This is a genomic window from Pantoea ananatis LMG 2665 (genome assembly GCF_000710035.2).
GTDB lineage: Bacteria > Pseudomonadota > Gammaproteobacteria > Enterobacterales > Enterobacteriaceae > Pantoea > Pantoea ananatis.
This window is the reverse complement of sequence record NZ_JMJJ01000007.1, coordinates 169,377-226,564: the sequence shown is the minus strand read 5'-3', so window position 1 is coordinate 226,564 and position 57,188 is coordinate 169,377. Positions and strand designations below refer to the sequence as shown.

General features: G+C 55.6%; 53 protein-coding genes and 1 riboswitch (2 of these 54 cut by a window edge). Of the genes, 29 read left to right on the top strand and 24 right to left on the bottom strand.

The features are described 5' to 3' along the window. Positions 1 to 594, top strand: partial view of an SDR family NAD(P)-dependent oxidoreductase gene (locus EL29_RS17315; protein ID WP_015699331.1) — the 3' portion only. The gene continues 165 nt to the left of window position 1, outside the view; the window shows 594 of its 759 coding nt (coding positions 166-759); its start codon lies beyond the left edge, outside the window; it ends in the stop codon at positions 592 to 594. Positions 595 to 633: 39 nt separating this feature from the next. Here the strand turns inward: EL29_RS17315 and EL29_RS17310 are convergent, their stop codons facing one another. Then, positions 634 to 1,482 (bottom strand): PhzF family protein, encoded by an 849-nt coding sequence (locus tag EL29_RS17310; protein ID WP_015699332.1) that lies wholly within the window; start codon positions 1,480 to 1,482, stop codon positions 634 to 636. Between the two features lie 105 nt (positions 1,483 to 1,587). Here EL29_RS17310 and EL29_RS17305 point away from each other — a divergent pair, with 105 nt between their 5' ends. After that, positions 1,588 to 2,211 carry a glutathione S-transferase family protein gene (locus tag EL29_RS17305; protein WP_014604785.1) on the top strand — a complete coding sequence of 208 codons (624 nt, stop codon included), beginning with the start codon at positions 1,588 to 1,590 and terminating at the stop codon, positions 2,209 to 2,211. Here the strand turns inward: EL29_RS17305 and EL29_RS17300 are convergent. Next, complete coding sequence (locus tag EL29_RS17300) at positions 2,178 to 3,668, bottom strand: aminotransferase-like domain-containing protein (RefSeq protein WP_013027646.1); 1,491 nt, start codon at positions 3,666 to 3,668, stop codon at positions 2,178 to 2,180. The genes EL29_RS17305 and EL29_RS17300 overlap by 34 nt on opposite strands. Positions 3,669 to 3,802: 134 nt before the next feature. Here EL29_RS17300 and EL29_RS17295 point away from each other — a divergent pair, with 134 nt between their 5' ends. Further along, positions 3,803 to 4,390 (top strand): LysE family translocator, encoded by a 588-nt coding sequence (locus EL29_RS17295; protein ID WP_013027645.1) that lies wholly within the window; start codon positions 3,803 to 3,805, stop codon positions 4,388 to 4,390. A 108-nt stretch (positions 4,391 to 4,498) separates the two neighbouring features. Here the strand turns inward: EL29_RS17295 and mqo are convergent, their stop codons facing one another. Together mqo and EL29_RS17285 are read right to left on the bottom strand one after the other, a co-directional pair. Next, entirely contained in the window at positions 4,499 to 6,112 is a 1,614-nt protein-coding gene (mqo, locus tag EL29_RS17290) for a malate dehydrogenase (quinone) (RefSeq protein ID WP_028715908.1), read from the bottom strand. 622 nt (positions 6,113 to 6,734) lie between these two features. Continuing rightward, entirely contained in the window at positions 6,735 to 6,977 is a 243-nt protein-coding gene (locus EL29_RS17285; RefSeq protein WP_013027643.1) for a DUF1158 family protein, read from the bottom strand. Positions 6,978 to 7,282: 305 nt separating this feature from the next. Here EL29_RS17285 and mntP point away from each other — a divergent pair, with 305 nt between their 5' ends. The 5 genes from mntP (at position 7,283) to EL29_RS17260 (ending at position 11,524) form a co-directional block, all read left to right on the top strand. After that, positions 7,283 to 7,855, top strand: a complete 573-nt coding sequence (gene mntP / locus EL29_RS17280; RefSeq protein ID WP_024472222.1) for a manganese efflux pump MntP — start codon at positions 7,283 to 7,285, stop codon at positions 7,853 to 7,855. 109 nt (positions 7,856 to 7,964) lie between these two features. Beyond that, positions 7,965 to 8,042 carry a stress response protein AzuC gene (gene azuC, locus EL29_RS23455; RefSeq protein WP_112900613.1) on the top strand — a complete coding sequence of 26 codons (78 nt, stop codon included), beginning with the start codon at positions 7,965 to 7,967 and terminating at the stop codon, positions 8,040 to 8,042. Positions 8,043 to 8,309: 267 nt separating this feature from the next. Beyond that, entirely contained in the window at positions 8,310 to 9,146 is an 837-nt protein-coding gene (locus EL29_RS17270) for a fumarylacetoacetate hydrolase family protein (RefSeq protein WP_014604789.1), read from the top strand. Between the two features lie 73 nt (positions 9,147 to 9,219). After that, on the top strand, positions 9,220 to 10,140 hold the full coding sequence (locus EL29_RS17265) for an alpha/beta fold hydrolase (RefSeq protein WP_015699334.1): 921 nt from the start codon (positions 9,220 to 9,222) through the stop codon (positions 10,138 to 10,140). After that, positions 10,133 to 11,524, top strand: a complete 1,392-nt coding sequence (locus EL29_RS17260) for a hypothetical protein (RefSeq protein ID WP_015699335.1) — start codon at positions 10,133 to 10,135, stop codon at positions 11,522 to 11,524. Before EL29_RS17265 ends, EL29_RS17260 begins: the two co-directional genes overlap by 8 nt. A 10-nt stretch (positions 11,525 to 11,534) precedes the next feature. Here EL29_RS17260 and EL29_RS17255 read toward each other — a convergent pair whose 3' ends face one another. Both EL29_RS17255 and EL29_RS17250 read right to left on the bottom strand, forming a co-directional pair. Continuing rightward, positions 11,535 to 12,884: an MFS transporter gene (locus EL29_RS17255; RefSeq protein WP_028715907.1), complete on the bottom strand. Its 1,350-nt coding sequence runs from the start codon at positions 12,882 to 12,884 to the stop codon at positions 11,535 to 11,537. Positions 12,885 to 13,052: 168 nt separating this feature from the next. After that, positions 13,053 to 13,955 (bottom strand): GntR family transcriptional regulator, encoded by a 903-nt coding sequence (locus EL29_RS17250; RefSeq protein WP_028715906.1) that lies wholly within the window; start codon positions 13,953 to 13,955, stop codon positions 13,053 to 13,055. 137 nt (positions 13,956 to 14,092) lie between these two features. Here EL29_RS17250 and EL29_RS17245 point away from each other — a divergent pair, with 137 nt between their 5' ends. Further along, on the top strand, positions 14,093 to 15,121 hold the full coding sequence (locus tag EL29_RS17245) for a zinc-binding alcohol dehydrogenase family protein (protein ID WP_028715905.1): 1,029 nt from the start codon (positions 14,093 to 14,095) through the stop codon (positions 15,119 to 15,121). 33 nt (positions 15,122 to 15,154) lie between these two features. On the opposite strand, the gene EL29_RS17240 is transcribed toward EL29_RS17245, so the two are convergent. Further along, positions 15,155 to 16,072 carry a nucleoside hydrolase gene (locus EL29_RS17240; protein WP_013027635.1) on the bottom strand — a complete coding sequence of 306 codons (918 nt, stop codon included), beginning with the start codon at positions 16,070 to 16,072 and terminating at the stop codon, positions 15,155 to 15,157. A 244-nt stretch (positions 16,073 to 16,316) separates the two neighbouring features. Then, positions 16,317 to 16,393, top strand: a riboswitch (Fluoride riboswitch). A gap of 93 nt (positions 16,394 to 16,486) precedes the next feature. Here EL29_RS17240 and crcB point away from each other — a divergent pair. Then, on the top strand, positions 16,487 to 16,864 hold the full coding sequence (gene crcB / locus EL29_RS17235; RefSeq protein WP_015699341.1) for a fluoride efflux transporter CrcB: 378 nt from the start codon (positions 16,487 to 16,489) through the stop codon (positions 16,862 to 16,864). A 29-nt stretch (positions 16,865 to 16,893) separates the two neighbouring features. Here crcB and EL29_RS17230 read toward each other — a convergent pair whose 3' ends face one another. Continuing rightward, on the bottom strand, positions 16,894 to 17,499 hold the full coding sequence (locus tag EL29_RS17230) for an alpha/beta hydrolase (RefSeq protein WP_028715904.1): 606 nt from the start codon (positions 17,497 to 17,499) through the stop codon (positions 16,894 to 16,896). Positions 17,500 to 17,680: 181 nt separating this feature from the next. Here EL29_RS17230 and EL29_RS17225 point away from each other — a divergent pair, with 181 nt between their 5' ends. After that, complete coding sequence (locus EL29_RS17225; RefSeq protein WP_028715903.1) at positions 17,681 to 18,805, top strand: GNAT family N-acetyltransferase; 1,125 nt, start codon at positions 17,681 to 17,683, stop codon at positions 18,803 to 18,805. Here EL29_RS17225 and EL29_RS17220 read toward each other — a convergent pair. Continuing rightward, positions 18,802 to 20,634, bottom strand: a complete 1,833-nt coding sequence (locus EL29_RS17220) for an ABC transporter ATP-binding protein (RefSeq protein ID WP_013027631.1) — start codon at positions 20,632 to 20,634, stop codon at positions 18,802 to 18,804. The genes EL29_RS17225 and EL29_RS17220 overlap by 4 nt on opposite strands. A 71-nt stretch (positions 20,635 to 20,705) precedes the next feature. Between EL29_RS17220 and EL29_RS17215 the strand changes: the two genes are divergently transcribed. The 8 genes from EL29_RS17215 (at position 20,706) to EL29_RS17180 (ending at position 30,280) form a co-directional block, all read left to right on the top strand. Then, positions 20,706 to 21,209 (top strand): GNAT family N-acetyltransferase, encoded by a 504-nt coding sequence (locus EL29_RS17215; RefSeq protein WP_028715902.1) that lies wholly within the window; start codon positions 20,706 to 20,708, stop codon positions 21,207 to 21,209. 147 nt (positions 21,210 to 21,356) lie between these two features. Then, entirely contained in the window at positions 21,357 to 22,523 is a 1,167-nt protein-coding gene (locus EL29_RS17210) for an HD-GYP domain-containing protein (RefSeq protein WP_024472227.1), read from the top strand. Positions 22,524 to 22,633: 110 nt separating this feature from the next. Next, the gene (kdpF, locus tag EL29_RS17205; protein WP_015699348.1) at positions 22,634 to 22,723 is read left to right on the top strand and encodes a K(+)-transporting ATPase subunit F; all 90 of its coding nucleotides are present in this window, start codon (positions 22,634 to 22,636) and stop codon (positions 22,721 to 22,723) included. Beyond that, a complete protein-coding gene (gene kdpA, locus EL29_RS17200) occupies positions 22,723 to 24,405 on the top strand; it encodes a potassium-transporting ATPase subunit KdpA (protein ID WP_013027627.1) in 1,683 nt (560 codons plus the stop codon). The genes kdpF and kdpA overlap by 1 nt, the downstream gene beginning before the upstream one ends. Before the next feature lie 2 nt (positions 24,406 to 24,407). Then, a complete protein-coding gene (kdpB, locus tag EL29_RS17195; RefSeq protein WP_013027626.1) occupies positions 24,408 to 26,453 on the top strand; it encodes a potassium-transporting ATPase subunit KdpB in 2,046 nt (681 codons plus the stop codon). A 10-nt stretch (positions 26,454 to 26,463) separates the two neighbouring features. Continuing rightward, the gene (kdpC, locus tag EL29_RS17190; RefSeq protein ID WP_014594840.1) at positions 26,464 to 27,033 is read left to right on the top strand and encodes a potassium-transporting ATPase subunit KdpC; all 570 of its coding nucleotides are present in this window, start codon (positions 26,464 to 26,466) and stop codon (positions 27,031 to 27,033) included. Positions 27,034 to 27,046: 13 nt separating this feature from the next. Beyond that, positions 27,047 to 29,722 carry a two-component system sensor histidine kinase KdpD gene (kdpD, locus tag EL29_RS17185; RefSeq protein ID WP_013027624.1) on the top strand — a complete coding sequence of 892 codons (2,676 nt, stop codon included), beginning with the start codon at positions 27,047 to 27,049 and terminating at the stop codon, positions 29,720 to 29,722. A 54-nt stretch (positions 29,723 to 29,776) separates the two neighbouring features. Next, positions 29,777 to 30,280, top strand: a complete 504-nt coding sequence (locus EL29_RS17180; protein ID WP_014604798.1) for a TIGR00645 family protein — start codon at positions 29,777 to 29,779, stop codon at positions 30,278 to 30,280. Positions 30,281 to 30,341: 61 nt separating this feature from the next. Here EL29_RS17180 and EL29_RS17175 read toward each other — a convergent pair whose 3' ends face one another. Beyond that, complete coding sequence (locus EL29_RS17175) at positions 30,342 to 31,274, bottom strand: LysR family transcriptional regulator (protein WP_019106352.1); 933 nt, start codon at positions 31,272 to 31,274, stop codon at positions 30,342 to 30,344. Between the two features lie 93 nt (positions 31,275 to 31,367). Here EL29_RS17175 and EL29_RS17170 point away from each other — a divergent pair, with 93 nt between their 5' ends. The 4 genes from EL29_RS17170 (at position 31,368) to EL29_RS17155 (ending at position 35,456) form a co-directional block, all read left to right on the top strand. Then, positions 31,368 to 32,576 (top strand): MFS transporter, encoded by a 1,209-nt coding sequence (locus EL29_RS17170; protein ID WP_014594837.1) that lies wholly within the window; start codon positions 31,368 to 31,370, stop codon positions 32,574 to 32,576. Positions 32,577 to 32,637: 61 nt separating this feature from the next. Beyond that, on the top strand, positions 32,638 to 33,981 hold the full coding sequence (locus EL29_RS17165) for a cation:proton antiporter (protein WP_028715901.1): 1,344 nt from the start codon (positions 32,638 to 32,640) through the stop codon (positions 33,979 to 33,981). A gap of 30 nt (positions 33,982 to 34,011) precedes the next feature. Continuing rightward, positions 34,012 to 34,350 carry a hypothetical protein gene (locus EL29_RS17160; protein ID WP_015699351.1) on the top strand — a complete coding sequence of 113 codons (339 nt, stop codon included), beginning with the start codon at positions 34,012 to 34,014 and terminating at the stop codon, positions 34,348 to 34,350. Between the two features lie 170 nt (positions 34,351 to 34,520). Then, the gene (locus tag EL29_RS17155; protein ID WP_013027618.1) at positions 34,521 to 35,456 is read left to right on the top strand and encodes an alpha/beta hydrolase; all 936 of its coding nucleotides are present in this window, start codon (positions 34,521 to 34,523) and stop codon (positions 35,454 to 35,456) included. Positions 35,457 to 35,562: 106 nt separating this feature from the next. Here EL29_RS17155 and EL29_RS17150 read toward each other — a convergent pair whose 3' ends face one another. The 7 genes from EL29_RS17150 to EL29_RS17120 form a co-directional block, all read right to left on the bottom strand. Beyond that, complete coding sequence (locus tag EL29_RS17150) at positions 35,563 to 36,642, bottom strand: porin (RefSeq protein ID WP_013027617.1); 1,080 nt, start codon at positions 36,640 to 36,642, stop codon at positions 35,563 to 35,565. Positions 36,643 to 36,841: 199 nt separating this feature from the next. Further along, entirely contained in the window at positions 36,842 to 37,588 is a 747-nt protein-coding gene (locus EL29_RS17145; protein ID WP_013027616.1) for a glycerophosphodiester phosphodiesterase family protein, read from the bottom strand. A 37-nt stretch (positions 37,589 to 37,625) separates the two neighbouring features. Continuing rightward, complete coding sequence (locus tag EL29_RS17140) at positions 37,626 to 38,729, bottom strand: extracellular solute-binding protein (protein ID WP_014594836.1); 1,104 nt, start codon at positions 38,727 to 38,729, stop codon at positions 37,626 to 37,628. Positions 38,730 to 38,760: 31 nt separating this feature from the next. Then, positions 38,761 to 39,597, bottom strand: coding sequence for an ABC transporter permease (locus EL29_RS17135; protein ID WP_019106355.1), 837 nt, complete (start codon positions 39,595 to 39,597; stop codon positions 38,761 to 38,763). Beyond that, complete coding sequence (locus EL29_RS17130; RefSeq protein ID WP_014594834.1) at positions 39,597 to 40,463, bottom strand: ABC transporter permease; 867 nt, start codon at positions 40,461 to 40,463, stop codon at positions 39,597 to 39,599. Before EL29_RS17130 ends, EL29_RS17135 begins: the two co-directional genes overlap by 1 nt. Further along, positions 40,460 to 41,560, bottom strand: a complete 1,101-nt coding sequence (locus EL29_RS17125) for an ABC transporter ATP-binding protein (RefSeq protein ID WP_014594833.1) — start codon at positions 41,558 to 41,560, stop codon at positions 40,460 to 40,462. The genes EL29_RS17130 and EL29_RS17125 overlap by 4 nt, the downstream gene beginning before the upstream one ends. A 292-nt stretch (positions 41,561 to 41,852) precedes the next feature. After that, complete coding sequence (locus EL29_RS17120; protein ID WP_028715900.1) at positions 41,853 to 42,626, bottom strand: inositol monophosphatase family protein; 774 nt, start codon at positions 42,624 to 42,626, stop codon at positions 41,853 to 41,855. 299 nt (positions 42,627 to 42,925) lie between these two features. Here EL29_RS17120 and EL29_RS17115 point away from each other — a divergent pair, with 299 nt between their 5' ends. Continuing rightward, positions 42,926 to 44,056: an ROK family transcriptional regulator gene (locus EL29_RS17115; RefSeq protein WP_022622541.1), complete on the top strand. Its 1,131-nt coding sequence runs from the start codon at positions 42,926 to 42,928 to the stop codon at positions 44,054 to 44,056. A 59-nt stretch (positions 44,057 to 44,115) separates the two neighbouring features. On the opposite strand, the gene gorA is transcribed toward EL29_RS17115, so the two are convergent. Next, the gene (gorA, locus tag EL29_RS17110; RefSeq protein WP_013027609.1) at positions 44,116 to 45,468 is read right to left on the bottom strand and encodes a glutathione-disulfide reductase; all 1,353 of its coding nucleotides are present in this window, start codon (positions 45,466 to 45,468) and stop codon (positions 44,116 to 44,118) included. 124 nt (positions 45,469 to 45,592) lie between these two features. Here gorA and rnz point away from each other — a divergent pair, with 124 nt between their 5' ends. Continuing rightward, positions 45,593 to 46,504, top strand: a complete 912-nt coding sequence (gene rnz / locus EL29_RS17105; RefSeq protein WP_014604804.1) for a ribonuclease Z — start codon at positions 45,593 to 45,595, stop codon at positions 46,502 to 46,504. A 3-nt stretch (positions 46,505 to 46,507) separates the two neighbouring features. On the opposite strand, the gene EL29_RS17100 is transcribed toward rnz, so the two are convergent. Both EL29_RS17100 and EL29_RS17095 read right to left on the bottom strand, forming a co-directional pair. Beyond that, positions 46,508 to 47,323, bottom strand: coding sequence for a CPBP family intramembrane glutamic endopeptidase (locus EL29_RS17100; RefSeq protein WP_028715899.1), 816 nt, complete (start codon positions 47,321 to 47,323; stop codon positions 46,508 to 46,510). A gap of 61 nt (positions 47,324 to 47,384) precedes the next feature. After that, complete coding sequence (locus EL29_RS17095) at positions 47,385 to 48,227, bottom strand: 23S rRNA (adenine(2030)-N(6))-methyltransferase RlmJ (RefSeq protein ID WP_013027606.1); 843 nt, start codon at positions 48,225 to 48,227, stop codon at positions 47,385 to 47,387. Positions 48,228 to 48,598: 371 nt separating this feature from the next. Between EL29_RS17095 and prlC the strand changes: the two genes are divergently transcribed. Together prlC and rsmJ are read left to right on the top strand one after the other, a co-directional pair. Beyond that, entirely contained in the window at positions 48,599 to 50,641 is a 2,043-nt protein-coding gene (gene prlC / locus EL29_RS17090; protein WP_028715898.1) for an oligopeptidase A, read from the top strand. Between the two features lie 7 nt (positions 50,642 to 50,648). Then, on the top strand, positions 50,649 to 51,398 hold the full coding sequence (gene rsmJ / locus EL29_RS17085; RefSeq protein ID WP_014604807.1) for a 16S rRNA (guanine(1516)-N(2))-methyltransferase RsmJ: 750 nt from the start codon (positions 50,649 to 50,651) through the stop codon (positions 51,396 to 51,398). Between the two features lie 53 nt (positions 51,399 to 51,451). On the opposite strand, the gene uspA is transcribed toward rsmJ, so the two are convergent. After that, the gene (gene uspA, locus EL29_RS17080) at positions 51,452 to 51,889 is read right to left on the bottom strand and encodes a universal stress protein UspA (RefSeq protein WP_014604808.1); all 438 of its coding nucleotides are present in this window, start codon (positions 51,887 to 51,889) and stop codon (positions 51,452 to 51,454) included. 424 nt (positions 51,890 to 52,313) lie between these two features. Between uspA and uspB the strand changes: the two genes are divergently transcribed. Beyond that, positions 52,314 to 52,649: a universal stress protein UspB gene (gene uspB / locus EL29_RS17075; RefSeq protein ID WP_014604809.1), complete on the top strand. Its 336-nt coding sequence runs from the start codon at positions 52,314 to 52,316 to the stop codon at positions 52,647 to 52,649. Positions 52,650 to 52,685: 36 nt separating this feature from the next. Here the strand turns inward: uspB and pitA are convergent, their stop codons facing one another. Further along, positions 52,686 to 54,188 carry an inorganic phosphate transporter PitA gene (gene pitA, locus EL29_RS17070; RefSeq protein ID WP_128574381.1) on the bottom strand — a complete coding sequence of 501 codons (1,503 nt, stop codon included), beginning with the start codon at positions 54,186 to 54,188 and terminating at the stop codon, positions 52,686 to 52,688. A gap of 242 nt (positions 54,189 to 54,430) precedes the next feature. On the opposite strand from pitA, the gene EL29_RS17065 reads away from it, so the two are divergent. After that, positions 54,431 to 55,615: a BaiN/RdsA family NAD(P)/FAD-dependent oxidoreductase gene (locus EL29_RS17065; protein ID WP_013027600.1), complete on the top strand. Its 1,185-nt coding sequence runs from the start codon at positions 54,431 to 54,433 to the stop codon at positions 55,613 to 55,615. Between the two features lie 21 nt (positions 55,616 to 55,636). On the opposite strand, the gene EL29_RS17060 is transcribed toward EL29_RS17065, so the two are convergent. Then, complete coding sequence (locus EL29_RS17060) at positions 55,637 to 56,887, bottom strand: D-amino acid dehydrogenase (RefSeq protein WP_028715897.1); 1,251 nt, start codon at positions 56,885 to 56,887, stop codon at positions 55,637 to 55,639. Between the two features lie 73 nt (positions 56,888 to 56,960). Beyond that, positions 56,961 to 57,188, bottom strand: partial view of an ABC transporter ATP-binding protein gene (locus EL29_RS17055; RefSeq protein ID WP_028715896.1) — the 3' portion only. 723 nt of this gene lie beyond the right edge of the window; only the last 228 of its 951 coding nucleotides appear in the window; its start codon lies beyond the right edge, outside the window; it ends in the stop codon at positions 56,961 to 56,963.

Genomic DNA, 57,188 nt, shown 5'->3' with positions numbered 1-57,188 from the left:
GTGGCGCTCCAGCTGGATGTCGGCGACCTGAGCCAGTTTGATCGTTTCATGTCTGAAGTGAAAAATGCACTGCAACAGCACTGGCAGCGTGAGACATTTGATTATTTAGTGAACAATGCCGGCCATGGGCACTATAAACCTTTTATTGAGACCACCGAGGCTGAATTTGATGCGCTGATGAATGTGCATTTTAAGGGGCCTTACTTCCTGACTCAGACGCTATTGCCTGCGATAGCAGACGGCGGGCGCATTCTGAATATCTCCAGCGGATTAACCCGCCTGACGTACCCCGGTTCCGGAACCTATGCCTCAATGAAGGGCGCGATGGAAGTGCTGACGCGCTATCAGGCTAAAGAACTGGGCGAGCGGCGCATTCGCGTTAACATCCTGGCGCCGGGTGCCATTGAGACCGACTTTGGCGGCGGGCGCGTGCGCGATGATAAAACGGTCAATGACACTATCGCCGCATTAACCGCCCTGGGCCGGGTGGGCCTGCCAGACGATATCGGCGATGCCGTTTGCGCTATCCTCAGTGAGGAAACCAGCTGGATCACTGCGCAGCGTATCGAAGCATCGGGTGGTCAGGCGCTGTAATTTTAGGGCGGCTTTGCCGCCCTTGTGCCAGCTTCCGGGTTAGCGCCTGATGGTGCCCTCTATCACCGTCACGGTTTTCCCCCCGATCCAGATCGTATCGCCCTGATATTCCACCGTCACGCGTCCCTGTCGGTTTACCTGAGTACCCTGACGGACACGATAATTTTGCGTCTTGCCCTGAGCGGCGAAGTAACGTGCCAGACAGGCATTGGCGCTGCCGGTGATCGGATCTTCGGTCAGGCTTCCATGCTCAATTATCAGGCCGCGAACCTCGTACTGTTCCGCTTCTCCTGCGGGCAGTGGACCGAATGGCATAATGCCAGTGACGTTGGCGTGATGGACAAGCCGCTGTAAATCCGCAATATCAGGCTTAATTGCCAGGACCGCATCGGCACTGATCATCGGGATCAGCAGCCAGCGGATGCCCATATCGACCACCACGGCATCCTGCGCGGTATCGAGCGCATGGCTGTTGAGCGCCGCGCTGATAAGCGCATCATGAAACGGTGTTAAGGTGGCTTTTGGCGCGGCAAAGGCCAGCGTGCTGTCGTCGGCAATTTTTATCTTCACGTTGCCTACGCCGCATTCCTGAATTATTACCCCCGGCGTTTTTGTCTGGAAGCCCGCTTCCAGTAAAGCATGAGCGGTACCGAGCGTCGGATGGCCGGCAAAGGGCAGTTCGCCCTCTACGGTGAAGATACGCACGCGGTAGTCGGCCTGATTATCCTGCGGCGGCAGGACAAAGGTCGTTTCAGATAAGTTAGTCCAGCGTGCGATGGCCGCCATCTGGCTGTCGTCCAGACCTTGTGCATCCATGATGACGGCCAGGGGATTGCCGTTAAACGCGGCCGAAGTAAATACATCTACTTGTTTAAACGCAACGTGCATTTTGACTCCTTGTGAATGAGGTAAAGATGTTTTTTCTTGCTCCGGCAATTGCTTATGTCAGTTAACAGGGCTATGAATAAGTTAAGCAACTGGATGGAGCCTGCTATGTTAAAAATTCTTGGACGCGCCTCCTCAATCAACGTGCGCAAAGTACTCTGGCTGTGTGACGAACTGGACCTGCTCTACGAACGTGAAGAGTGGGGAGAAGGGTACAAATCCACGCACTCTCCTGAATTTATCGCGCTTAATCCTAACGCCATGATCCCGGTGTTGATTGATGAAGACCTGACGATGTGGGAGTCCAACGCCATTCTACGCTATCTGGCCACCGCCTACGGTGGCGACTGGCTCTATCCCGACAATCCGCGTGCGCGTGCGCCGGTGGATCAGTGGATGGACTGGCAGTCGACGGAACTTAACACCTCATGGCGCTATGCGTTTATGTCACTGGTGCGTAATTCGCCCGCCCACCAGGACCCAAGACTGTTGGCCGCCGCCTGTAAAGGCTGGTCCCACACCATGGGCATCCTCAATCAGCAGCTGGAACATACCGGTCGCTACGTTGCCGGGCGCAACTTCAGTCTGGCGGACATCCCTATTGGGCTGGCCGTTAACCGCTGGTTTGAAACGCCGCTTGACCATCCTGATTTACCGGCCGTGCGGACCTACTACGAACGCCTCACTGAACGGCATGGCTATACCATTTGGGGACGTAATGGCACGCCCTGATCCCGGCCCGGCGGCAGGCCAGCGAGTTCGCAGGCAACCGCCCCCGCGCGGATGATGGCGCGAACATAGCGCTGATCAAATGGATAGCAGCATGAGAGGCGCAATGCATGGTTATAGCGCTCGCTCAGCGAATACAGTGCACCTGGCGTGACACAAATCTGCTCTTTCAACAGACGGGTAAACATCTCTGTGGTATTCACATTGCCGGGCAGTTCGACCCAAAAAACGAAGCCGCCGCGCGGTAACGTAGCCCGGGTACCCTGAGGAAAATGCTGCGCAATCAAACCGCGCGCTTCATCCAGATTGCTGGCATAGCTACGGCGCAGGCTGCGCAGATGGTGGTCGTAGCCTCCGTTGGCAAGAAATTCTGCCAGCGTTTCAGACAGCAGGGCCGATTCCGCCATGGATGACACGGCTTTAAGGCGTGCAATGGCATCATGAAAGCGGCCGGCTGCAATCCAGCCGATGCGAAAATCGGGCGCAACGGTTTTCGTGAAACTGGTGCAGTAGAGCACCCAGCCATGCTGATCGAATGACTTAACCGTAGGAGACAGCGGCCAGTCAAACTGCAACTCATCGTAAAGCCCGTCCTCAATCAAAGGAACGTTGTAAGTGTTCACTAACTTTGCGAGCCTTTTCTTGTCGGGCAACGACATTCCAAAGCCCAGCGGGTTCTGCGCAGAGGGCATGGCAACCAGCGCCTGAATACGCTTTTCCTGGAGCAGCATCTCAAGTGCATCCAGCGACAGGCCGCGCTGAGGATCGGTAGGAATCTCCAGTGCCTTTAGGCCCAGCGATGCCAGCAGGGGAAACAGGAAGAAATAGGTGGGGGATTCCAGACCGACACAATCACCCGGCCGGGTCACCGCCCTGAGTGCCAGCTGAAGTGCCTCCATGCAGCCATGGGTAAGGGTGATCTCATCGGCGGCGAGCGACTGGCCACTATGCAAGGCACGTCGCGCAATCTCCTCCCGTAAGCGCTCACTACCCGGCGGAAGCGCGTAGCGACCAATAAGTTGTGGATCGCGACGAAGCAGAGAGGCCGTAATGCGCGCCAGTCTGGCTGACGGAAACAGGTCACTGTCCTGCGGACAGGCCAGCGAAATATTGGTGTAATCCGGATGATTTTGTGCGGCGAAAACCTTATCAATCAAGTCCAGCTTCTCGTTGCCTGGATCGCGAACCACCCGGGCAGAGTGCTGGGCATCTCGCGTCACCACCGGCAGCACGCCGCGCACGTAGTAGCCCGATTGCGGGCGCGCCTCAATCAGACCGCGATTCTCCAGCAGCTGCCAGGCATTCAGCACGGTGTTCACGCTGACCTGATGTGACTGAGCAACGCGCCGGATGGCGGGTAAGCGCTTGCCCGGTTTTAGCGTGCCCTTGTGAATGGCCTCGGCAAAGCTGTCGGCCAGTTGCTGATAAAGCCTGTGCTCGGACTGAGTTTCAGGGGACACAATTGCCTCCGCAGGTAACAGGTACAGTTGGAATCAGTTCTGATTGTACCCATCAAAATAGCGATTTCTTGTCTCTGTTACCATAGCTTTTCTGATCGTAGCATGGTGTTTTCTCTTTCATCAGGAACGCCACTATGCTCGATCCTTCCTTCTTTAGTTATGTCACCGTGATGTCGATTACGCCGGGGCCAAATAATCTGTTGCTCGCCACTTCCGGTGTTAACTTTGGTATGCGCCGCACGTTACCGATGGTGTTTGGCATTTTGATTGGCTGTGCGCTACAAACCGCCATTGCGGGGCTGGCGCTGGAAGTCCTGCTGCACTGGATGGCATCTGTGCGTCTGCCGCTGACGCTGGTGGGATGTGGTTATTTGTTATGGCTGTCATGGAAAATATTTCGGGCGAATGCCCCCGAAGCGCGTGCAAAGCCGCAGCCCATGACCCTGGTGGGTGGGGCCTGTTTTCAGGCTATCAATCCAAAAGCCTGGTTAATGGCCAGCAACGTGGCACTGCTCTACAGCGCCAGCAGTGGCGTGCTGACCGTGATGGGGGCTTTTATGTTGCTCAATCTGCCGTGCATTTTATTGTGGGCTGCGCTGGGTGACCGCCTGCGCGGTCACCTGCAAATCAACTGGAAACGCCAGCTGTTTAACAGCCTGATGGCGCTGTCGCTGGTGGCGACCACGATCTGGATGCTGGTCGATGCCTTCAGGCTTCTCTAGTTCGGTGGGCCTGACGCGGTCGTCAAGGGCGACGTTTCGTTCTGGATTTCCGGCACATCATCGCCACGAATGCGCACGTAGCGATGATGTTTTGCGAGCTGCCGTGGGTTATTTGCCTATGACATAGGCGGTTTCACGGCCTTCATCGTTGGCAGCCACTGGCGTAACCGGCGTGTATTTGAGCTGCAGGATACGGCTGGTTTCTGCCAGTACTTTTTCAGTCAGCGCCACATCGCCATTCAACTTACGACCCCAGGACGGCACCACGGCACGGATTTTATTTTGCCACTCTGGCGACGCCATCTGCTCCGGATAGACCTTATGCAGCAGCTCCAGCATAATCGGCGCGGCGGTCGAGGCACCTGGCGAGGCACCCAGCAGCGCTGAGACAGAGCCGTCTTCGGACGACACCACTTCCGTGCCTAAACGCAGCACTGCGCCTTCTTTCTCATCTTTCTTGATGATTTGCACGCGCTGCCCGGCCGTCACCAGGCGCCAGTCTTCCTGTTTCGCCTGTGGCACATAAGCACGCAGTGCATCCATACGATCGCGGTCACTTTGCAGCACCTGATCCATCAGGTATTTCACCAGATCAAAGCTTTTCAGTCCGACCTTGATCATAGGCATTACGTTGGTGCTGTTGAGTGAGGCAAACATATCCAGCAGCGAGCCCTGCTTCAGGAATTTGGTCGAGAAGGTCGCAAAGGGACCAAACAGCAGCACCTGCTTGCCGTTCAGCACACGCGTATCGACATGGGGCACGGACATCGGTGGCGCGCCCACGCTGGCTTTGCCATAGACTTTCGCCATGTGCTGTTTCACGACGTCTGGATTCTCGGTGACCAGGAAGGAACCGCCAACCGGGAAGCCCGCATAGCCGTTGGCTTCTGGAATACCGGCCTTCTGCAGCAGCGGCAGCGCCGCACCGCCCGCGCCAATAAAGATCTTTCCAGCCGTCAACGTGCGCCGTGTACCCTCTTTCATGCAGACGAGCGTCACCTGCCAGCGGCCATCACTAAGGCGGGTAATCTCGCGCACTTCCTGATGCATCCGTAAACGGAAGTTGGCTTTTTGCTCCAGGGAAGCAATCAGCTGGCGCGTCACTTCACCGAAATCGACGTCGGTGCCCATGTCTGTCCAGGTTGCTGCCACTTTCTGATTCGACGCACGGCCTTTCATGACCAGCGGAATCCACTGTGCGATTTGTTGCGGATCTTCAGAGTAAGCCATGCCGCGGAACAGCGTGCTTTTCTGTAAGGCAGTAAAGCGCTTGCGCAGGAACGAGACATTATCATCGCCCCAGACAAAGCTCATGTGCGGAGTACTGTGAATAAAGCTTTTCGGCGTATGCAGGTTGCCTTTCTGAACGTGATAAGCCCAGAACTGGCGAGAAATTTGGAATGACTCGTTAATCGCAACGGCTTTGGCGATATCGATACTGCCATCGGCTCGCTGAGGCGTATAGTTCAACTCGGCCAGCGCCGCATGGCCTGTACCCGCGTTGTTCCAGCCATTTGAAGACTCTTCCGCTACGTGTCCCAGCCGCTCCACCATTTCGATGGACCAGTCAGGTTCCAGATCCTGAAGCCAGGTTCCTAACGTAGCACTCATGACGCCTGCGCCAATAAGCAGTACATCAACGTCTTTACGCTCCTGCGCCCTGGTGGTGTCCTTTCCGCTAACACTCATCATGAGCGCAAGATTTACAGCTGATTTGCACATGAGGCGACATCTCCTCTTCTGTTGACCTGAAGCTCAACAGCGTTGCAGGCGAAATAGTCACGCTTCTGATGAGCGCGTTGCGCTATTTCCGGGTTAAGACTCAGGTATGGGTTAAAGCGACGATAACGAGTTAACTCAACGTTATGCTTTGTTGCCCAAATATAACATTCTCGTATCGGATTTAAACATTTGTTTATTTTTTAAATGCAGAAATGATTCAGCATAAGAAATAATCATAATGCCTGGCTGGGTATAAGGGATATTTTTCTTTTAACTCAGTGAGTTAAGTTAAAATGGATGTTGCGAGATTGCCTCTTTATGGTGCAGGGTGAAAATGTCACCCAAGGGAAGGAATAATTTAAACTTATGAAAAATGGCGTTTATTTAATTTTATTCTTTGAGGTGAATTTTTAATCGTTGGTGTATCTGGCCCATTTGTGTAAAACAAATGTTACATTTTTGTGACCTCAGGAGTTGCCCCATGCAGGATGCCAGCACGGTTGCGACGCCTCAGGAAATACGCGTGACAGCGCAATTTTAAGATTTTCTTCAGAACAGAAAACCGGCCAGGGCCAACCGCCCGGCAGCCCTGTATCCAGGCCGCTTTTGCAGGACAGCGTTGTCACACCTTGAACCAGCGACGCCAGACAAAGCGGATAACAAAAAACTCCAGCGCGCCCAGCACCAGGAACCACAGGCAGAACACCAGGGTGTACAGCTGGCTCAGATCCTGTAAATGAAACAGCTGCTGCAAATGCTGCGCCACCGTCAGGCTAAAAGCCGGTGCGGGTAGCAGCAGGGCAGACAGAAAGCCCAGCAGTAAAATGCCACCGGGAAGGATTAAGGACTCGAAAGGGTTATTCATGAGCAGTGTTCTCTGTTTATCAGCCGGACATTTTCCGGTATTCCGTGCAGAGGTTCAATCATGCTCTGCCGCTACCTGTCATTCCCGGAGGAAAGCTGTCGAGAAAAGGCTTAAATGACATTAACTTAGCGGCATTCATAGCGACTGTTATGAGTTATAGCCTTTGCTATACTTAAATCCCTGATTTTATTGTCTTTTTATATCTATTATCGCGTGATAGACTGCGCGCACTTTTTAAATAACCGAGCAAATTGTGTGATGGATTTAGCATGAAGCCGTGCTTTTTCATCCCAAGTGAACGAATCATGACCTTTATTGCCACGCTTATTCTTGCTTTTGGAATGTCAATGGACGCGTTTGCCGCCGCACTGGGCAAAGGTGCAACCTTGCATCGTCCTGGCCTGAAGGAAGCCGTGCGGACCGGTCTGATTTTCGGTTGTATCGAAGCCCTGACGCCGCTTATCGGTTGGGCGCTGGGCCTGGCAGCCAGCCAGTACGTAGCGGCATGGGATCACTGGATTGCCTTTTTCCTGCTGGCCTTTCTTGGCGCGCGTATGATGATGGAAGGCTTCCGCAAAACAGCCACAGAGCCTTGTGAAGCACCGCAGAGTCACGGCTTCATGGTACTGGCCACCACGGCGGTCGCAACCAGTCTTGATGCCCTGGCCGTCGGGGTTGGACTGGCGTTCCTGCAGGTAAATATCGTGACCACGGCCCTGACTATCGGTGCGGCAACCACCGTAATGGCCACCACCGGCGTGCTGATTGGGCGTTTTATCGGACCGGTGTTGGGCAAATGGGCTGAAGTGCTGGGCGGCCTGGTCCTGATTGCTATTGGGTCAACCATTCTTGCAGAGCACCTGGCCCTGTTTCAGTAACGCAGTTAAAAGTGAATTTTGTGATCTGGTTCAAAATTTATTGATGCTTTAAACAGCAGGAGCTATACTTTTGCTGTAGATATTCAACAAAATTTTAACCGGATGATGTATGAAACGTTTTTTTAAGTACGTGTTCCACGCTTATGTCGAAACCTTTAAACACGTACCGCCAGGCGCGCTGAACTAAGCGCCCACCGAATACCCTCGATAGTCGCGGTCAGGGATTGACCGGTGATTATCACCTCGTTATCTCGCCCCCCCTTTTGATTGTCCCCTGTCATAACGACACCCTTATCTGCGTGACCTTCCTGACATCCTCCTGTTGACACAACGTGATACATCTGGACATCCGATGTGCCAAACGAGGTACGATTTTCATCGCTATTTTTGCTACTCTGCGCGCCAATTTCTTGTAAAACATGCGGTTATAACCCGTAATCATCATGAGGCGGTCATGCAGCTATGCAGTTTTTACCTTCCTGAACAGGGGAAGAAAAGCTTTGGTATCGTTAAGGCTCAGGGCGTAGTGGATGTCGGTATGCGCCTGGGAAAAGCCTGCCCGGATTTAAAAACCTTCCTGACGCGCTCGTCACTGGCCGACCTGACTGCTTTTGAGGCGATGCCCGCCGATCATGTTTGGTCAACTGTGCAGTTTCTGCCCGTCATCGAGCAGCCTGGTAAAGTGTTTTGCGTGGGCATGAACTATGCCGATAAACGCCAGGAATTCGCCGCCACGCTGGATGCCCCCACGTTATTTGTACGCTTTGCTGACTCCCTGGTCGGCCATGAGCAACCGTTGCAAAAACCCACCACCACCCAGGAGTTTGATTACGAGGGGGAACTGGCGGTGATCATCGGCCAGCCTGCGCATCAGGTTAAGGCGGAAGAGGCGCTGAGCGCGGTGGCAGGATACAGCTGCTTTATGGATGCGACGGTGCGCGACATGCAGTTTACCTGGTTTACCGCAGGGAAAAACTGGCCGCAAACCGGAGGCTTCGGGCCCTGGATGACTACCGCCGACGAGATCCCTGATCCGCAGCAGTTGACCATTAAAACGGTGCTGAACGGTCAGGAAGTACAAAACGATACCACCGGCAGCATGGTGCATCCGGTAGCCAACATTATTGAATACGTTTCCGCCTTTAGCCCGCTGTCGCCAGGCGATGTGATTATCACGGGTTCACCGGGCGGCGTGGGTAAAAAACGCACGCCGCCGCTGTTCATGTTCAGTGGCGATGTGGTTGAGGTTGAGATCGAAAAAATCGGCCGCCTGCGCCATACCATTGCCTGACCCAATGCATTAACCGCCTGCCTCTGCCATTCCCGTCCTACACTCAATGGATACCCAGGAACAGGAGCAGCTGATGAGGCGTACCATCCAGTGTAGAAAGCGGCAGGGCATGGCGCTTGCCGCCGGGATCGGCTTAGGTGTCGCGGCGGTCATGTGGGGCACGAAACGCTGGCAGCAAATGAAGCAAACGCCGCCGGTTTCACCACGCAGTCATCACGCGGGATTGGCGGGTTATTATCAACAGATCGGTGACTGGCGCATGTTTACCCGCGTCACGCCTGAGGAACCTCAGGGGTTGCCCGTGGTGCTGATTCACGGCCTGGTAATGTCGGGGCGGTCGATGGAATCACTGGCACTGGCGCTGGGACGGGATTATCACGTTCTGGTGCCCGACCTGCCAGGCTTTGGCGGTAGTGCGTTGCCCGCATCCGCACCGGTTCTTTCGGTGAAAGCGCTGGCCGATATCCTGTGGCAATGGTTACAGCATAACGGATTTCAGCGGGCGATCTGGGTTGGGAGCGCTTTTGGCTGCCAGGTGCTGGCGGCTCTGGCGGATAAATACCCCGAAGCGGTGGCAGGCCTTGTATTACAGGGGCCCACCGCCGATCGCCACGCGCGCAGCGTGGTTCGTCAGATATGGCGAGGCTGGCGTAACAGCCGAATGGAAGCGCATCGATCGCCCGACTCGCTGGCCCGAATTGACTGGGCGAAAGCCGGTTTGCCGCGAGCCTTTGGCACCCTGCGCGCCATGCTGAACGATCCTATCGAACACCACCTGACCTATCTCACCGCGCCAACCCTCTTGCTGAGAGGCTCGCGCGATCCGGTTTGCCCGGCGCGCTGGCTGGATGAGCTGGCGGGGCTGCTGCCGCACAGTGAAAAAATCACCCTGCGCGGCGGCACGCACCGGCTGCACTATGTCTATCCGTGGAGTTTCTGCCACGCCATCCGACCTTTTTTGGCGCGTATTCAGCAGGAGAGCCAGCATGAGTAAACCTCCTAAGGGCATTGCCCGGTTTGATTCAGCCGCCACGATGCTGCTGGCCTTAGCGAATGCGCTGCACGATCGGCCTTTTGCCAGTCCAGGCCAGTCGCCCATGTTAGACCGCTTACTGCCTTCACTTGATCGGTTACCGACCCGGCTGCGTGAGTGGGGCTATGCGGTCAGTGGCCTGGCCGAGGGCATCAGTCACAAACAGGCCAGTGAACTGGACGTCGAAGGCATCGCCGAATGGATGGTCAGTACCTATCCGCAGCGCGATTATCCGGCTGCGTTTGTCGGTGCCACTAACGGTGCCATGGTGCATCTGGCCGCGGCGATGGGAACGCCGTGGCTACCGCAAACGTTTTTGTGCCCGGTGCGGGTACAGCAGAGCGATCCGGATGACGCCCAGTCCGAATTTGAAAACGGCAAGGCCGTGGCAGCAGCGTTGCTGGCGACCTGGCCTAAGCTTGCCGTGCACCACATGCAGGATCCGAGTCAGGATCGCCTCCTGCTGGAAAAAATGCACTATTTCCGCCTGAAGCTGCGCGACATGCCGCTGGCCTTCAATGAGTTTCTGCTGGGAGGATTACCGGCGGGATCAACACTGTTCATTAATCACTGTACGCGACAGTGGCCGGTAACGCGCACCAGTGACCGCTCTTTCTTTCAGTTTGGCGCCCCCGGCGGCGCAACCGAAAAGGAGTATTTGCAGGGCGGGCCGAGAGTGGCGGAATATCTGGCGCGGGCAGGCGTGGATCGGGCGCGTTGGGAACCGCCTGCTATCACCGACCACGTCCCTGAAGCCGAATGGGGGCTGGATGGCTACCTGATTTCGCCACTGAAAAAGCTGGCAGAAGCCCAGCGCTGGCGGCTGATGGAGATTCGCTACGACCATCCCGAAGCGCTGAGTTTCGTGGTCGCTGAAATTTATCGCGACTGGTATCTGGCGGCGGGCATATTGCCTGCCCGGCTGACGGTAGACAGCTTTTTACTCATGGATCCCTGGTGCAGCATGCAGCAGCACGCGATTCCGTTCTGGCTGATGTTTCCATCCGTGCCGTCGGCTGATGCGCTGCAGCGCTTTCTTGAAAAGCAGCCGCCTTTCAACCATATCGATATGATGCTGTATTCGCACGGCACCGACAGCATTGGCCTGGCGGACGTCGATCGCTGGAAACAGCTGTTAGCCTTCGCCAGGGAAGAGGGCGCATTAGTCGGGGTAGATGAAACGCGCTTCCCCCACGATTTTGCCACCTTTTCCCGGTTCGATTCGGCGCTCCGGGAGCGCGCCCCGCTGCTGCCTGCGCCGCCGCCGCTCAGTATTGATAAAGCGATTGCAGGCATTCAGCGTTATGGTGCGCGCCACGGCGTGACCCTCCACCCGCTGACCTGAATTGGGGATATCAGGCGCCGTCCGTGATGGGTTTACGCACCAGCAGCAGGTACGCCAGGGCGCCAACCAGGGTGACGCAGGCGCAAATCATCAGCGCCAGGCTGAATGATTTGGTGGTATCCAGCACCCATCCGGTCACGACCGGCGCAAACGAGGCAAAGATAAAGCTGGCGAAGTTTTGAATGCTGCCCACGGACGCCGTCATACGCGCGGTGACGTTGGCATGAATCAAACCCCAACAGGAGGTACCGGCAAAGTGGATGCAAAACAGCGCCATTCCAATCAGCGTCACGGCGCTGGTGGTGTCGGTCGCGCGCGTCACGATAGCGGTAAACCCGGCAGACAGAATCATACCGCTGACAATGCAGACTTTACGGGTTTTTACCGCATCCCAGCCGCGCCTGACCAGCGCATCAACCACATAGCCATTTAACAGCATGCCTGCGGCACCGAACAGGAAGGGAATGGCCGCCAGTAATCCCGTGCTTTTCAGGTCGAGATGATAGGTGGATTGCAGATAGCCCGGCAGCCAGGCGATATACAGCCAGGCGGTATAGTTGATGCCGCTGAAGCCAATCATCATGCCCCACATGGTGCGCTGTTTAAACAGCCCACGCCATTCTTGAAAGCTGATCGGCTCTTTACGCGATGCCACGCTGCCTGCCTGCAGGTAGTGGATCTCTTCAGCGCTTAGCTGTTTGTTATCGCGATCGCGGTAAACCAGGTACCAGCCGATGGCAAGAAACACACCCAGAATCCCGATGGTGACAAACATGCCGCGCCAGCCCAGAACCAGCATCATGGCCGCCAGGATCGGCGGCGCGATGGATAAGCCAATCATCGAGGCGGCGTTAAACATCCCCATCGGCATACCGCGATCTTTAATGTTAAACCAGTCGTTGATGACCTTGACCCCGCACGGATTCATGGGGGCTTCACCAATGCCGAGCCCAATACGCACCAGGACAAACTGCGTAAAGTTATGCACCAGTCCGGACGCGGCCTGGAACAGGGACCAGATAAACATTCCCAGGCCCAGCATAATGCGCGGTCCTTTACGGTCCAGCAGCGCACCGGCGGGCAACTGCGCCAGCCCATAGGCCAGCGAAAACGCAGACAACAGCACGCCGATCTCGGTGGCGCTCAGCCCCATTTCATTACGAATGGTCATGTTGGCCACAGACAGCGAACTGCGATCCAGGTAGTTAATGACGGCAGCAAACAGCAGCAGCAGCATGGCAGTAATCTGGACTTTACGAATGCGCGGCGAGCGCACGATATCACTGCGCCACGGCACAAACGCCTCATCGGGCGAAGTGTCGGACGGGTTCGCGTGATCAACAACCGATCTATGTTCCATGGCAATCTCCCCGGGCAGGCGATTCATCATTATTGTGAGTATTACGGTCGCCCGGCGGTACAAGGCCGTCGGGGCGTTGCGCTGAGAGTAGGGGGAATGAACAGGATATGTTGTAAAGTTGTTTCAAAATCGTGCGGGAGCTAATGCTTTGTGGTTTTTAATCGGGTTTTAATTGTACTGATTAATGCTCCGTACCATAGAGCGCTTGGCGGTAGCCAGGTGGTTATGCAATGCGCACAGCGCATCCACATCCCGGCGGCCAATCAGGGCGGACAGAATCGCCATATGCTCTTCCAGCGCGACGATGTTGCGCTGCTTAAGATCGCTTTCATCCCACTGATAATGCGAATGAAAAATCACTGAAATAATCTCCAGCGACTGATTAAAAAAGGGGTTGTTGGCGGCAGACAGGATCAGCCAGTGCAGCTCTTTATCGAGGGCAGCAAAATGGCGATAGTTGCTGGCGATCGTTTCGCGCATCGATCGGTGGCGATCCAGCAGATCTCTGGCCTGGATCCAGCGTTCATCCTCTCTGGGCAAATTCAGAAAGCGGGTAAGCGCATGAGTTTCCAGCATCTCGCGCAGCTCAAATAACTTTTCGGCGTACTCCTGTGAAAACTTTTTCATCTGCCAGTGGCCGCGTTTAACCGGTTCCAGCAGGTTATAACGCATAAAATGCAGCAGGAATTCCCGTACCGCTACCGGGCTGACGTTGGCCTGTTTTGCCAGTTGCAGTTCGCTGAACGTGTCACCGGGCTGCAGCAGTCGCTGATTAATCATATCAAAAAAGCGTTTTTCCACCTGGCTGGCCTGCTGCTCAATGGCTGGCGTGACGGCGCTGAGGCTGTCTTGCTCTTCAGGCTCGCGCACGATGACCCAGCTCTCTTTTACGTTCTCCAGCACGCCGCGTTGGTGCAGATAGCGCAGAGCATGCCGCACCGTGGTGCGGCTGATATTAAACATTTCAGCCAGGGCGGCCTGCGGCGGCAGGGGCGACTGAATATGACCCTGGGCAATGCTTTCCAGCATATGGTTGATCACGTTATGACGTAAATTCTGACTACGGCTCATGAGCGGCTCCGGTTTTTTATGCATTAAAAACCATTGAAGGCCCAAAAAAACCGTCACGCTTCACAGAACGCGCAAAGGAAATGCCTTGTCACGGCAAGATTAGCCATAACTGCGCTAACGATAACGGGAGTCTTACCATGACAACAATGAAAGCATTAGTCATCGCCGAACCACGCAATATGGTCTGGACCACGCGCGCAACGCCTCAACCCGCACCAGGGGAGGTGCTGATTAAAATTGTCAGCGCGGGCATCTGCGGCACGGATATCCATGCCTGGGCGGGAAACCAACCTTTTTTTAGCTATCCACGGGTACTCGGGCATGAACTCTGCGCAGACATTGTTGAAACAGGCAGCGCCGTGGAGGGGTTTGCCGTTGGCCAGCGCGTGGCGCTGATCCCCTATCTCTCCTGTTATCATTGCGATGCCTGCCAAAGCGGTAAAACCAACTGTTGTGAACATATCTCAGTTATTGGCGTACATCAGGATGGCGGCTTTTGTGACTATCTGAGCGTGCCTGCGTCAAACCTGTTGGCCGTGGACGCGCTGGCACCTGAGGCGGCGGCGCTGATTGAACCCTTTGCGATTAGCGCCCATGCGGTAAGGCGTGCGGCAGTGGCACAGGGCGATGCCGTGCTGGTGGTGGGCGCTGGCCCTATTGGGCTGGGGGCGGCGGCCATCGCGGCGGCCAATGGCGCGCAGGTCATCGTGGCGGACACCAGTGAATACCGCCGCCAGCACGTCAGTCAACAGCTGGGTCTTCCCGCGCTTAACCCGGCTGACGCCGATTTCATCACCAAGCTGCGCGCTGGATTTAACGGTCAGCTGGCGTTAACCCTGATCGATGCCACGGGCAACCCGGCGGCCATGAACGCGGCGGTTAACCTGATTCGGCATGGCGGTACGGTGGTTTATGTAGGCCTGCACAAAGGCGACCTGGTCATCCCCGACAGTGAATTCCACAAAAAAGAGAGTACGTTGATGGGCAGCCGGAACGCTACGCGCGAAGATTTTGACCGGGTGCGTGAACTCATGGCCGCCGGGAAACTGCGAGCAGAAATGATGCTGAACCGCCATTTCGCCTTCTCTACGCTGGCAGAGCACTTTGAGGAAGCGGTTATCAACAATCGTGAGTTGATTAAAGGCGTTATCGATTTTGATCGCTAACGGTGGATGACAGGAGCCGTCTCGCCGCCAGGCTTATCGGCTGAGCAACTGAAAAAAGTGTTTCCGCACGGCCTCCGCATCAACCCCCAGTGCGATGCGCTGTCGAGGCAGATTGCGGAAGGGATCATGCCGGGACGCCAGGGCACTCAACTGACGCACCGTCTGGCCGCAGGCAATGCCTTCCGTAATGACACGAAGCGGGCTTTCCACCAGCGTGAACGCGTCAGGCAAACACAGCCAGGATATCGTCAGCGTGTCATGCAGCGCCATACCAGAAAAGCCTTCCTTCTCAAGGCTGTATGCCAGATAGGGGCGGCAGATCGCATGCAGGACGGGTTGATGAAGTCGATCGACCTCATCGCTGTGGATCAAGACGTTATGCGTGACATCGAGCGGGATCACCACGATCGGCAAGGTGGAAGAGAGAACCTGATCGGCGGCGTGAGGATCTTTCCAGATATTAAATTCGCTGAAGGGCGTGACATTCCCGCTGTGCCCATCCGTGCCAAATGCGCCACCCATCATGACCAGCTCTTTCACCAGCGGAATAATATCCGGCGCCTGATTGATTGCGCTGGCGATATTGGTCAGCGGACCTATCGCGACAAGCGTGATTTCACCCGGACTGGCCCGCACGCTGTCGATAATAAACTGAACGGCACCGGGTGCCTCATCGCTGAAGGGATTATCAAACGCGTCCCCTAAACCATCTTCGCCATGCAGTCGGGCAGGCGCGCTCGGCGCCTGGGCCAATGGACGTGAACAGCCCCGGTATACCGGTACCTCAATCGCCATTTTGTGGCAAAACAGCCGGGCATTTTTCACGGCCTGTCCCACGGCAACGTTGCCAAACACCGTAGTAATGCCCAGCAAATGTTGGGTGCGGGCGGCATAAGCCAGAGCAAAGGCATCGTCTACGCCGATATCAGTATCTAAAATGACAGTTCGCACAGGCCGCTCCAGAACAGGCTCATCCCTTCGCTATGCGTGAAGGGCATTAAACGGCCCTTTAAGGCCGCTGGCAGGTCACCATTTAAGCGGAAAACGGCTCAAGAGGAAACCTGAATTGTGTGGCCCAAAACCGTCTGCTTTGCGGCAGCCTGAGCGGGGGCATCTGTCCAGACGGCGTCGGTTGGCATTGCTGATTTCCCCGCTCAACTGTGGTTGCCAGTCAGAAAAAGGCGTCGTATTATGGCGCGCATAAGGTGATGGCGTTCCACCTTTCCCAACCGCCTGCAGGCGTAACCTGCGGCTGATGACGCCTGACATTATCCTTAATCCTTTCGCGGGAGCTGGAGTGTCAGGTGCATGCATTTTTTCTGGCCCTCCACCCTCTTCTGCGCAAATCCTGAAATGGAGTCTGTGATGTTAAAACCGCTATTGGCTGTGATTTTGGGCGGCAGTGTGGGCTGTGTACTGCGTTGGTGGTTCGGTATGCGTTTTAATGCGTTTTTCCCCAATCTGCCACCGGGGACTTTGCTGGTGAATTTGATTGGCGGATTCGTGATTGGCGGTGCAATGGCCTGGTTTATCAAAAATCCCTCACTCGATCCCGCCTGGCGGTTACTCATCATTACGGGCTTATGCGGCGGGCTTACCACGTTTTCCACGTTTACAGCAGAGTTAATGACCTTATTGCAGACCGGCAAATACCTGTGGGCGATGAGCAGTGCGCTGGTGCATGTCATTGGCTCGTTACTGATGAGTTTTGCCGGTTTCGCGCTCATTAACCTGTTGGGCTAGCCTGAGGGCCAAACCGGCATGTCTGCGGTTTAGTCCTGCAAGCACTGAGCAATAAACCCGGCGGCGTGCATCGCGCCCTGACCCGAAATCGAGTGACCGGTCTGCGGCTCAAATACCGCTTCGACCAGGACGCCAGCCGCCTTCAGGCGAGTGGCCGCCGACTCGCTTTCACTGGCCGGTATGACCGTATCAGCACGGCCATGAATTATCAGGGCTGGCGTGTGAGGTGCTGGCGTCAGCGGGCCGTCAAAGGCCAGGCGTCCGGAAAACGCCACCACGCCCGCGAGCGGATAACGCCCGGAAGCCAGCAGATCCAGCGCCATAATTGAGCCCTGCGAAAAGCCCACCAGAATGACGTTTTCCCAGCGATCTGCCATTCCGTGCTGCGCCATCAGATGACGAATAACGCGGTCAAAGGCCTCGCGGGCTTCACGCACCCGACCCGGGCGATTTTCCGGCGTAATCCCGGCCAGGCTAAACCACTGATAGCCCGCGCCATGCTCAAAGACGTAAGGCGCATCCGGTGAGGCAAAGGCCACATCCGGGAGCAGGGTTGCCCAGTCGTCGCCAATGGGGGCCAGATCGTCGCCGTTACTGCCCACGCCGTGTAGGAAGATCACCAATGCTTTTGCCATGTCCGTTCCTTCGCTGTTTTGTCAGATTCTGCAGGCATTTGAACAGCTGGCGGGATTAACGTCAAAACCTAACGACGCTTCAGGTCGCGCGTTGGCATGAGGCATTCCGTGCCGTTCTGCTTTCCCTGAACCCTAAAACCTGCTTGACTGACGTGTCATCGGTTGCTGTCTGGAGTTATGCATGTCGTTGTTCCACCTGAGTTCGCTTTCAGATATCTCTGCCGCTGAATGGGATGCGCTGTTACCCGATCAACAGCCTTTTTTACGCCACGCGTTTTTGCTGAGCCTGGAAGAAAGTGGCAGCGTCCGGCCGGAAAGGGGCTGGCAGCCCGATCACCTTCTCTGGCGTGAGGCCGGTGTGCTTCGCGCCGCGCTTCCCGGTTATCAAAAGTTTCATTCTCAGGGTGAATACGTTTTCGATCACGCCTGGGCAGATGCCTGTCAGCGCGCCGGGATTCCGTACTATCCGAAATGGCTGGGCGCGATTCCTTTCAGCCCGGTCACAGGGGCACGCGTACTCGGCGCAGCGGATGCCGCCGCCCGACTGCTTGCTGCTCTCCCGGACGCGCTGGCTGAACAGGGGCTGAGTGGTGCGCATATCAACTTCACCGACCCGCAAGCGAACGCCTTGCTGGCGGCGCAACCTGACTGGCTGTCACGCCTGGGCTGCCAGTATCACTGGCACAATCGAGGCTATCGCGACTTTCAGGATTTCCTGGATACGCTGATGTCGCGTAAACGTAAACAGCTGCGAAAAGAGCGCGAGCAGGTGGTGCAGAGCGGTTTTGAATTTGACTGGTATCGCGGCGATCAACTGCGCGAGGATCAGTGGGACTTTGTCTATACCTGCTACGCCAATACTTATGCAGTGCGCGGCCAGCGGCCCTATCTGACCCGCGCCTTCTTCAGCCTGCTGGCTGAGAGGCTGCCGGACAATATTCGCGTGGTCATTGCCCGTCTGCAGCAACAACCGGCGGCGATGGCCTTTTACCTCAAGGACGGCCAAAGCCTGTATGGCCGCTACTGGGGCTGCCTGGCGGAATTTGACCGGCTTCACTTCGAAACCTGTTTTTATCAGGGGATGGATTTCGCCATTGCGGAAAGGCTGCAACGCTTTGATGCGGGCGCGCAGGGCGAGCACAAACTGGTACGTGGTTTTGAACCCCAGATGACCCACTCCTGGCACTATTTGTGCCATCCCGGCCTGCGCGCGGCCGTGGATGACTTTCTGCAGCAGGAGCGGCAAGGCGTCCATCTCTGGGCCGAAGAAGCCCGTGACGCCCTGCCATATCGACGCGGCGATTAATCTGCGCCAACAAATCCTCCCGTCTGATGCTGCCACAGACGGGCATACAGGCCATTTTGAGCCAGTAGCTCAGAGTGACTACCGATTTCCACAATCTGGCCTTTTTCCAGCACCACCAGACGATCCATTTTGGCAATGGTGGACAGGCGGTGGGCGATGGCAATCACCGTTTTGCCCTGCATCAGGGATTCCAGGCTTTCCTGAATCGCGGCTTCCACTTCGGAATCGAGCGCGGACGTCGCTTCATCCATAATCAGGATCGGCGCATCTTTCAACAGGACACGGGCGATAGCTACGCGCTGGCGCTGCCCGCCTGACAGTTTCACGCCGCGTTCACCCACATGTGCATCCAGGCCAAACCGGCCCTGAGAATCCGACAGCAACGGGATAAACTCATCGGCGCGGGCGCGATGAATGGCTAACTGGAGTTCTTCTTCGCTGGCATCTGGCCGCCCGTACAACAGGTTTTCGCGAATAGAGCGATGCAGCAGCGAGGTATCCTGGGTGATCATCCCGATTTGGCTGCGCAGGCTCTCCTGCGTCACTTCAGCAATATTTTGACCGTCAATCAGGATACGACCGCCGTTGAGGTCGTACAGGCGCAGCAGCAGGTTCACCAGGGTGGATTTACCCGCACCGGAAGGCCCAATCAGGCCAATTTTTTCACCGGGTTTGATGGTCAGGTTCAGGCCATCAATGACCTGACGGCCGCCGCCATAGTCAAAACGGATAGCGTCGAAACGAATCTCGCCCTGCGTCACCTTTAGCTGTGTTGCCTTTGAGGAATCCTGCACGCTAAGCGGTTGTGAAATGGTATTCAGTCCGTCCTGCACCATACCGATGTTTTCAAAAATCCCGTTTACCACCCACATCACCCAGCCGGACATGTTGACCAGGCGGATCACCAGGCCGGTTGCCAGGGCAATGGCGCCAACGCTGATCAGCGACTCGCTCCACAGCCACAGCGCCAGTCCTGACGTTGAGACAATCAGGATTCCGTTCAGCGTTGATAAGGTGAGGTCCATGCTGGTCACCATCCGGTTAGCATGCTGCGTCTTATCCGTCTGCTCCTGAATCGCTTCGCGGGCATACTGACGTTCAAGATCGCTGTGCGCGAAAAGCTTGATGGTGGCGATGTTGGTATAGCCGTCAACAATGGTGCCCATCAGCTTCGAACGGGCCTCCGATGACACCACCGAACGGGCTTTTACCCGGGGGACGAAAAAGCGCAGCGCGGCAACGTAGGCCACAATCCAGATTATCAGCGGAATCATCAAACGCCAGTCGGCTTCTGCAAACAGGACCATCGCCGTTGCGGCATAGATCAGCACATGCCAGATCGCATCCACCAACTGTACTGCCGAGTCGCGCAGCGAATTACCGGTTTGCAAAATACGTTGCGCAATCCGCCCGGCGAAGTCGTTCTGAAAAAAGTTCATGCTCTGCCGCAGGACATAATTATGGTGCTGCCAGCGGATCATACTGGTCATGCCGGGGTTAATGCTCTGATGGACCAGCATATCGTGCAGTGCAATAAATACCGGGCGCAGTATTAGCGCAACACAGCCCATCCATAACAACGTTTGCCAGTTATCCCTGAACAACGTTGCTGGCGTAGCGTGATTCACCAAATCGATAATGCGGCTCAGATAACTGAACAGTGCAACCTCAATCAGTGCGCCAATTAATCCCACCACCAGTAGTGCGGCGAAGCTCGGCCACACCTGACGCAGATAGTAAAAGTAAAATGGCCAGACCCGTGAAGGCGGCATATCGGTTGGCGCATCCTGAAAAATATTGATAAAACGTTCGAAACGACGATACAACATAGAGTCACTCTTTCCGTTCGGGAAGAGTTACAGCTTAGTGCATGTGTACGCCCGATTAAAAAGGATTAAATATGGATATCACTCTGCGCGGCCGCGAGCCTGGCGATGCTGCGGCATACCAACGTCTTTACGGTCATCCGGCGGTTTATCCCTGGACGCTTCAGTTGCCTTTCCCCAGCGTCGCGACCTGGGAAAAGAAGTTTGCAAAGATGGATGCGGAAGGCTTTATCAATTTTATCGCCGAAGTTGAGGGGGAAATGGTGGGCGAACTCACGCTGTTTACCAATCATAATCCGCGTACCCGCCACTGCATCAGTTTCGGTATTGGCGTCGATCCCGCCTTCTCTGGTCGGGGAATCGGAGAGCATTTGATTCGTAACGCCATGGATTATGCGCGCAACTGGCTGGGCATCACCCGTATGGAACTGGAGGTGTTTCACGATAATCACCGGGCGCTGGCGCTGTATGGGCGACTGGGTTTTGAACGCGAAGGCATCCGCCGCCAGGCGTCACTGCGTGAAGGCAAATTTCACGATGTGGTGATGATGGCAAAATTGCTCACTGAGACAGCCTGACCACGCTCTTTTTTACCGGTTAACAGGAAAAATCTCCCTTCGACGGCTAAAATTTGTGCTGTGCCACAGTTCGCACAAAATGACCTGCACAAAACCGAGTGCCTGCCGATATCACGATATCACCCGCTGATACTCTGGAGGGAGATTGTGATTAAACTCATCACCATTGACGAACTAAAACCGGGTATGTTCGTCCACAAGCTTGAAGTCTGGTGGTTTAAAGACAAACGCATTCGTAATCAGATGTTGATCACCGATCAACGTCAGGTTTCGATGTTTCGTCATGAGGGCATACAGCGTTTATGGATCGATATGGAGAAATCGATTTCAGTGACGCCATCTGTGCCGAAAAAGGTCGATTCAGGCCTGCGTGCGCCTTTTTCTCAGGAAATGGAGCAGGCGCAGCATATCTTTGAACAGGGAAAGCCAAAAGTGCTGGCCATGTTCAGCGAGGCACGCCTGGGCCATGGTCTGAATCTCAATGATATGATTGCCATTGTCGATCAGATTGCGGGCTCTATTGAGCGTGAGCCCTCCGCGCTGTTACGCGTTGCGCAGCTAAAGGATCATGACAATTACACCTACCTGCACTCCATGGCGGTCTGTGGGCTCATGATCGCCTTTGGAAAAAAACTGGGGCTGGATGCTCAGCAGCTTCAGCGGGTGGGGATGGGCGGATTACTGCACGACCTGGGTAAGGCAGCCGTACCACTCGCTATCCTCAACAAACCGGACACGCTCAACGACGAAGAGTTTAAGATCATGTGTGAACATCCGATTGCAGGTGCGCAAATGCTGATGGATGCACAGGCAGGCGATGATCTTGTGGATATCGCGCTGCATCACCATGAAAAATATGACGGTAGCGGCTATCCCTATGGCCTGAAAGGCCATGAGATCAGCGTGTATTCCCGCATGGCGACGATTTGTGACGTTTACGATGCGCTGACCTCAACGCGGCCTTACCGTAAAGGCTGGACCCCAGCCAAAACCCTGCAAATGATGTTGAGCTGGCCGGGGCATTTCGACAGTACCTTACTGCACGCTTTCGTCAGTACGATAGGGATGTATCCCGTCGGTTCCCTGGTTCGCCTGGCGTCTGGACGCATTGCGCTGGTGGTGAAGGGCGGCGATAAGTCATTACAGCGACCTACGGTGCATGTCTTCTGGTCACTGCATGCGCAGCGGGAAATCAAACCTGAGGTGCTGGATCTGGGCGACAGTTTTTGTACTGACAGCATTGTGTGTGCCGAAGATAACGGCCGTTGGGACAACGTCGATCTGCGCCGAATCTGGTTGCTGGACGCCGCCTGATATTGCGGGTCGTTTTTATACATTTTTTACATCCCCGACCCGCATTTTAACCCTTTCTTTATGTGCGCCAGCGCAAGCTACTCAGCAAATCCAATCCTCTGGAGGTTGCTGTGAGTGCAGGCGTAATAACCGGCATTGTGCTGGTAGTGTTGTTGCTGGGCTATCTGATCTATGCCCTGTTAAATGCGGAGGCTTTCTGATGGCGGCCAATGCGTTTTTACTGATCGCGGTTTATCTGCTGTTGCTGATGGTGATGGCGCAACCGCTGGGGCGTGGGCTGGCCGCGCTGGTTGCCGATAAACCCCTCTTTGCACGTGCTGAAGCCCTGCTGTGGCGTTTTTCGGGTGTACAAGAAGGCGGTATGCGCTGGCAGCACTACCTGCTGGCAATTTTGGTGTTCAACCTGCTTGGCTTCGTGGTGCTGCTCGCCATCCTGATGTTTCAGGGAGCGTTGCCGCTCAATCCGCAACATCTTCCCGGACTGAGCTGGGATTTGGCGCTGAATACCGCTATCAGTTTTGTCACCAACACCAACTGGCAGTCTTATGCCGGTGAAAGCACCCTGAGTTACTTCAGCCAGATGGTCGGGCTGACGGTGCAGAACTTCGTTTCCGCCGCCACCGGCATCGCCGTGGCGTTTGCGCTGATTCGCGGTTTTGCTAATCGTTCGGTGGCAACCCTGGGGAACGCCTGGCGCGATTTAACGCGCATTACACTCTATGTCCTGTTGCCGATCAGCCTGCTGATGGCGCTGTTTTTTGTCAGCCAGGGCAGCATCCAGAACTTCCTGCCGTATCACAACGTCACCAGCCTCGAAGGTGCGCAGCAAACGCTGGCAATGGGGCCGGTTGCCTCTCAGGAAGCCATCAAAATGCTGGGCACCAACGGCGGCGGCTTTTTCAACGTCAACTCTGCGCATCCGTTTGAGAACCCTACCGCGCTGAGCAATTTCGTACAGATGCTTAGTATCTTCCTGATTCCGGCGGCTCTCTGCTTTGCCTTTGGCGAAAGCGTAAAAGATCGGCGCCAGGGCTCAATGTTGCTGTGGTCCATGACGCTGATGTTTGTCGTGGCTGCTGCGCTGGTGATGTGGGCTGAACTACGTGGCAACCCGCACTTTCTGACGCTAGGGGCTGACAGCGCCATCAATATGGAAGGCAAAGAAACGCGCTTCGGCATTCTCAACTCCAGCCTGTTTGCGGTGATTACGACGGCGGCGTCCTGCGGTGCGGTAAACGCGATGCATGACTCGTTTACGGCGCTGGGCGGTATGGTGCCGATGCTGCTGATGCAACTGGGCGAGGTGGTGTTTGGCGGCGTGGGTGCCGGTCTGTACGGGATGCTGCTGTTTGTCTTACTGGCGGTGTTTATTGCCGGGTTGATGATTGGCCGCACACCGGAATTCCTCGGCAAGAAAATCGACGTATGGGAAATGAAAATGACGGCCCTGGCGATTCTGGTCACGCCCGCGCTGGTGTTGATCGGTACGGCGATTGCGATGATGACCGACGCCGGACGCGCAGGTATGGCAAACCCCGGAACGCATGGCTTTAGTGAAGTCCTGTATGCCGTTTCGTCGGCCGCCAATAACAATGGCAGCGCCTTTGCGGGCCTGAGCGCCAATACGCCGTTCTGGAACCTGCTGCTGGCGGTGTGCATGTTCGTGGGTCGCTTCGGCATCATTATTCCGGTCATGGCGATCGCGGGGGCAATGGCGGTGAAAAAAGTGCAGCCGGTAGGTAACGGCACGCTCCCTACGCACGGTCCGCTGTTTATCGCACTGCTGGTCGGTACCGTCTTGTTGGTCGGCGCGCTGACCTTTATTCCTGCTCTGGCGCTGGGTCCGGTCGCCGAGCATCTGCAACTTATTCAGGGACAATAATCATGAGTCGTCAACAACAGGTGTTTGACGCAGCGCTGTTACGTACCTCAGCGATCGATGCGGTAAAAAAACTCGATCCTCGCGTGCAGTTTCGCAATCCGGTCATGTTTGTGGTTTACCTGGGCAGTATCCTGACCTCGATTCTGGCCATAATGATGTTTACCGGACACCAGAGCGGCAGCGCCAGCTTTACCGGCGCGATTGCCCTGTGGCTATGGTTCACCGTGCTGTTTGCCAACATGGCAGAAGCCCTGGCGGAAGGGCGCAGTAAAGCCCAGGCAAACAGCCTGAAAGGCGTTAAAAAGACCAGCTTCGCCAAAAAACTGTCGGCGGCGCACTACGGTGCAGCGTGGCAGCAGGTGGCGGCCGATGCGCTGCGTAAAGGGGATGCCGTGCTGGTAGAGGCCGGTGATGTGATCCCCTGCGACGGTGAAGTCGTGGAAGGGGGCGCATCGGTAGACGAGAGCGCGATCACCGGTGAATCGGCACCGGTGATCCGTGAATCGGGCGGGGATTTCGCCTCGGTGACCGGCGGGACACGCATTCTGTCTGACTGGCTGGTCATTACCTGCAGCGCCAACCCAGGCGAAACCTTCCTGGACCGGATGATCGCCATGGTCGAAGGCGCACAGCGTCGTAAAACCCCGAATGAGATTGCCCTGACCATTCTGCTGGTGTCGCTCACCATTGTGTTTCTGTTAGCCACCGTCACGCTGTGGCCTTTTTCAGCCTGGGGCGGCACGCCGGTCACCATCACCGTACTGGTGGCGCTGCTGGTATGCCTGATCCCGACCACCATTGGCGGTCTGCTGTCCGCTATCGGCGTGGCCGGGATGAGCCGGATGCTGGGCGCTAACGTCATTGCCACCAGTGGCCGCGCTGTTGAAGCCGCTGGCGACGTGGATGTGCTGATGCTGGATAAAACCGGCACCATCACGCTGGGTAACCGTCAGGCAACGCAGTTTTTACCGGCTCCCGGCGTCACGGAAGAACAGCTTGCCGATGCGGCGCAGCTGGCGTCCCTGGCGGATGAAACGCCGGAAGGGCGCAGCATCGTGGTGCTGGCGAAGCAAAAGTTTAACCTGCGTGAACGTGACCTGAGCAGCATGGGCGCCAGCTTTATTCCCTTCTCGGCCCAAACCCGTATGAGCGGCGTCAACGTACAGGACCGCCTGATCCGTAAAGGTGCGGTCGATGCGGTGCGCCGTCATATTGAAGCCAGCCACGGTGCCTTTCCGGCTGAGGTGAACGCCCGGGTTGAAGAGGTGGCGCGGGCCGGTGGCACACCGCTGGTGGTGGCGGAAGGCGCAAAGGTGCTGGGCGTGGTGGCGCTAAAAGATATCGTTAAAGGTGGCATCAAAGAACGTTTTGCGGAACTGCGCAAGATGGGCATTAAAACCGTGATGATCACCGGTGATAACCCGCTCACCGCCGCCGCCATCGCGGCAGAGGCGGGAGTGGATGACTTTCTGTCAGAAGCGACGCCGGAAGCCAAGCTGGCACTGATTCGTCAGTATCAGGCGGAGGGGCGCTTAGTCGCGATGACCGGTGACGGCACCAATGACGCGCCAGCGTTGGCCCAGGCGGACGTGGCGGTTGCCATGAACTCGGGTACTCAGGCGGCGAAAGAAGCGGGCAACATGGTCGATCTGGACTCGAACCCCACCAAACTGCTGGAAGTGGTGCACATTGGTAAGCAGATGCTGATGACGCGCGGTTCCTTGACCACCTTCAGTATCGCCAATGACGTTGCCAAGTATTTCGCCATCATCCCGGCCGCCTTTGCGGCAACCTATCCACAGTTAAATATGCTCAACGTGATGCAGCTGCACTCGCCCGCATCGGCCATCCTGTCGGCCGTGATTTTTAACGCCCTGGTGATTGTATTCCTGATCCCTCTGGCGCTTAAAGGTGTCAGCTATCGCCCCTTGAGTGCCGCATCGCTGTTGCGCCGTAATTTACTGATTTATGGGTTAGGTGGGCTGCTGGTGCCCTTTGTCGGCATCAAAGCGATTGATATGTTGCTCGTGCTGTCTGGTATGGCCTGAGGAGATTAAAATGAGTCAGTTACGTCCGGCGATTTTCCTGCTTTTGCTGCTAACGGTTGTGTGCGGCGTCGTTTATCCTTTGCTTACCACGGGACTGTCGCAACTGCTGTTTCCCTGGCAGGCTAACGGGTCAGTATTGAATGTCGATGGCGAAGAACGGGGATCAGCGCTGATTGGTCAGAATTTTAGCCAGCCCGGTTATTTCTGGGGGCGTCCTTCTGCAACCGGTGATAAGCCTTATAATCCTCTGGCCTCCAGCGGCAGCAACCTGGCGGCCAGCAACCCGGCGCTGGATAAGGCTGTAGCCGAGCGCGTGGCGGCTTTGCGCACGGCGAATCCGCAGGCTAACGGGGCGGTACCGGTCGAGCTGGTAACCACCTCGGCCAGTGGACTGGACCCGGAGATTTCGCCTGAGGCTGCGCTGTGGCAGGCACCGCGTATCGCGGCGGCACGTCAGCTGCCGCTGGCGAAAGTGGATGCCCTGGTAGACAGCATGACGCAGCGCCCGCTGCTGCCCTTTATCGGCGAACCGACTGTCAATGTGCTGCAGCTTAATCTGGCGCTGAACGACCTCAAATAACTGTAAGGACGCTATGAACCACGAACCGCTGCGCCCCGATCCGGATGCGCTGCTGCAGACCAGCAGCGACAGCCATCGCGGCAAACTGAAAATCTATTTTGGCGCCTGTGCGGGCGTAGGAAAAACCTATGCCATGTTGCAGGAGGCGCAGCGGCTGCGTGCCCAGGGGCTGGATGTGCTGGTGGGCGTAGTGGAAACGCACGAACGTCCGGAAACAGCGCAGCTTCTTAACGGACTGGTGCTGTTGCCGCGCCGGGCGACGGGCCGTTCGCGGCATGCGGAGTTCGACCTTGATGCCGCGCTGGCGCGCCATCCGGCAGTAATTTTGATGGATGAGCTGGCGCACACGAACGTGAAGGGCTCACGTCATCCCAAACGCTGGCAGGATATTGAGGAACTGCTGGAGGCGGGCATTGATGTCCTGACGACAGTGAATGTTCAGCATCTGGAAAGTCTGAATGATGTGGTCGGTGGCGTCACCGGCATTCAGGTGCGTGAAACCGTTCCCGATCCCTTTTTTGACGCTGCCGACGAAGTGGTACTGGTTGATCTCCCGCCTGACGATCTCCGCCAGCGCCTGAAAGAGGGCAAGGTCTACATTGGCGATCGTGCCGAACGCGCCATCGAAAATTTCTTTCGTAAGGGCAACCTGTATGCCCTGCGTGAGCTGGCGCTGCGCCGCACTGCCGACCGGGTCGATGACCAGATGCGCGCCTGGCGCGACAGTCAGGGCCGCGATCGAGTCTGGCACACGCGTGATGCCATTTTATTGTGTATTGGGGACGATACCGGCAGCGAAAAACTGGTGCGGACGGCGGCGCGGCTGGCCGCCAGGCTGGGCAGCGAATGGCATGCCGTTTACGTGGAAACGCCCCGGCTTAACCGGCTACCGGAAGCGCGGCGTCGGGCCATTTTACGCACGCTGAAGCTGGCGCAGGATATGGGGGCGGAGACGGCGACGCTGTCCGACCCTGATGAGGCGCAGGCGGTCCTGCGTTACGCGCGGGAACACAATCTGGGTAAGATTGTGACAGGCCGACGCCCGGCGCGCCGCTGGCGGCGTGACAGCTTTGCCGAGCGGCTGGGGCAGTTGGGTCCCGATCTGGATCTGTTGGTCGTGGCGCTCAATGAGCCTATCCAGGATGCGCCCCATCCGTTAGCCGAGGATCGGGTTAACAGCGACAAATGGCGGCTGCAGCTGCGCGGCGTACTGATGGCGCTGGTGCTGTGTATTGTGGTCACCGCCGCAGGGCAGTCGGTTCTGATCAGCTTCGATCCGGCCAACTGTGTGATGATCTATTTGCTGGCGGTGGTGATCGTCGCGTTGCGCTATGGACGATGGCCCTCCGTTATCGCCACCGTCATGAACATCATTGCCTTTGACCTGTTTTTCGTCGCACCTACCGGCACAGTCGCGGTCTCGGATTTGCAATACCTGGTGACCTTTGGGGTGATGCTGGCGGTCGGGGTTATTGTTGGCAACCTGACGGCCGGCGTTCGCTACCAGGCGCGGGTTGCCCGTTACCGGGAGCAGCGCACGCGGCAGCTTTATGAAATGGCCAAGTCGCTGGGAAGCGGCCTGACGCCTGAAGATATCGCCGCAACCAGCCAGCGGGTGCTGGAGGCGACCTTACAGGCGCGATGCCTGCTGCTGCTACCCGATGAGCAGGGCGAACTGCACACGCTGGGCAACGCGCTGCCGGGCAACGAACCGGATTGGGCTATCGCGAAATGGAGCTTCAGCAAGGGCCAGCCAGCAGGCGCAGGCACGGACACCTTACCGGCGGTGCCCTACCAAATTCTGCCGCTGAAAGTGGGCGATCTGTGTCGCGGATTGCTGGTGGTTGAACCGCAGAATGTGCGTCAGCTGATGGTGCCGGAACAGCAACGGCTGCTGGAAACCTTCACCGTGCTGATTGCCAATGCCCTGGAGCGGATGGCGCTGTCCCAGAGTGAGGCGGCTTCCCGGCTGTCAGCTGAACGTGAGCAGCTGCGTAATGCTTTGCTGTCGGCGCTCTCCCATGATTTACGTACCCCGCTGACGGTGCTGTTTGGTCAGGCAGAAATGCTGATGCTGGACCTGGCCAGCGATAACTCAAAGTATGTGCCCCAGGCCAGCCAGATTCGTGAACAAACCCTGAGTACCATTCGTCTGGTCAGCAACATGCTGGATATGGCGCGTATTCAGTCAGGCGGCCTGAATTTACGCGAAGAGTGGCTGGCGCTGGAAGAGGTGATTGGCGGCGCGCTCAGTAGCATGGCGCCGTCGCTCAAGGGAAGAGAGGTCGAACTCGACCTGCCTGAAGATATTGTCCTGATCAAAGGCGACAGTACGTTGCTGGAGCGGGTATTTACCAACCTGATTGAAAACAGCCTGAAGTACGCTGGCAACTGTGCGCCCCGCGGCATACGTGCCTGGTGTGAAAATACCCGGCTGGAAATCGCCATCTGGGATGGCGGGCCGGGCATCGCCCAAAACGACCTGACGCGGATTTTCGATAAATTTTCACGCGGTGATAAAGAATCGGCCGTACCGGGCGTTGGGCTGGGACTGGCGATTTGTAAAACGATTATCGAAAGCCACGGCGGTCAGATCTGGGCGGAAAATCGTGCTGAAGGCGGTGCCTGCTTTCGTCTCTCTTTACCACTTCCACCCGTTCCTGAAATTTCTCCTGAAGGCTTGAAATAACTTCACAGATGATCGGTTATAATGCGCGACCTTACTGATTATGATTGGGAAATTATGGAACGTTTTACCGAAAACCTGATGTATGCATCGCGCTGGTTGTTGGCTCCGGTTTACATTGGACTTTCGCTGGGACTGCTGGCGCTCACCGTCAAATTTTTCCAGGAAATTTTTCACCTGTTGCCCAACATTTTTAGCATTGCAGAAAACGATCTGATTTTGCTGCTGCTGTCGCTGGTGGATATGACGCTGGTGGGTGGGCTGCTGGTCATGGTTATGCTGTCAGGCTACGAAAACTTTGTGTCCAAACTCGACATTGACGAGGGCAAAGAGAAGCTGAGTTGGCTGGGCAAGATGGATTCCGGCTCGTTGAAAAATAAAGTCGCGGCCTCGATTGTGGCGATTTCCTCCATTCACCTGCTGCGGGTGTTTATGGATGCGCGCAATGTCGAAAACGACAAGCTGATGTGGTACGTCATCATCCACCTGACCTTTGTCCTGTCTGCCTTCGTGATGGGCTGGCTGGACAACATGTCGCGAGCGGAAAAGAAAAACGTCTGATCGACGGCAACCCCCCGGACGCCGTCCGGTGACACGGCTTCCCCGGTGGGGGAGGCCTGTTTCAGGCTGAAGCGGGCCGCGCGCCCGTCAGATGCGGAAATACCGCTTTGATCATGGCAAAGAAGGCGGTCAGCCTGGCGGGATAATAGCTCGCCCACGGATAGGTCAGCCAGACTGGCAACGGGGGAGCCTGCCATTCCGGCATAAGCTGAATCAGATTGCCCTGTGCCAGATCCTCCTGAATGACCCATGTCGACAGAATAGCGGTTCCCAGCCCCGCCAGCGCAGCTTTGCGCACGGCGAAGAGGCTGTCGCTGCTGAGCAGGGGAACGATAGGCAGATTCATCGGTTCCCCCTTGTCTTTATGTTGTAATGCGATCTCGTTACGGTAGAAACTCGTCAGCGCCAGCCACGGCAAATCGCCCAGTTGCGCCACCTGGTTAATCGGGGGATATTGCTGAAGCAGCGCGGGCGCAGCGACAACAATGCGCGGCACTTCGGCCAGCAGCACGGCTACAACAGAAGGGTCGGTCAGTGCCCCCACCTGAATCGCACAGTCCACGTTCTCGGCGACGAAGTCTGGCGTCCTGTCGTTCAGCATCCATTCAATGCGCAAACGCGGATAGCGGCGCATAAAGTTCACCAGCGGTGTGACCAGCTGATCCTGGCCAAAAGCGTGGGGCGCGCGCACCCGCAAGATGCCAACCGGATCGCTGCCGGCGCCGGTCAGTTCATCTTCCAGCGCGTGCCAGGTTGCCAGGAGCTGCCGGGCCTGTGCATAGCAACGCTCACCATCATCAGTCAGCTTTAGCGCATGGGTGGTGCGCAGAATCAGTTTCAGCCCCAGCCCCTGCTCAAGAGACTGCAACCGGCGACTGATTGTCGGTTGCGTAATACCCAGTTGCAACGCTGCGGCAGACAAACTGCCGCTTTCGACAATGCGAATAAAGGTGTGCATCAGTTCGATGCGATCGCTGTTACTGAAATTGCTCATGCGTTCCACGTATAACCGTTTTGCTTTTTATTAGTCTACCGCGTATGTCAAAAACAGGCTTTACTTGCCACACTATTTTTTGAGGATGTAACCATGTCAGCGGTAAAAACTATGACTCCCCACTCAACTGAACGCCTGCCCGCCCCCCTGGTCTTTACGCTTGCTGCCGGCGCGGGCCTGAGCGTGGCCTCGATTTACTACAGTCAGCCGATGCTGGATATCATCGGTAAGCAGTTTCAGGTCAGTGTGAGCACCGTAGGCATGGTGCCGATGCTAACGCAGGCCGGGTATGCTTTAGGTATTCTGCTGCTGGCCCCGCTTGGCGATCGCCACGATCGCCGCACGATAATTTTGATCAAAGGGCTGCTGTTGGTGATGGCGCTGCTGCTGTGTGGGTTTTCCGGCGGTATCAGCGCGCTGCTCATCGCCAGCTTTGTCACCGGCCTGACGGCGACCGTGGCGCAGGATATTGTTCCGGCATCGGCGGCGCTGGCACCAGCGCACAGCCGGGGTAAAACCGTGGGTACGGTAATGACGGGATTACTGGTAGGCATTTTACTCTCCCGGGTCGTCAGCGGCGTGGTGGCAGAGTATTTTGGCTGGCGCACCATGTATATTATCGCGGCCCTGGCTGTGTTTCTGATTAGCCTGACGTTGTGGCGTGTACTGCCGCGCTTTACGCCCGGCACGTCGGTAAGCTATCCCCGCCTGCTTTTATCGCTGGTTCACCTGTGGCGCGAACATCAGACCCTGCGGCGCGCGGCCCTGGCTCAGGGGCTGCTTTCTGTCAGCTTCAGCGCCTTCTGGTCTACGCTGGCGATCATGCTTAGCGAACGTTTTCACTTTGACAGTGCCATCGCCGGTGCCTTTGGTCTGGCAGGGGCGGCGGGTGCACTGGCCGCGCCGCTGGCGGGTAACCTGGCCGATCGACTCGGCCCGGCACGCGTGACCCAGTTTGGTGCCGGCCTGGTCACGGCGGCCTTCGCCCTGATGTTTTTGCTGCCGCTGCTGTCGCTCCCCGGTCAGCTGGTCGTCATCGTTATCAGCACGCTTGGTTTCGACTTAGGCGTGCAGGCCACGCTGGTCGCCCATCAAACGCTGATTTATGGTCTGGTACCCGATGCACGTAGTCGTCTTAACGCCCTACTGTTTACCATCGTGTTTATCGGCATGGCCAGCGGTGCGGCGCTGGGCAGCCTGGCGCTTGCCCACTGGGGCTGGAATGGCGTTGTGGTGTTGTCCACGCTCGCCGCCGCTGCCAGCCTGATGGTGCGGCTCGCCAGTCGTCACCTCAAGGACTGATCCTTCCGCCCGTCAGCAAATGTGCCAGGCTTAGTCATAAACTCAATTAAAACGGTGCGTTATGAACTTTATTGCCTGGACAGCCGCGACGGGCTGTCTTCTGTTATTAATGTCACTGGCATCAGGGTGGATCCACCGTGGCCCAGTGACCTCTTTTGGTCTTTTCTTGTTAGCCGGGATCGCCTGTGGGCCGTGGATGTTTGATGTTATCGAGATTGATATCATTCGCCATGCGGAACTGGTGACGCACATTACCGAAATCACGATGGCTGCGTCACTGTTTATTACGGGGCTCAAATTACGCTTGCCGCTTAAAGCGAAAAGCTGGCGAGCCGGAGGCTTACTGGCCTTTCCGGCGATGTTGATGACGGTGGCGGCCATGACGCTGCTGTCTCATTGGCTGGTCGGGTTGTCCTGGCCCGTTGCACTGGCGTTTGGCGCAATTGTTGCGCCCACCGACCCGGTACTGGCTAGCCTGATTTCGGTGAGCGACGCGCAGGACGATGACGCCTTGCGCGTCGCCATTTCTAGCGAGGCGGGCATGAATGATGGTTCAGCGCTGCCGTTGCTGGTGCTGGCTTTGCTGCTGTTCAACGGCGAAAACCTCAGTGCAGGCATGCTGGCGCACTGGGCTGCTGTCGACGTCGTGTGGGCCATCGGCGGCGGTATCCTGCTGGGATTTGGCCTGGGCCGACTCGTTGGCTTACTGGCCACCCGGCTTCGCAATGCGCATGGGGATTGCGCCCCCAACGACTTTCTGGCGCTGGCGTTGATCGCGCTCAGCTACGCCCTGGCGGAATGGCTGGGTGCTTCAGGCTTTCTGGCCACCTTTGCCGCCGGTCTTGGGCTGCGCCGTGCTGAGCTGGGCGTCTTTAAACGTTACCAGCCAGACGATATGTCGGACGACGATCGGTTACTGCCTGCAGAGGCATTGGTCAATCCCAACAAGCGCCTGCAGCAACGCAGCAGTGGCATGGTGAAATCCGTTGGTTTAGTAGTAGGCGACGCGCTTTCTTTTGGCGATACTATTGAACGTTTGCTGGCTGCCATCATGATGGTGGTACTGGGCGTAACCATGGCATACCACTGGAACATTCAGGGCATCTTCCTTGGACTGCTGCTGTTTATCGTGGTGCGCCCCCTGGCGGTGTGGTTGGTTACCCTCGGGACGGGCATGCCGCTTCCTCAGCGGTTGCTTATTGGCTGGCTGGGTATCCGCGGTATTGGGAGCCTTAACTATATTGCGTTCGCCTGGGTCCATGGCATGGGGGGCGCAGAAGCAACGATAATGGCTGATATGGCGCTGACGCTGGTGGTGTGCAGTATCGTGGTTCACGGCATTTCAGTGACGCCGCTGCTCAACTGGCGCCAGGCCCGACTGGAGGCGAAACAACGCCTGTCATGAGAGTGAATTAACTGATAACGGGAGTAGATGATGAAGATATCTCAGATACTGTTGCTGAGCATGCTGGCGTCGGGCAGCGCGCTGGCGGAAGACAATAGTGAAGAAAGCGTGTATGCAAGCCAGCTGTGTCACATTGTCAGCAGTGAAAAAAGCGTTTCGACAGCCGACCAGTATGTGGAAAAAATGAAGGCCAGCGTGGCAGGATCGCAGTCCTCCTCTGCCGTCAGCAAGCCTGAATTTGATGAAGAGCTGGCCAATGAAGTGGCCAGCGCCTGGCTGCAGCTGGGTGATGAAGAACGCGCCAAACTCCGCACCAATACCCAACAGTGTGAACAAACGGTGATGACGCAGTTTCAGCAGGAAGATTAACCGCAGTTAATTCGCCAATAAACGCGCTAAAATGGCGCGTTTTTTAATGGATTTTCCCTACCGATTGCGTACATAATCGCCAGCGTCTTAACCAAATGTGCGATACATAATAAAAACGCAGCGGGCCGAAAGGGTCGGCTGACCTTTATGGCATTGATTTAACAGGCATCATGATTACGCGTCGACGCTTTATTTTCGGCACAGGAGCGCTTGCGCTTTCACTGGCTACCAGCAAACTGTTTGCCCGCGATGATATTATTCCTCTCTGGCCGGACGAACCGCCCGGCGGCGGTGGGCCGTCTGGAACATTGCGCGTGGACGCCTGGGGTTCATGGTCGAATATTGTCAGCCCGGCGATTCAACGCTTCAGGCCAGAAAATCCCAATGGCGAAGCGGTGCTGATTGCGGCCGGGGGAGGCTACCGGTGGATTGGTATGGGACGCGAAGCCTGGCCCGTCGCGCACTGGTTAAATGCTAACGGTTATACCGCCTATGTGCTCAGCTACCGCTTACCGCGCGAGAAATGGCAGGCTGGCAACCTCGCGCCTTTACAGGATGCACAGCGCGCGCTGCGCCTGATACGTTCGTTTGAACGAAAAGTGCATGTTCTGGGGTTTTCGGCTGGGGGGCATTTACTGGGCATGGCGGCGGCGCGCCCGGAATTTCAGTCATATCCGCCGGTGGACAGGCTGGATCAGGAAGTCCCTAAAGCCGACAGTGTTGGGCTGATTTACCCGGTGATTACGCTTGAAGCGCCCTATCAGCATACCAACACGCACCTGATGATGGTGGGCAATGACGCCAGTCCGCAAGAAGAAGCCAGCTGGTCAGTACAAAACTATGTGACGAATCTCTATCCGCCCACGTTCCTGGCTCAGGCCGGAGACGATCACACCTCAAAACCCTTTAACACCCAGCTCATGCGTGACACCTGTCGCCGCAACCGCGTACCGGTGCAGCTGATTCAGCTGTCCAGCGGGGGGCATGGTTTTGGACTCGGCAAAGCGGGTACACCTGCCGCGCTGTGGGATCAGGCCTATGTTAAATGGCTGGAAAACCTCAGTCAGGGCGCATTGGCGGTCAGGCACGCCTCCGTTCTGTCCTGACTGACGCTTCCTGCGGCAGGCGTAAAAAAAGCCGGCATTTGCCGGCCTCGCTAAATGAGCGATGATCAGGATTGAAGCAACACAGGACGAAGCAGCAACAGGCGGATCAGAATTGATAGGTCAGGCCCATACCGATACTGTTTTTCGTCGTAATGCCGGTGGCGCGCGTAAAATCGTTTTCCTTCAGTAAGTTAATGCGGTAGTCCACGTAGGTCAGCATGTTCTTGTTGAAATAGTAATAGGTGCCCACCGCAATATATTTCTGCATCGTCTGGCTGCCCCCGGCAAAATTCCCAGCGCCCTGCAGGTTTTCGCCACGCTGCGTGACAAAACCGACAGAAGGGCGCAAACCGTTCAGGAACTGGTACTGTGCAATCGCCTCAAAGTTATGGGTTTTGTCGGCGACCTGTGCCAGCTGTCCATAAGGCGTAACGTCATTGGCTTCGCCATACATGGCGGCCAGATAGATCTGGTTGGCGTCATATTTTGCAGAGGTTACCCAGGCGGTGGCATCGTCTCCCTGACCGTCAGCTTGCTGAGTCAGTGTCCGTTTTGCTTTCATCCCTGCTGCCGCAATGCTCAGCCCATCGGTAATGCTGTAAGTCAGGCCAGCACCGTAACCATCTCCGTTAGCCAGTTTGGCGGTTGAGCGGTCATTTTTCCCTTGATACTGCAGGGTTAACTTTAACCCGCCCCAGTCCGGAGAGTGCCAGGTCGCGAGGCCGGTTGAGCGTTTTGACAGGAAGTTATCGTTGGTGGTCATGGTGCCGGAACCGTAGATCGGTGCCATATCCGTATAGGCAGAGGCAACATACAGTACCCCAAAGCTACGGCCATAATCGAACGAGCCGAAGTCGGCGAGTTTCAGACCGGCAAACCCTAAACGTGTGGCATTACCCGTTTGCGCATCGCTACCGCCTTCACTGTGATTCAGCTGGAAATTATATTCCCATTGACCATAACCGGTAAGCTTATCATTAATTTGCGTCTCACCTTTAAAACCCAGGCGTGCATAAGAGTTGTCGCCATCTTCTGCAATATTATCTGAGAAAACATGGCGCGCATCGACTTTACCGTACAGGTCGAGCTTATTTCCACTTTTATTATAAATCTCGGCGGAGCATGCAGAAAATGAGACCAGAAAACACATTGCATACGGCGCGACTGTTTTTATTTTATTGTGCATATCATCTACCCTTATCAGTTAACTAAAGCATGAGGATGTTACCGCTCAGGGCGGTATTTATTTCAATATCACTTTCGTCTTGTTTAATGACTAAATAATAAAATGGGTATAGCGGCCATAAAGTTTATGGCCATTTTTTATAATGGCTTTCCTTGGTGTTATTGCATTCAGGCAGAGAACATCCTGATGAACTTTTTATTCAAAATGCCAAGTCGGGTATATCGCTTAATACCGTTTGTGCGCCCGCATCAATATATTTTCGGGCAAGCACCGGGTCATTGATCGTGGCAATCGCGAATTCAATACCTGAACGGGCCAGGCGCGTCAGGTCTTCGTCCGTTGCGAAGTCACCCAGGAAATGCAGGATCTGGCAACCTGTTCTGGCGAGGAGCGCCGCCGGGTCTTTTGGCGGGACGCAAACTGCCAGCCCACGCGGTACGTCAGGCATCAGCCTGGCGGCAACCTGCAGCGAAATCTCAGAGAAGCTGCTGATAAATAACTTCTTCTCGCTCGCTGGCCACAACGACTTCAACTGAGCGATCGCAATCTCCGCCGTTTCCACTTCCTGCCCGGAGGTGGGTTTGATTTCCAGTTGCAGCCCGACGCCTTTATCCAGTACAAAGCCCACAGTTTCAGCCAGCGTAGGCACTTTCACACCTTTAAAGAGGTGGCCGTAACACACGCCAGCCTCCAGCGACCGGATCTCATCCAGGGTTAAATTTGCCACATAGCCTTTGCCATTCGTTGTCCGGTCTACGGAATCGTCATGAATAATGACCGGGTGCATATCTTTGGTGAGTTTGACATCCACCTCTATCCACGTCGCTCCGCGTTCAACCGCCGCCTGAAACGAAGGCAGCGTGTTTTCCGGTGCCAGCAGCGGTGCTCCCCGATGGGCAATCAGGCGGGCGTTCACTACGCGTGCAGGGTGTTTTTTGGTCGACATTCTTGGCTTTACCTTCTGTTAGGGTTTTATCGCAGGTCTACTTAAGCAAAACCTGGTTAGAGAATTCGGTCCTGACTTCATCACCCAGCGGTTTAGGCATGAACTGAGTGCCATGAACGCGCTCTTTGCTATTGATCAGCCCGGCATCACGATTCACTTCTTTGTTTTGAGGCGTAATGCCATAAACCTGCTGGAACAGCCGTTGGGTGGTAGGCAGCGTCAACCAGTGGATAAACAGCAACGCTGCCGCTTTGTGGGGCGCGTTTTTAGGTATCGCCACCATATTTCCGCCGCCGGGCATGCCGAAATCGGGGATATACAGCCGGATAGTTTTCGGGACTTCACCGTGGTTTTCTAATCCCACCAGGTAATCTTCCCAGGCGGGGACCAGCAGGAACTCACCGCTGACCAGTCGGGTGACGCTGTCGGCGTTGGAGGCCGTAATGATGTAGTTGGGGCGCTGCTGTTTGAACCAGTTCCAGGCGGGCTGCAGAGCCGTCAGGCTTTTTACATCTGCGTCGCCTTTGGTGAAATCAAAACCCGGTACCAGCGTGCGCGTCACCGATTCAATAAAGGCCGGGCCGGAACCGCCGTTTTCAACGTTGAAGCCAAATTCCTGAGGATGACTTTGCAGGAAGGACGTAATCTGCGGCAGGGTTCGTGGCAACTCACTTTCTTTCAGGCGGCGCGAATCGTAGGCCAGACCGGTCTGGTTGCCCCAAAATGCCACGCCATAGCCTTTACTGTCCGTTCCCTCAATGGTGTAGTTCAGGGTTTTGCCTTCCGGCAGCAGTGTATTAAGCGGGCCAAAAAACGTTTGCTGAGGCGATACGGTACCGAATGCGCCCCCGCCAATCGAAAACACATCAATATCGCCCGTTTCCCGTCCCCGGTCGGCCATGAGTTTATTAATGTTGCCCTGTAATGTGCCTTCAGACAGGGTAACGTTAATACCGTACTGTTTTTCAAACAGGCTGACCTGCTCTTTTAAACGGTCCTGGTAATACCATTGATACCAGGTTAATTTCCCTTCTTTTTTCGCCTGTTCGACAATCTGTTCCCAGTTCATCGAGGTTAAATCCTGAGCCTGGCTACAGAAAGCCCCGGCCAGCAATAATATTGCAGCAACGAGTCTGAACATATTTTTCCCCAATAACGCGTGTTAAAGACTGTCAGCCTTTTCCTGCAAAGGAGGCGACAGGATTTTTTGTCAGTAATTTTTCTGCAATCAACATCAACATGACATTTGGCACAACCAGCATTAAAGAAATAACCGCCGCGTTGGGTCGAATAAAGTTATAACCCAGATAAGAATACAGAATGGTAGGGACGGTAATAAAATCGGGTGAGCCAACAATGAAACTTATGGCGAACTCTTCTATTGATAATGTAAAGACAATAATTAATGCGGCAAATATTCCCGGTCTGATGGTGGGCAGGCAGGCCACTAAAAAACGGTTGATCACCGAAGCGCCCATATCTCGTGCTGCATCGAGCGTGTCCTGGCGTATCTGCGAAAATGACAGGGTCAGAATGCGCACGGCATAAGGCATCAAGATAATAATATGCCCCAGCAAAATGCCACCAAACCGGCTGTGAATGCCCGCCACGTTGAGCAACATGGAAAAAAACAGCGCGACGACAAAGCCCGGAACGATAAGCGGCAGTAAGATCGCATTCTGTAAAAGGTGTTTGCCCGTAAACGACATTCTGCCAAACGCCCACGCGGCAGGCAGAGACAACGTCAGCGTGCAGACGGAGACGGTTGCCGCCAGTAAATAGCTGTTTCTGAGCGCCTGGGGTAACGCGGTCGTGGTCCATACCTCTACCCAGCGTCCCAGTGAGAGAACCGGCGGCAGGGCATCTGGCCATGCCCACGGATGGGTTTTATCGACCAGTGACCACAGGACGGTCAACATAAAGGGAATAACCAGCCACAGCATAAACAGGGCGGTGATAAGGATCATCATGACGATTCGCAGCGGGGATAACGTCTCTCTGGCTTTCATTATCTCTGTTCTCCGGCTTGTTGTAGCCACTTCGCCAGGGTGGCAAGCACCACTGCACCGATAAAAGCCGCCAGCATCAAAATTACCGCGACAACGGCCGCAAGATTCCAGCCCTGCGCGCTGATTTCAGGGAAGCGCAGCATGTATTGCGAAAGAGAGAACACGCTGGTTGGCCCCGCAACGACCTGAAATGAAAAGTCACCCAAGGCGCCGATGAAGATCAGCACCAGCGATACCTGAACGGACTTGATAGATAAGGGCAGGATGATCTGTAACAACCGGGCAGTCTTGCCGGCGCCTAAATCCCGCGCGGCATTAAAAATTTCGTCACCAATCGCGCGCAGGCTGCCGGTAATGATAAGCAGCGCATAGGGAAGCTGTTTCCAGACCTGCAAAATAATCACGCCAATTCCCCAGCGGTCATTCTGCATTCTGATGGGGTGCGAGATGATCCCCAGCTTGAGCAAGCCCAGGTTAATAAAGCCCTGCCAGGAAATCAGGTTGATAAACAGCAGCGCAGCCACCAGTCCGTGTACCATCAGCGGGGCTTTGAGTAAGCCGCCCATCAGCATCGAGCCGGGAAACGGCTTTCTCAGCCACAGTGCCAGCGGAAGCGCCAGGGCAACGGACAGCACTGCACTCAGCACGCCGATTCTGAGCGAATAGCCTGTCGCGCGCCACAGCTGGCTGTCATTCAGAATGGTTTGCCAGTACTGAAGCGTGAAGTGCGCCGGTGCGCCAAAATTAAACAGGCCAACGGATTGCGCCAACGCCATGATCACAATCAGCACCAGAGTGATGATGACCGGCGCGACCGCAGGCAGGACCAGCAACCAACAGAGCCTGTTCCGGTTGCGCGTTTTCATGAATAGCTTTCCCGTAAAAAGCGGATCTTGTCTGGCGCAATAGAGAAATTAACGTTGTCACCTTCGCGGATGTGGTTTTTACCGACCAGCTGGATACACCACTGATATTCCGTTTCTTCATGGCCCAGCGGATGAACCTGGAGTTCAGAAAGGTTGCCCAGAAAACTCACCGGACCGATCTCGAAGGCCAGCGTGTTTTTCCCGGCACTGTGTTCGCTGAGTAAGGCATCCTCAGGGCGCCAGAAGGTATAGACCTTGTCCGAGACGGGCGGCACATGGCTATGAATCTCCATTTCGCCCAGTACGCACGCAATGCGATAAATACCGGTGCTGCTGTCGCTATCCAGTACGCGGGCTTTCATGACGTTAGCCTGACCGACGAAACCGGCGACAAAGCGGTTTACCGGGGAATAATAGATCTCATCCGGCGTACCGGTTTGCTCAATTTTTCCGGCATTCATGACCACTACAATGTCAGACATCGACAAGGCTTCTGCACGGTCGTGGGTAACATAAATGGCGGTAAACCCATGGGAGCGCTGAAGCTGTCTGATCTCCAGTCGTACCTTGTCGCGTAATTTGGCATCCAGATTTGACAGCGGCTCATCAAACAACACGATTTCCGGACGCACGGCCAGCGCTCTGGCAAGCGCCACGCGCTGCTGCTGACCGCCGGATAACTGTGCTGGCAGTTTAGGCAAATGCGCATTCAGCGATACCTGAGCGGCGGTCTGCGCGACGCGATCGTGAATGTCCGTTTTCGCCATCTTCATTTGCTTGAGGCCAAACCCGATATTTTCAGCAACGGAAAGGTGAGGAAAAAGCGCATAGGACTGAAAGCACATCGCCGTGTCGCGATGTTCAGGTTTTACATGATGCATGTCCTGCTGGTGGATCAGTACTTCGCCACTATCAAGACTGTAAAAGCCGGCAATAACTTTAAGCAGCGTGGTTTTGCCACAGCCAGATGGGCCAAGCAGGGAAACAAATTGTCCTTTTTTGGCCTGCAGTGAAATGCCGTTCAGCGCGACAAAATCGTCGAACGTCAGCATGGCATTGTGTATTTCTAGCGTGTTCACGTTGGGCTGCTCCGTCATATAATGCCAGGGACTTCTTAATTAATGCGAGACGCATAATAATTTGCTGTAGTGAATTTAAGCAATTTCAGACAGGTTAAGAATTTATTAAGTTTTTAAAACCTATATATAACAGTTAAATGAAGGGTTACTTTGAAATCGTACGTTTAACGCGCTAACTATTTTAATGCGTTGTGATTAATATTTGAGGCGAAGAACAAGGTTGTTGTATCAGCAAGCGCACAGAGGGCAGGACAGCGGGGGAACGCTGTCCTGAAATGCAGTGATGAGGTTAGCCGGGGGCAATGCGTGGTCAGGCGGGAGTAAAACGAGGGTGAGGGATAAACTGGGCGGAAAGGCGGTTCATTTCAGCCGTACCGACACTAACATGTGTACTGCTTTTTTCCTGTGTACCGGCAAGATGCGCATCCAGTCCGGCCGCTTTACAGAGTGCATAACCCGCAGAAACGTCCCACATGCTGCTAAAACATTCCTGATAACCGTCAACGTAACCCAGCACGCTAAAGGTTAAGCCTACGGTGGCACAGCGATAGCGCACCACATTCCAGCCGTCGTCCCGATAGGCCTTTTCAATACAGAGCTGATGGGTGAAATCCCATGATGGACTGTCGCCAATCGCCACGGTTTTCAGCGCCTCGGTGACCACTGGCCGTTCAAAGGGTTCACCATTCAGATAAACCCCTGTCTCTTTGCCGCCGCTCAACATGAGGTTTAATACCGGATGGACGATCACGCCCATAACCGGCTCGCCATCGTGCACATAGCCAACAGAAATCCCCCACAATGACGAGCCGCGCAGGAAGTTACTCGTACCATCGATAGGATCAACAGACCAGTAGCTGGCGCTGAGCTCACCGCCATGCTCTTCCCCAACAACAGAATCCTGTGGGAAATGGTGTTCCAGGCGCTGCCGAATCAGATTTTCCACTTCCCGATCGGCTTCACTGAAGACATCCTGCGGCCTTTTTTCGCAGATCGCTAATTCACTCAGCTGTCTGAAATAGTCAAGAGCCAAAAGTGAAGCCTCTTGTGCGATGCGTTCAGCAACCTTTAAGCGCGTTTCCATTGTTTACCTGATGTATAAGAAGAAGCATGTGAATGAAGACAGAACCCTACGCACATGAAAGTGCCCATCCGGACATAAGGCTCGCTTTTAATATAATGCTCATTGCATGATATTAGAGTGTCTCTCCGTTATGTTTCACTATTATGATGCTTTTATGATCGGGAAAAACCGGGCCGGAGAAGCTGAAAATCAGCACATTTTATTAAAACGTAAAGGCAGGGGCCTTTACTATTCGTCCTGCATAAAAGCATGCTAGGGTATTAACAGAACCCATTATTAAATACGGTGAGGACAACGCTGTGGTTCATGGATATTCCGCTGGTCATGAAGTCGAACTTAATCGCAGTGAAAAACTCATTCTTGAGCTTGTCCGCCGCAACGATGGCATTTCCCGCTCCTCGCTGGTTTCGCAAACCATTCTGAATCAGTCATCTGTTCACCGCATTGTTGATACGCTGACCGAAAACGGCTTTCTCAGCCTGGGGGAATCACCGTCCCAGGGAAGAGGCAAGCCCAGCCCATCGTTATCACTGAATGCGAATGCGCGTTATGGTTACGGCATCTCTATTAACTCAGACAGCGTTGCCGCCAGCCTGATTAATTTCCGGGGCGGTATTACAGAATACTGCGTACTGGATACGCATCCGCGCGATCCTGCCCGTACCTTACTCAATATCAAACATCACTATCTGGATACCTTGAAACAATACGGTATTTCGCCAGACAAAGTCTGTGGTGTGGGATACAGCATGGCGGGCTTTCTTTATGAATCACGAAAGTATTTCAATCCGCCTGAACCTTTAAAAAACTGGATGGGCATCGATCTGCGCCGTGAAATTACCATGTTATTTGATCGACCAGTATGGATTGAAAATAACGCCACAACGGCGGCGCACGCTGAAGCCTTTTTAGGCGCCGGGCTGAAATACGATACCTTTGGCTATCTCTCTTTTAATTATGGTTTTGGCGGTGGCATCGTGATTAACGGTAAACCGTTCCAGGGTGCGTTTGGAAATGCGGGGGAGATCAGCCGTATTTTTACGCCGGAAGAGGGCAAGCTGCGCCCGGCCCTGGGGATCTTGATCGATCGGTTACGTAACGGTGGTATTGAAATTAAAGATATTCGCGATCTCAATCATAAATTCGATCCGGCCTGGCCGATTGCGCAACAGTGGGTAGAAGACGTCACGCCAAACCTGCATCGGGCAATGGATGCCATGAATGCGGTGATCGATCCCGGAGCCATCATATTAGGGGGCGAGATTCCCCGTAAGCTGGGCGAAATGTTTTTAGCCATGCCGCGCATCAGTTCGGGTAAACGCTGGAACATTTCTGCGGAATATCCGGATATTCTGCTGAGCGCCATTGAGGGGGACAGTTCGGCGCTGGGCGCGGCGTTGACGCCGCTGCGGGAGACCTATTTTAATTGAGGCTGCTGCCCGCAGACCACAGGGGCAGCGGGCAGCGCTAGGTTATGCGCGTAGGCGGATTAACGCATCGTCACAAACTCTTCTGCCGCGGTCGGGTGAATCGCCACGGTGTTATCAAAGTCTTTCTTGGTCGCGCCCATTTTCAACGCCACCGCAAAGCCCTGCAGCATCTCGTCCATTCCGCCGCCGATGCCATGAATACCCACAATCTTCTCCTCCGGGCCGACGCAGACTAACTTCATGCGGCACGGCTGGCGATGTTGGGTCACCGCGGTATACATTGCGGTAAAGGACGATTTGTAGACTTTTACCTGGTCATCACCGTACTGCTCGCGCGCCTGCGGTTCCGTCAGGCCCACGGTGCCGATCGGCGGATGGCTGAACACCACGGTAGGAATATTGCTGTAATCCAGGTGCTCATCGGGTTTGTTATTAAACAACCGCTCAGACAGGCGACGACCTGCCGCCACCGCTACCGGCGTCAGCTCAACGGCGCCGGTGTTATCACCAACGGCATAAACGCCTGGCACGTTGGTATTCTGGAATTTATCGACCTTGATATAGCCTTTTTCATCCAGCGCAACGCCCGCCGCCTCAATATTCAGGCTGTCGGTTTCCGGCACCCGGCCAATCGCCCAGACCAGGCAATCCACGGTGTATTCACTGCCATTTTCCAACTGCAGCGTCAGGCTACCATCGGCATTTTTCACGACGGCTTTTGGTGTCGCCTCGGTATGCAGCGTTGGGCCTTCCGCGTTCATGACCTCAACCAGCGTATCGGTAATCAGCGGATCAAAGCTGCGCAGCGGGGCATGTTTACGGACGAATAAATGGGTTTCCGAGCCCAGCGCATTGACCACGCCTGCCAGCTCAACCGCGATATAACCGGCACCGATCACCGCGGTCCGTTTTGGCAGCGCATCCAGTTCAAAGAAGCCATCTGAATCAATTCCGTATTCCGCTCCGGGGATAGAGGGATGGCTCGGACGTCCCCCGGTGGCGATCAAAATATGGTCGGCCGTAATGGTTTCGCCATTGACTTCAACGGAATGCGCATCAATAAAACGGGCAAAGCCGGTGATGACATCGACCTTATTTTTCCCCAGAACATTGTCGTATGATTGGTGAATACGGTCGATGTAGGCGCTGCGGTTTTTGACCAGCGTGCCCCAGTCGAAGCGGTTTACCGTGGTATCAAAACCATAATCAGGCCCGTAAAGATGAATGGCCTCGGCGATTTGCGCGGCATGCCACATGACTTTTTTCGGCACACAGCCTACGTTGACGCAGGTTCCGCCCAGCGCTTTGGCTTCTATCAAGGCACACTTCTGGCCATAGCTTGCTGCACGGTTAATCGAAGCAATACCGCCGCTGCCGCCGCCGATGGCGAGATAGTCATAATGTCGGGTCATTGAAGTATCATCCGGTTACATGGAAATTGATATAGAGTGTAACGCCGCAGGGCACGGTGTCGCAAAAATTGCGCCTATGATTGTAACAGGCCATATTTTTCCACTACTTACAGAGAAGCATAGCATGCACCTGACTTTTCTTGGCACGGGCGGTGGCGCGCCCAGTTTGCAGCGTAACGTCACCGCCATTGCCTTCACCCGGGCAAGCAGTGGCGACACCTGGCTGTTTGACTGTGGTGAAGGCACTCAGCTTCAGTTTATGCGATCCGATCTTAAACCCGGCAAGCTCGATAAAATCTTTATCACCCATTTGCACGGTGACCATATTTTTGGCCTGCCGGGCCTGCTCACCAGCCGTTCAATGGCCGGGCTGACCACGCCGATGACGGTTTACGGCCCAAAAGGACTGAAAGCCTTTGTCGATAGCGCACTTTCCCTGTCCAGCTCGTACACCGACTATCCGCTTGAGGTGATCGAGATTGCGGCGGGCGAGGTGCTGGATGATGGCGAGTTTCGTGTCACGGCCTGGCCGATGAATCACACTATTGACTGCTTTGGCTATCGTATTGAACAGCGAGACAAGCCCGGCTTTCTGGATGCCGCACGTCTCAAAGCGGAAGGTGTGCCACGTGGCCCGTGGTATCAACAGCTGAAGCAGGGAGAACGTATTACGCTGGAAGATGGACGCACCATTGATGGCGCGGCGTATTTGGGGCCGTCCACCAAAGGAAAAACCCTGGCGATTTTTGGCGATACGGCACCCACCGAGGTGGCGTTACAGCTGGCGGCCAATGTGGATGTGATGGTGCACGAAACCACGCTGGAGGATGCGCTGGCGGAAAAAGCCAACGGGCGCGGTCACTCAACTACCGTGCAGGCCGCTACAGTAGCAAAGCAGGCCGGTGCAAAACGGATGATCGCCACGCATTTTAGCTCACGCTATCTCGCCAGAGATATGACGCGTTTGCTGGCAGAGTGCCAGGCCATTTTCCCCGAAACCGAGATGGCGTATGACCTGGCCGTCTTTACGCTGTAACGACTAATGCATCAGTGCCGGGTAGGTAAACAACAACAGATGAACCATGTTGAGTGCAAAATGGCAGGCTGTTGCCAGCCAAAGCCGGCCGCTCCAGTGCCAGACCAGGCCATAAATTAGCCCGGCCAGCCCGGCAAATATCATCAGCAGTACGCCGCCGGACGCATGCGCCAGGCCAAACAGCAAGGCGGTGGCCACCAGGGCGATTGTCCCGCCCCATCTCTGGCGCAGCCGCTGCTGTAGATAGCCACGAAAAAATGCTTCTTCTGCCAACGAGACAAAAAACAGGTTGGCCAGTGCGAACGCGCCCAGCCAGTCAGGCAGGTGTGGCTCAAACGCCAGGCCACCCAGCCCTACCGCGCTGACTAACAGCAGCGGAATCGCCGCCACGGGTACCAGCCATAACAGAGGCGTGCGCGGTGGGTGCGCCTCAGCTTTGAACAGCGTCGGCATACAGGCCAGCAACAGGAAGGGGATCAGGGCTTTGTCAAAATTAAATGAAAAAGAGAAGGGCAGGCTGCGTGCGCCTACCTGAACGGCATCGATTTGACGCGGATTGTTAAAGCCGGGAATAACATGCAGCAGCAGCGCAGCGGCCATCACGACCAGGAGCACCTCGCTTATGCCCTGCCACACGCGACTGCGGCGATCGTAAATACGAAACGCGACCAGCGCTGCCACCGCAGCAAAAACGAGGGTAACGGGCCAGTCCAGCACGTTCTGGTACACACCCAGAGCCGTTGCCAGTGCCAGCAGTAACAGAGAGAGGCGTTTCGCCGGTTGCAGAGCCGCCAGGGCGCCTGCCAGAATAATCCACATAAAAATGACCTGCGATATCACGCCGCCGTAACTGAACCGGCGACGCTAAACGGGAAAGGCGTTATTCAGGAACGATCTGGTTTACGCTGAAATGACCTGTACCTGCCGGTACCAGTTTCTGGTGTAACCACGGCAGCAGCGTATTCATCTGATCGGCCAGCTTCCAGGGGGGATTGATCACAATCATGCCGGAGGCTGTCATCCCGCGCTGATCGCTGTCAGGACGCACGGCCAGTTCAATTTGCAGGATATTTCGAATGCCGGTCGCCTGCAGATCGCGCAGCATATGCTTGATTTGCTGACGCATGACAACCGGATACCACAGGGCATAAACGCCGGTGCCAAAGCGCTTGTGGCCTTCCTGAATGCCTTTGACGACCGCCTGGTAATCACTCTTCATTTCATAAGGCGGATCGATCAGCACCAGCCCACGGCGTGAAAGCGGGGGCAGCTTTGATTTTAACTGCTGATAGCCATCGGCCTTTTCAACGCGCGCGCGGCTGTCTTTACTGAACTCAGTGCGCAGCATGGGAAAATCGCTGGAATGCAGCTCGGTCAGTTGAATCTTATCTTCCGGGCGAAGCAAGTGGCGGGCGATCAGGGGGGAGCCTGGATAGTAACGCAGCGTTCCACTGCGGTTCAGGGCATGAATCGCATCAAAATAGGGTTGCAGCAGTGCGGGCGCATCCGGCTGCTGCCAGATGCGTCCAATGCCTTCCAGATACTCGCCGGTACGCTCTGCATGCTCGCCGCTCAGTTGATAACGTCCTGCGCCTGCATGTGTATCAAGATAGAAAAACGGTTTTTCTTTCTCTTTCAGGGCGGTGATGATGAGGCTTTGTACGGTGTGCTTAAGCACATCGGCATGGTTGCCGGCGTGAAAACTGTGGCGATAACTCAGCATAAAAAAGGGGATTTCCGCGGTTGAAGCTAAAAATAGTGATATTGGCCCGATTATACCGACAGACGGGAATAATTGCTGGCATTTCGCGCATCCGTCGCCCGTGAAGCCGGTTTTCCCTGTTCAGACCGCTTTACACTTTGCATAGCAATCTGCCACAGGCTGTTAACCTCCGTTACGTATTCAGCGACAGGAAAGTGATAGCCTGTTTTGGCGTCAGCTATGATTGATCTCATTGTCAGAAGGATCACTATTCGCACCATTGTTGAAATCACCGCCGGTCGCGCCATTGATTTTCGTGATATCCGACCGCATGTTAATTAAATTGCGTCGCGCGAGCCGTCGCGCCCCACACATTGTTAAAGGACTGCGCTATGACCAATCCGTTACTCACCTCGTTCACACTTCCCCCGTTTTCAGCGATTAAGCCTGAACATGTGGTGCCCGCCGTAACCGACGTTTTGAATGAATGCCGCGCAATGGTGGAAAAAGTGGTGGCGCAAGGCGCACCTTACACCTGGGATAACCTGGTTCAGCCGCTGGCAGAAACCGATGACCGCCTGAGCCGTATCTTTTCACCGGTCAGCCATCTGAACTCGGTTAAAAACAGTCCGGAACTGCGCGAAGCCTACGAACAAACGCTGCCGCTGCTGTCTGAATACAGTACCTGGGTGGGCCAACACGAAGGGCTTTATCAGGCCTACCGCAATCTGAAAGAAGGCAGTCATTATGCTTCGCTGGATCAGGCAAAGCAGAAAGCGGTCGATAACGCACTGCGTGATTTTGAGCTTTCCGGTATCGGTCTGGAAAAAGACAAGCAGCAGCGTTACGGCGAAATTGCCGCGCGTCTTTCCGAGCTGGGCTCGGCCTACAGTAACAACGTGCTTGATGCCACAATGGGCTGGAGCAAGCTGATTACGGACGAAAGCGAGCTGGCGGGCATGCCGGAAAGCGCGCTGGCCGCAGCGAAAGCCCAGGCGGAAGCCAAAGGGCAGGAAGGCTGGTTACTGACGCTGGATATCCCCAGCTATCTGCCGGTCATGACCTATTGCGATAATGCCGCGCTGCGCGAAGAGATGTACCGCGCCTATTCGACCCGCGCCTCCGATCAAGGCCCTAACGCGGGTAAATGGGATAACGGTCCGATTATGGCGGAAGAGCTGGCGCTGCGGCACGAGCTGGCGCAGCTGCTGGGCTTCGACTCCTTCGCGGATAAATCCCTGGCCACCAAGATGGCACAGAGCCCGGCACAGGTGATCGATTTCCTGAACGATCTGGCCGATCGCGCCCGTCCACAGGGTGAGAAAGAGCTGGCGCAGCTGCGCGCTTTTGCGCAGAAAGCGTTCGGCGTAGAAACCATGAACCCATGGGATCTCAGCTACTACGGCGAAAAGCAGAAGCAGCATCTTTATACCATCAGCGATGAACAGCTGCGCCCTTACTTCCCGGAGTCGCGTGCAGTGTCCGGCCTGTTTGAAGTGGTGAAGCGCATTTACGGTATTACTGCGAAAGAGCGCACTGACGTCGATGTTTACCATCCGGATGTCCGCTTCTTTGATCTGTTCGATGAAAGCGGCGAGCTGCGCGGCAGTTTCTATCTCGATCTCTATGCTCGCGAACACAAACGCGGCGGCGCATGGATGGACGACTGCGTGGGCCAAATGCGTAAAGCGGACGGGAGCCTGCAAAAACCGGTGGCTTACCTGACCTGTAACTTCAACCGTCCGGTAAGCGGCAAGCCTGCGCTGTTTACGCATGACGAAGTGATTACCCTGTTCCACGAGTTCGGTCACGGCCTGCACCATATGCTGACGCGCATCGAGGCAGCGGGCGTGTCCGGCATTAATGGCGTGCCATGGGACGCCGTGGAACTGCCTAGCCAGTTCATGGAGAACTGGTGCTGGGAGCCGGAAGCACTGGCGTTTATTTCGGGGCACTACGAAACCGGTGAGCCACTGCCTAAAGAACTGTTGGACAAAATGCTGGCGGCGAAAAACTACCAGGCGGCGCTGTTTATCCTGCGCCAGCTTGAGTTCGGCCTGTTCGACTTCCGCCTGCATACCGAATTCAATCCGGAAAAAGGTGCACAGATTCTCGAAACCCTGCGCGAAGTGAAAAGCAAAGTCGCCGTGGTCCCCAGCCCGGAGTGGGGACGTTTCCCTCATGCCTTCAGCCATATCTTTGCGGGTGGCTATGCAGCGGGCTATTACAGCTATCTGTGGGCCGATGTGCTGGCAGCAGATGCCTATTCGCGCTTTGAAGAAGAGGGGATTTTCAACCGGGAAACCGGGCAGTCCTTCCTCGACAATATTCTGACGCGCGGCGGGTCAGAAGAACCGATGGAGCTGTTTAAACGCTTCCGTGGCCGTGAACCACAGCTGGATGCCATGCTGGAACACTACGGTATTCAGGGATAAGCCGTACGTGAAAATCTGTTTGCTTGATGAGACAGGCGCCGGTGACGGCGCCTTACCTGTTTTAGCCGCACGCTGGCAACTGACGCACTGTGATGACGCCGCGCTGGCGCTGGTGAAGACCGCCACACATCTTGAACTGCGCAAACGGGATGAGCCCAAGCTGGGGGGCATCTTTGTGGATTTCGCCTCCGGTGCCCTGGCACATCGACGTCGTTTTGGCGGTGGCCGCGGTGAAGCCGTCGCGAAAGCGGTGGGGATAAAAGGGACCTACCTGCCCGATGTGGTGGACGCCACCGCCGGATTAGGACGGGATGCTTTTGTGCTGGCCGCGCTGGGCTGTCGGGTTCGCATGCTGGAGCGCCATCCGGTGGTGGCCGCACTGCTGGAGGACGGGCTGACGCGTGGCTATGAAGATGCAGAAATTGGCGGCTGGCTGCGCGAACGCCTGACGCTGATTCATGCTTCCAGCATTCAGGCTCTGACCGATATTACCCCGCAGCCGGACGTGGTGTATCTCGATCCTATGTATCCCCATCGGCAAAAAAGCGCCATGGTAAAAAAAGAGATGCGGGTCTTTCAGTCGCTGGTGGGGGCGGATGAAGATGCCGACGCACTGCTGGCACCGGCTCGCCGTCTGGCAAAGAAACGTATTGTGGTGAAGCGTCCCGACTACGCGCCACCGCTGGCCGGTGTTGCCACGCAGTCTGCGGTGGTCACCAAAAGCCACCGCTTCGATATCTATCCGCCTCTGTCTTAATCGTGGTTTTAAGCCGGTCGGCACCTCAGTCGCACCGGCTTAACGCTCGCGAATTATTCATCCTCTTCGTCACGCAGCGGCACAATCAGCATGTCGATGTGCACGGTATTGATCAACTGGCGGGCAGACGACATCAGCTTGCTCCAGAAGTCCTGATGATGACCGCACACCACCATGTCCACATCGTATTTCTTAATCGCATCCACCAGCACCTGCCCCAGGTCGCCACTGCCGCTCAGGGTTTCGGTGATAGGGTAGCCCGCGGCATCGGACAGGCTTTTTAGCGCCAGATGCGTTTCCTCAGAAATACGCTTTTGCATATCTCCCAGGTTGACATCAATCAGGCCGGTGTAGAGATCCGAGTAATTAACATCGACATGAATCAGCGAGATTTTTGCGTCGTAAGGGCGCGCGAGTGAGACAGCTTTATCCACTAACAACTGGCTTTCTGGCGAAAGATCGACTGCAATCAGGATATGTTTATAAGCCATGATATAACTCCTTCCACGAGATTCAGAATGGCAGCGGTTTCCAGACGCGTCACAGTTGCGAAATCCATTGCGCGAACGGGCGATGAGCGCCACCGAGATGATTAATGTACAGCACAGGCGATGATGTTGTTATACCTGAAAGTATAGCCCTGTGTGTTAACAAATGCTTCTGAAGCCGCCTGGGTTGTGAATAAGATCAATGATGAACGATTTTTACTCGTATAAAACGAAAATCCTCGCTGGTAAAAAATTGAACATTTCTCCTAAACTGAAAAAAGCAGCCTGCGTCACACGGTTGCTACTTTTCTGATGATTCAAAAATAAAACTACAAATCGCTTTACGGGGTTGTTGGCTAATTCTGCAGGGACTGTTCAACAGGGTGCGCGCTCAGCACCCTGCTGCGGTGCCGGTAAGGAGGATGACATGATCAGCACTATCGCGCTTTTTTGGGCTCTTTGTGTGGTATGTATTGTGAATATGGCGCGCTATTTCTCATCGCTGCGTGCGCTGTTGGTGGTTCTGCGTGGCTGTGATCCGCTGCTTTATCAGTATGTTGATGGCGCGGGGTTTTTCACATCCCATGGTCAGCCCGGCAAGCAGGTGCGGCTGGTGCGTTACATCTGGGCAAGGCGCTATCTTGATCATCATGACGACGAATTCATTCGCCGGTGTGAGCGGGTGAGAGGTCTGTTTATCTTAACCAGTTCACTGTGTGGATTGGTGATTATCAGCCTGATTGCGCTGGCAATCTGGCATTAAAAAGGGCGACCGAAGTCGCCCTGGTATGCCGCCGAATCAGATGAGTTTCAGCGCTATCCAGTAGAGCGAACCCGACAACAAAATACAGACCGGCAGGGTAAATACCCACGCCATGGCGATGTTTTTGATGGTTTTGCTCTGCAAGCCGCCGCCGTCAACCAGCATGGTGCCGGCAACGGAAGAAGAGAGGATGTGCGTGGTGGAGACCGGCATGCCGGTGTAGCTGGCAATGCCTATCGACACGGCCGCCGTCACCTGCGCAGACATGCCCTGCGCATAGGTCATGCCCTTCTTACCAATTTTCTCACCGATGGTGGTGGCCACGCGACGCCAGCCGATCATGGTGCCGACGCCTAATGCCAGCGCAACCGCCATGATGATCCATACCGGCGCGTACTCAATGGTGTTCAACAGATCGCCTTTGAGCTTGCCCAGGAAACGTTTATCGTCTGGAGAGGTTTCCGGCAGCTTCGCCGCTTTATCGGCGGTGTCGGAAATACACAGCAGCAGGCGACGCATCTGACTACGCTGCTCGACGGACAGATCGCTGTAGCTTTGCAGGTTGTTCAGCAGCAACTGAGCACGTTGCACGGCCTGCAGCGCACGTGCACTGTCGCAATGAAACTCTGTCGATGATACCGGCGCCACTTCTTCCGGCGTAGGCAGCTTAGGCGGCGCCATCTCGATGATGTGGTTCAGTGAGGCCTGGTGCTGTTGATAATACTGCTCAAGATGATTGACCGCGTCCCGTGTACGCGTAATGTCGTAACCCGATGCGTTCATATTCACCACGAAGCCGGCTGGCGCAACGCCTATCAGAACCAGCATGATCAGGCCAATGCCTTTCTGCCCGTCGTTCGCACCGTGTGAATAACTGACACCAATGGCGGAGATAATCAGTGCCGTGCGCGTCCAGAAAGGCGGTTTTTTCTTGCCATCAATCTTCTCGCGATCGGCGGGCGTCATATGAATACGCGCACGCTTTTTGGTGTTACTCCAGTAACGGCGGAGAAGAAAGATTAGGCTGCCCGCAATCACCAGTCCGACAATAGGGGAAAGAATCAGAGACAGGAAAATATTCAGCACTTTCGGGATGTTAAGCGCATCAACGACCGATGTGCCGCTCATCAACGCGTTCGTCAGGCCAATGCCGATAATCGCGCCGATTAAGGTATGGGAACTGGACGCGGGCAGGCCCAAATACCAGGTACCCAGGTTCCAGATAATCGCCGCCAGCAGCATGGAAAAGACCATGGCGAGACCGTGGGCCGATCCGACATTCAGCAGCAGATCGGTAGGCAGCATATGCACGATAGCGTAAGCCACGCTTAATCCGCCGAGCAATACACCAAAGAAGTTGAAGACGCCTGCCATTAAAACGGCAAGCTGCGCCCGCATGGCACGGGTATAGATGACCGTCGCAACCGCGTTGGCCGTATCATGAAAGCCGTTAATTGCTTCGTAAAACAATACAAACAGCAGAGCAAGTATCAGTAACAGGCCGGTGCTAAGATCGAGACCAGCAAACAGATGTAGCATAGACGTTACGCCATTTTTGGAGGACATGAACGCGGCGCATTATCCGCGACAACATGCTGTCTGGGAAAGGAAAATATAGTCATGATTTGGACTAAAAGTGTCAATTAACCCGGTGAACAGATACAAAAGCTATAAAAATTAGCTGGTTACATTGTGACATATTTACGGCAAAATTTTGACACTGGCATCCACAGGAGCAGATCACTACAATCTGCCCCTCTCTTACCAGGTGGGCAAAAGCAGTGGAACAGTTTGACGTTATCGTAATTGGGGCAGGCGCTGCCGGGCTTTTTTGTGCTGCGCAGGCCGGACAGCGTGGTCGCCGCGTGTTACTGCTGGATAACGGCAAGAAGCCGGGACGCAAGATTTTGATGTCTGGCGGTGGGCGCTGCAATTTCACCAATCTCTACACTGAACCGGCCGCCTACCTGTCGAATAATCCCCACTTTTGTAAGTCGGCCCTCGCGCGCTATACCCAATGGGATTTTATCGATCTGGTGAATCGCCACGGTATCGCCTGGCATGAGAAAACCCTGGGGCAGCTGTTTTGCGATGATTCTGCCCAGCAGGTGGTCGATTTATTAATGGCCGAATGTGACAAAGGTGGTGTCACCGTTCGGCTGCGCAGCGAAATACTGAGCGTAACCCGGGATGATGCGGGCTACAGCCTGCAGCTCAACGGCAGCGCGGTTCAGGCTGAGAAGCTGGTCATTGCCAGTGGCGGCCTTTCCATGCCGGGCCTGGGTGCATCACCGTTTGGCTATAAAATTGCTGAGCAGTTTGGGCTGAAGGTGCTGCCCACGCGCGCGGCGCTGGTGCCCTTTACCTTACATAAACCACTCCTGGAACAGTTGCAGACGCTGTCAGGCGTTGCGCTGGATACGACCATTGCGGCAAAAGACGGCACCCTGTTCAAAGAGGCGATGTTGTTCACCCACCGCGGCCTGTCCGGCCCGGCAATATTGCAGATTTCCAGCTACTGGCAGCCGGGCGAATACCTCACTGTGGACCTCTCTCCGGCTACCCGTCTTGAGGATTTCCTGACGATTCAACGTGAGGCGCATCCGAATCTGAGCCTGAAAAACAGCCTGGCGAAAATTCTGCCCAAGCGCCTGGTGGAGGTCCTACAGGATATGAACGTCGTGCCGGATGTGACGCTGAAGCAACTTAACCGCAAGCAGCAAACAGAGCTGGTGCAGACGCTGCACGGCTGGCAGGTTCAGCCTAACGGCACCGAAGGTTATCGCACCGCCGAAGTGACCCTCGGTGGCGTTGATACTACTCAACTGTCATCGAAGACAATGGAAGCGCGGGACGTACCGGGGCTGTATTTTATCGGTGAGGTGGTGGACGTGACCGGCTGGCTCGGCGGCTATAATTTCCAGTGGGCTTGGAGTTCGGCCTGGGCCTGTGCCCAGGCGCTGTAAGGTCGCCATCTCGCCCTGCACTCAGGCATAACGCGAAACCGCATAGTCCGCATGGGCAATCTCGGGCGGTTTGCCTGAAATCACATCACTCAACAGCTGGCCGGAGCCGCAGGCCATCGTCCAGCCCAGCGTACCGTGGCCGGTATTCAGCCACAGGTTGCTGAAATGTGTATGGCCGACGATGGGCGTGCCGTCAGGCGTCATGGGACGTAACCCGGTCCAGAAGGTTGCCTGCTCAACGCGACCGCCACGGGGATAAAGGTCGTTCACTACCATCTCAAGTGTTTGCCGTCTGGCAGGCAGCAGGATGTTGCTGTATCCCACAATTTCCGCCATACCGCCCACGCGAATGCGATCATCAAAGCGCGTAATGGCAATTTTGTAGGTTTCATCCAGCACCGTGGACACCGGCGCGGCTGACGCATCGGCAATGGGGATCGTCAGCGAGTAGCCTTTGAGTGGGTAAACCGGAACAGACATGAGTGGCCGGAGTAATGGCGTGGAGTACGAACCCAGCGCCATGACGTATCCGTCCGCCGTCAGCGTTTTGCTGCCACAGGTCATACCGCTGATCCTGTCTCCCTGTGTCAGCAGCGCATCCACGGTTGTGTTAAAGCGAAAGTCGACGCCCGCCTCGCGCGCCATTGCCGCAAGCCGCTGGGTAAATAACTGGCAATCGCCGGTTTCGTCATTAGGCAGTCGCAGCCCGCCGGTCAGCTTATGCTTAACCGCCGCCAGCGCCGGTTCAACCTCGGCCAGTTGTGAGGCTTCCAGCAGTTGATAAGGAACGCCGGCGTCCTGCAACACGGCGATATCGCGTGCCGCATTGTCAAACTGCTGAGCGGTGCGAAACAGCTGCAGCGTGCCGCCCTGACGCCCTTCATATTCAATGCCCGTGCTGGCCCGCAGTGCTCTGATGCAGTCCCGGCTGTACTCTGCCAGCCTGACCATTCTGGCCTTATTTTCGGCGTAACTCTGCGGATTGCAGTTTTTCAGCATTTGCATCATCCAGGCAAGCTGAAAACGTGAGCCATCCGGGCGCACGGAAAGGGGAGCATGACGCTGTACCATCCATTTCACCGCCTTTAAGGGAACGCCCGGCGCGGCCCAGGGCGCGGCATAGCCTGGGGAAATTTGCCCGGCATTGGCCGCGCTGGTGCCTAATGCCGGACCGGCTTCTTTATCAATCACGGTCACCTGATGTCCGGCCTGCTGCAGATACCAGGCGGTTGTTACGCCCACGACACCACTGCCGAGTACAATAATTTTCATGTTGATCGTTATCCTGCATGCGTTATCGCTCAATGGCGCAGGCGTTGCTTGGGCCATCTGTTCTCGTTGTGGCTTATGCCTGACCCCGGTTTTGTGCCTGCCAGCATCGCACCGCGCTGCCTTTTTCCTGCGACAGAAGTAACTGAGGCGCCTCGCAGCCGCTGGTGGCTTGCGGACAGCGATCGCGGAAATAGCATCCCGTTGGCAGGTGGCGGTTACCCGGTAGCTCGGTGTTCACAGGCGCGCCATCCAGCACTGCGCCGATGCGCGGCACGGACGCCATCAGTAGCTGGGTATAAGG

What these genes read in the sequence shown, in the direction of transcription:
- EL29_RS17310 (WP_015699332.1), bottom strand. Translation starts at nt 1,482, where the DNA reads ATGCACGTTGCGTTTAAACAAGTAGATGTATTTACTTCGGCCGCGTTT.
- EL29_RS17305 (WP_014604785.1), top strand. Translation starts at nt 1,588, where the DNA reads ATGTTAAAAATTCTTGGACGCGCCTCCTCAATCAACGTGCGCAAAGTA.
- EL29_RS17295 (WP_013027645.1), top strand. Translation starts at nt 3,803, where the DNA reads ATGCTCGATCCTTCCTTCTTTAGTTATGTCACCGTGATGTCGATTACG.
- mqo (WP_028715908.1), bottom strand. Translation starts at nt 6,112, where the DNA reads ATGTGCAAATCAGCTGTAAATCTTGCGCTCATGATGAGTGTTAGCGGA.
- EL29_RS17285 (WP_013027643.1), bottom strand. Translation starts at nt 6,977, where the DNA reads ATGAATAACCCTTTCGAGTCCTTAATCCTTCCCGGTGGCATTTTACTG.
- mntP (WP_024472222.1), top strand. Translation starts at nt 7,283, where the DNA reads ATGACCTTTATTGCCACGCTTATTCTTGCTTTTGGAATGTCAATGGAC.
- azuC (WP_112900613.1), top strand. Translation starts at nt 7,965, where the DNA reads ATGAAACGTTTTTTTAAGTACGTGTTCCACGCTTATGTCGAAACCTTT.
- EL29_RS17270 (WP_014604789.1), top strand. Translation starts at nt 8,310, where the DNA reads ATGCAGCTATGCAGTTTTTACCTTCCTGAACAGGGGAAGAAAAGCTTT.
- EL29_RS17265 (WP_015699334.1), top strand. Translation starts at nt 9,220, where the DNA reads ATGAGGCGTACCATCCAGTGTAGAAAGCGGCAGGGCATGGCGCTTGCC.
- EL29_RS17260 (WP_015699335.1), top strand. Translation starts at nt 10,133, where the DNA reads ATGAGTAAACCTCCTAAGGGCATTGCCCGGTTTGATTCAGCCGCCACG.
- EL29_RS17255 (WP_028715907.1), bottom strand. Translation starts at nt 12,884, where the DNA reads ATGGAACATAGATCGGTTGTTGATCACGCGAACCCGTCCGACACTTCG.
- EL29_RS17250 (WP_028715906.1), bottom strand. Translation starts at nt 13,955, where the DNA reads ATGAGCCGTAGTCAGAATTTACGTCATAACGTGATCAACCATATGCTG.
- EL29_RS17245 (WP_028715905.1), top strand. Translation starts at nt 14,093, where the DNA reads ATGACAACAATGAAAGCATTAGTCATCGCCGAACCACGCAATATGGTC.
- crcB (WP_015699341.1), top strand. Translation starts at nt 16,487, where the DNA reads ATGTTAAAACCGCTATTGGCTGTGATTTTGGGCGGCAGTGTGGGCTGT.
- EL29_RS17230 (WP_028715904.1), bottom strand. Translation starts at nt 17,499, where the DNA reads ATGGCAAAAGCATTGGTGATCTTCCTACACGGCGTGGGCAGTAACGGC.
- EL29_RS17225 (WP_028715903.1), top strand. Translation starts at nt 17,681, where the DNA reads ATGTCGTTGTTCCACCTGAGTTCGCTTTCAGATATCTCTGCCGCTGAA.
- EL29_RS17220 (WP_013027631.1), bottom strand. Translation starts at nt 20,634, where the DNA reads ATGTTGTATCGTCGTTTCGAACGTTTTATCAATATTTTTCAGGATGCG.
- EL29_RS17215 (WP_028715902.1), top strand. Translation starts at nt 20,706, where the DNA reads ATGGATATCACTCTGCGCGGCCGCGAGCCTGGCGATGCTGCGGCATAC.
- kdpA (WP_013027627.1), top strand. Translation starts at nt 22,723, where the DNA reads ATGGCGGCCAATGCGTTTTTACTGATCGCGGTTTATCTGCTGTTGCTG.
- kdpB (WP_013027626.1), top strand. Translation starts at nt 24,408, where the DNA reads ATGAGTCGTCAACAACAGGTGTTTGACGCAGCGCTGTTACGTACCTCA.
- kdpC (WP_014594840.1), top strand. Translation starts at nt 26,464, where the DNA reads ATGAGTCAGTTACGTCCGGCGATTTTCCTGCTTTTGCTGCTAACGGTT.
- kdpD (WP_013027624.1), top strand. Translation starts at nt 27,047, where the DNA reads ATGAACCACGAACCGCTGCGCCCCGATCCGGATGCGCTGCTGCAGACC.
- EL29_RS17180 (WP_014604798.1), top strand. Translation starts at nt 29,777, where the DNA reads ATGGAACGTTTTACCGAAAACCTGATGTATGCATCGCGCTGGTTGTTG.
- EL29_RS17175 (WP_019106352.1), bottom strand. Translation starts at nt 31,274, where the DNA reads ATGAGCAATTTCAGTAACAGCGATCGCATCGAACTGATGCACACCTTT.
- EL29_RS17170 (WP_014594837.1), top strand. Translation starts at nt 31,368, where the DNA reads ATGTCAGCGGTAAAAACTATGACTCCCCACTCAACTGAACGCCTGCCC.
- EL29_RS17165 (WP_028715901.1), top strand. Translation starts at nt 32,638, where the DNA reads ATGAACTTTATTGCCTGGACAGCCGCGACGGGCTGTCTTCTGTTATTA.
- EL29_RS17160 (WP_015699351.1), top strand. Translation starts at nt 34,012, where the DNA reads ATGAAGATATCTCAGATACTGTTGCTGAGCATGCTGGCGTCGGGCAGC.
- EL29_RS17155 (WP_013027618.1), top strand. Translation starts at nt 34,521, where the DNA reads ATGATTACGCGTCGACGCTTTATTTTCGGCACAGGAGCGCTTGCGCTT.
- EL29_RS17150 (WP_013027617.1), bottom strand. Translation starts at nt 36,642, where the DNA reads ATGCACAATAAAATAAAAACAGTCGCGCCGTATGCAATGTGTTTTCTG.
- EL29_RS17145 (WP_013027616.1), bottom strand. Translation starts at nt 37,588, where the DNA reads ATGTCGACCAAAAAACACCCTGCACGCGTAGTGAACGCCCGCCTGATT.
- EL29_RS17140 (WP_014594836.1), bottom strand. Translation starts at nt 38,729, where the DNA reads ATGTTCAGACTCGTTGCTGCAATATTATTGCTGGCCGGGGCTTTCTGT.
- EL29_RS17135 (WP_019106355.1), bottom strand. Translation starts at nt 39,597, where the DNA reads ATGAAAGCCAGAGAGACGTTATCCCCGCTGCGAATCGTCATGATGATC.
- EL29_RS17130 (WP_014594834.1), bottom strand. Translation starts at nt 40,463, where the DNA reads ATGAAAACGCGCAACCGGAACAGGCTCTGTTGGTTGCTGGTCCTGCCT.
- EL29_RS17125 (WP_014594833.1), bottom strand. Translation starts at nt 41,560, where the DNA reads ATGACGGAGCAGCCCAACGTGAACACGCTAGAAATACACAATGCCATG.
- EL29_RS17120 (WP_028715900.1), bottom strand. Translation starts at nt 42,626, where the DNA reads ATGGAAACGCGCTTAAAGGTTGCTGAACGCATCGCACAAGAGGCTTCA.
- gorA (WP_013027609.1), bottom strand. Translation starts at nt 45,468, where the DNA reads ATGACCCGACATTATGACTATCTCGCCATCGGCGGCGGCAGCGGCGGT.
- rnz (WP_014604804.1), top strand. Translation starts at nt 45,593, where the DNA reads ATGCACCTGACTTTTCTTGGCACGGGCGGTGGCGCGCCCAGTTTGCAG.
- EL29_RS17100 (WP_028715899.1), bottom strand. Translation starts at nt 47,323, where the DNA reads ATGTGGATTATTCTGGCAGGCGCCCTGGCGGCTCTGCAACCGGCGAAA.
- EL29_RS17095 (WP_013027606.1), bottom strand. Translation starts at nt 48,227, where the DNA reads ATGCTGAGTTATCGCCACAGTTTTCACGCCGGCAACCATGCCGATGTG.
- prlC (WP_028715898.1), top strand. Translation starts at nt 48,599, where the DNA reads ATGACCAATCCGTTACTCACCTCGTTCACACTTCCCCCGTTTTCAGCG.
- uspA (WP_014604808.1), bottom strand. Translation starts at nt 51,889, where the DNA reads ATGGCTTATAAACATATCCTGATTGCAGTCGATCTTTCGCCAGAAAGC.
- uspB (WP_014604809.1), top strand. Translation starts at nt 52,314, where the DNA reads ATGATCAGCACTATCGCGCTTTTTTGGGCTCTTTGTGTGGTATGTATT.
- pitA (WP_128574381.1), bottom strand. Translation starts at nt 54,188, where the DNA reads ATGCTACATCTGTTTGCTGGTCTCGATCTTAGCACCGGCCTGTTACTG.
- EL29_RS17060 (WP_028715897.1), bottom strand. Translation starts at nt 56,887, where the DNA reads ATGAAAATTATTGTACTCGGCAGTGGTGTCGTGGGCGTAACAACCGCC.